The sequence below is a fragment of the Reinekea sp. genome (assembly GCF_982785585.1).
In genome coordinates this window covers 1-41,443 of sequence record NZ_CEYAVF010000028.1, presented here as the reverse complement: position 1 = coordinate 41,443, position 41,443 = coordinate 1, and the positions used below count along the sequence as shown (strand labels likewise).

Here is a 41,443-nt window from a genome sequence, read left to right as displayed (position 1 = left end):
CCGCCCGATCTTGGGGTACTGTGGTTTTTAACTGTGGTTTGTCACTGTGAATTGTCACTGTGAATTGTTACTGCGGTTTGATAGGTTGGTTAGGTTAAGAGTGAGGTTTGAACATGACGGACTACCATAGAGCAGTCGACTTGGCACAACTGTGGCACACCATTCGGGCCGAAGCGACCCGTGACGCGGGCCAATTTCCGCTACTGAGTGATTTTTATCGGCGCAATATTCTCCAGCACGAGAACTTTGGCCAGGCCTTGGCCTATATTTTAGCCGCTAAATTGTCCGATGCTGAGGCGCAAATCGGTCAATGGCACTTGTTAGTACTCGACCTAATGGCAGATCACCCTGATATTGAAATGGCCGCCCTGAAAGACCTGTCCTGTCAGCTGCAAAGCAATGCCTCGGTTAAAGATCACTATACGCCATTGCTGCATTTTGGCGGCTATCAGGCGCTGCAGTCTTACCGCTTGGCTCACGCCTGTTGGCAGCAGGGCGATCGGCCGCTGGCCAGCTATATGCAGGGCCGAGTGGTCACCCTCTACGGCGTCGATATTCATCCGGCGGCGCAGGTCGGCGCGGGTATCTTTATCGACCATGCGGTGGGCATCGTGGTCGGCGAGACGGCGGTGATCGAAGATGATGTCACGATCTTCCAATGCGTCACGCTCGGCGGCACCGGTAAGGGCTCGGGCGACCGTCATCCCAAGGTCCGCCAGGGCGCCTTTATCGGCTCCGGCGCACTCATCCTCGGCAATATTGAAATTGGCGCCGGCGCCAAGGTGGGGGCAGGGGCGATTGTGGTTAAATCGGTCGCAGCGCACCAGACGGTTATTGGCAGCGTGGCTCAGGCCCATTCGAACAAATTAGACACCCAGGGGAACACAGCATGAAAAATCATCTCGGTATTGATCATCCATTAGTGGCCGTGCGCGATATGGATAAGGCCTGCCAGGACTTTGCACGCCTGGGGTTTTTTATCAATCCGCGCCATCACCATCCCTGGGGCACCGATAACCATTTGCTGATGTTCCCGGAGAATTTCATCGAGGTCATCAGTGTGTACGACCCCACCAAGCTGGACCTCACCAACGAGAAGGGTTTCGCGTTTGGGCGTTTTATCAGCAATTCCATGGCCCGCCGGGAAGGTATTTCCCTGGTGGCCTTACACAGTGAAGACGCCCGCGCCGACCATCAGCTGATGGCCGAGCGTGGCGTTGATAACCAGGGCATAGTCGACTTCCGCCGAGTGGCTCATCGGCCCGATGGCAGCGAAGAAGAGGCCGTGGTGTCGCTGGTGATGTTGATTAATGAACAGGTCCCGGCTATTTCCCATTTTTTCTGCCATCAGCATAAGCCCCATCTGGTGTGGGTCAAAGAATGGATGACCCATGCCAATGGCGCCAATGGCATTACCGGCGTGAGCTATATTGCGCCGGCACCTGAAGCCTTGGCCGAGCGCTTTATCGGCATCTATGGCGCGAACGCGGTGACGCTTGAAGAGGGCTATTTAACCGTGCACACCGATCGCGGCATATTCGAGGTCCTTTCCCGAGCGAAGGCGCAAGAGCGTTTTGCCGGCGTTGACCTGGCGGTTACCGATGCCCAGTTGCCCTCGGGGGTCGCGATCCGGGTCAGTACCACCTCGCTCGACCAAGCCAAGGCCGTGCTGGTTAAGAACGGCGTCGCCTTTGTGGCCACCGACGATGGCGGCGTGCGCATTCCCGGTCATTATGCCGGCAATACCATTATTGAAATTTACCCCGAGATCTAAGCCGAGTGTTTGCTCAGTTCGCCGGACTGCAGGACGGCGTGGGCAGCTGCTAGACAGACAATTAGCTAATCGTTTAACCTCATCGATCTGAATAGGGTCGTTCTAGGTGCAGTGGAGCTTGATGAAAGACATCAATGAGAAGCGGGTTAAGTATTTATATGAAGCCGTGCAGCAGGGCACCGTTCGGGCCGCGGCCGATAAACTGAATGTTTCGCCTTCCGCGGTCAGCCGGCAGATTGCCCTGCTGGAAGAAGAACTGGCGACGACGCTGATTGAGCGCCATCGCACGGGTGTTACCGTGACCGAAGCCGGCGCTGTGGTGTTGACCTACTATCGTGAATTGCGCTCCCATCAGGAAGAATGCCTGTCTAAACTCAATAGCCTGCACGGGCTGCAAAGCGGTCACATTAACCTAGCCGTGGGCGAAGGGTTTGTCGGTGATCTGATGTCAGACCCCTTGCCCGAATTTAATCGGAGGTTCCCCAACCTGACGCTGTCGGTGACCACGGGTGGCACTAATAAGGTTATGCGGCTGATTGAAGAGGACCAGGCGCACGTTGGCCTGGTCTTTCATCCGCCCAACCATCCGGGCATTCGCACCCAGGCAAAAAATTGTCAGCCCCTGTGCGTCATCGTCGCACCGGGCCATCCTCTGTTGCTATTGCACCGGCCGGTAACCTTTCAGGAGGCTATTGGCTACCCCTATGCCCTGCAGGACGGGCAGTTTGGTATCCGTCAGTTATTGGCGATTGTCGAATTTAAGGAACGGATCCGTTTGAGCCCGCAGGTCACTACCAACTCCATCGGGGTGTTGACCCACTTTGTCCGCTCTAAGATGGGGGTGACTTTTTTGCCGGCCTTTGTCGTCGCGCGCGAAGTGGCAGACGGTCAGCTCTTTGCTATTGCCATCGAGCATCCGATCCTCGCCTCGGGTGAGGCCCATATGATTACGCGCTTGGGGCGGCAATTACCGGAAGGTCCTTTGATGTTGCTGCAACACCTAAAGACTTGGATGCGGGCGTTTAAATCGGGCGGGGATTGATTCCTCTCTCGATAAGGCGCTCTATTCACAGCTAGCCCAACACCTAAAGCCCAACCGGTGCCGCATGTTCGCCCGGGTTGTGGTGGTGGGCGATATATTGGCCGATCTTGTCATTAATCTGCGTTATTAAATTGTTCATCGCCTCATCCGCCGCCCATGCTATATGGGGGGTGAGGAGCACATTATCGCGGGCCGCCAATTGCCAGATCAGCTGATCCGCCGCCGGCGGTTCGGTTGCGGCCACATCCAGGCCGGCCCCAGCCAGTTGGCCAGTGCTCAGAGCCGCTAATAGATCGGCTTCATTGACCAGGGCGCCTCGACCGGTGTTAATTAAAATGGCCATCGGTTTCATTAGGGCTAGGGTCGTACTATTGATCAGTTCGTGGGTCTGGTCGGTGAGAGGGCAATGCAGCGACACGAAGTCGCCTTGCGCCAGGGCCGCTTCAAAGGCGCAGTAACCCGGCCGGATCGTCTCGGCGTGCGGCCGTTCAGCGAGCACTACCTGCATGCCAAAGGCGCGCGCGCGGTCGGCCACGGCATTACCCAGCGTGCCGGCACCCACTAGGGTTAATACCTTGCCATCCAGGGTTCGCATCGGGGCGACCAGATCACAGAAGAAATCACTGCGAGCCCACTGTTGTTGCTGATTTGCGGCCATATAGGCGGGCAACTTGCGGCTCAGCGCCAACATCAACAGCAGAGCGTGCTCAGCGACCGATGCGGTGCCATAGCCGGTGGCGTTGACCACGCGGACATTGCCCGCCCGGCAGGCGTCCAAGTCAATGTTGTTGGTGCCGGTGGCGGCTACCGCGATGAATTTCAGCTCGGGCAGGGCGGCTAAGATTGCCTGATCGAGGCAAACCTTGTTGGTTACGACTATATCGGCATCGCGACAGCGCTCTAAGACCTGGTCGGCGCGGGTGTTGTGGTACAGCTGCCAATCGCTGACGCCGACCGGTTGCGCCATAGCGATCTCAGGCGGGAAGCTCCCTCTATCCAAAAAAACGGCTTTCATATGTTCGGCAACAATAGGCTAAATGAGGTGCCATTCTTATACAAATTGGCACCGAGCGCACGGTTGTTTATTACAAACCTTACTAATGAAGGAGGGCAAGTGCGGTCTAATCGGGTGTGCGCAGCATAGGCCCTTGCTGCGCAGCTGGGGCCCTATCTTGGGCCGCTTGACAAGTGACACCTGTGGTCATAATGTATATATGTGTCTATTTCAAAGGATTCTTGATATGACCCATATCGATCTATTGACCCCTCAGGTGGCTCACGACGCCAAGGTCCAGGCAGCCTGGAAAGCCCTGCCGGCGTTGGCCGAACGGTTTCACTTTAGCGAGGCGGAGATGCGCGTGCTGATGGGCGATATGCCCCGGGCGACCTATCGAAAGGGTGTTGCACTGCAGTCGACCCGATTAAACCGTGACCAGCTCGACCGGGTGAGTTACTTACTGGGTATCATGAAGGCGCTGAGACTGCTCTATGTCGACTCATTGCAGGCCTATAGCTGGATCGATCGAGCCAACAGCTTGCCGCCCTTCAATGGCATGACCCCGCGTCAATATCTATTGGACGGCAGTTTGCGTCATCTGTCCGACACCCGGAGGATGCTCGATGCCTGGCGCGGTTGAGAACGTGGTGCTCGAGGCACCCCTGTATCGCATGGTGCCGAGCCGATTTCCCCCAGTGAACCTGTTCGAGTGGGCCACCGGACCGGAGTTTGAGGCCTTGGCGGCGCTGGAATCGGACACCAACGATCGGCTCTTGAATGAGGCCGGTGCTTTAGCTCTGGTGCCAATGGGTGAGCGAATATTTGGCCCCGGCTCGACCCCGGTTATGGCGGCCTTCACCCATATAGGCCATGACAATCGCTTCAATGATGCCACTCGGGGCGCCTATTACGCGGCGCTAACAAAAAGCACCGCCATCGCGGAAACCCGCTTCCATCGCCAACGCTTTATGTCCGCGTCTAACGACCCCGCCGGCACGGTGCAAATGCGTTGTTATAGCAATCGCCTGGCGCCAAAAACGGCATTGGAGTCCTTGTTTGCGTCTGACTTCGCCGGCTTCTTCGACACCTCAACCCAGTATGCGGCCAGTCAGGCCTATGCGGCGCAGCGGCGCAACGGCGGTGCGGCGGGTTTCTATTATCCCAGTGTGCGCGATGCTGGGGGGCAGTGTGTGGTCGCGTTTCGACCTAATGCCCTAACTCACACGGTGCAGTGCGGTCATTACGAATACTGTTGGAACGGACATGAAATAGAGCAGGTGTTCGAGCTGGTGAGCCAAAGATTATCTTAGCGTCGCATGCCTGGCGATTGTCGGGTTTGAAGCAGCCACGTTGGCCAGATCTGGGCTTATCTCTGCCGGGTTGCATGGGAGACCCGAAGGCTCCTTGCCGAGGCAAGGAGACCTGCGCTGTGTGGCTATTTTAAGGCGGAATTGATCACTTGCAGGTGTTCAACCAGCTCGATGCCGGCATCGGTCAAATAACCGCCGTCTTCGGCGTCGGTAAAGCCTTTCTCGAAGAGTCGTTTGGCTGCGGCGACGGTATCGAGTGCCGCTTCATGATTGATTTTGATGCCGCTCATTAGGCTGTCGGTGGGGTATTGCAGTAAAAGATTCATTTCTGTATGCATATTAGCCGTTATGGTCATAGAGTTGTCCCTTTGTGTTTTTATGTTGGGCCTATCCGCAGTCTAGGCTGCTTCAGAACGCTCAGCCAGTCAACCTAATATTAATTTATCCTGCATTGCGGGGATCGGATGGGGATAACGGGTTGAGGGATTTAACTTGCTGTTAAGCCAACAGGCCCAGTGCCGTCAGCAGGTGGGGCGGCACTGGGCCGCTGAGCTTGGCCAGGGTTTGCTAGAGCACGTAGGTTTGCATGGCGTGCGCCGGACACAGGCCGGGCAGAGTGCGACCGCGCAAGCGGATATGGCAGGGCCGGTCTTGATCGCTGTCATTCATCACCACCAAGGTGATTTGGCCATCGGGTCGGCTAAAGGCCACCGTCAACAGGCTATCGGTCGCACTGGCTGAGAGGATGCGCACACTGCCATGGGGAATGAACCTCGGCGACAGGTGCTGCAGATAGTAAAACGACGGCTGAATAACAAACTGATCGCCCTCTGGCGTGCTGAGTATCGGCGCAGAGCACAGGTTGCCGACGTGGTTTGGGCCGCCCTGATTATCCAACAGCAGATTCCAGTCCAACCAGCCTCGCGTCCAGTGGCGGAAATCATTGATGATCGACCGACCATAGCGCTCCGCTACGGCCCATTCGCCATGGTGTGGGCCACCTTCCTGGCAGCCTTCGGTGAAAATCAAATGCTTGTCCGGAAAGGCATCGTGCACCGCCTGGACATTGTCAAAACAGTCGTCCATATACCAGTGGAAACCACTGCCCCAAACATATTGCGCGGCAATCGGATCGGATAGGATCACGCTGGCACGCAAATAGAGATTGTCCCGATTGTGATCCCAGCAGACCACGCGGATATCGGCCAGGCCGGCTGCATGAAGTGCCGGGCCGAGATACGCGCCAATAAAATCACGTTCCTGTTCTGGGCTATAGAGGCAGGAATCCCAAGTCTGGGTCGCTTCCGGTTCATTTTGTACCGACAGGCCCCAAATATCGAAGTCGAGCGCCTGCAACGCTTGAATAAACTGCACATAATGGCTGGCCCATTGCGCCTGAAATTCGGGCTTTAACTCACCGCCTAGGTTCATTTGGCCATTGGTTTTCATATAGGCCGGTGGGCTCCAAGGCGACACCATAAGCCGGATCTTCGCCCCAAGCATGGCTTGAGCATCTCGAATCATTGGCAGAATGGCGCGTTCATAGTGTGCAATCGAGAAGGCGCCCTCGGGGGTATCCTGGCAGGCCCAGTTACCCAGAGCGAAATCGCAGCTGTTTAGGTGAATTCGGCAGAAGTTATAGGCGCTGCCCTGGTCTGGATGGAAGTAGGCGGTCATGAATTCGAGCTTGGCCGTTGGCGTCAGCGCCTGATAATTCAGTGCCGCTGCCTCGGTAAAGGCGCCGCCCAGGCCGATGTGTTGTTGATAGTGAACCTCTGGATTGAGGCTGATAGCAGGTGTCGCGAGGCCCTGCGACTGCCAGTCTGGCAACGCGACTTCGGTGAGCCGGGGGTGTCGGCCTAGGCTGGTTTCAAAACAAGGCATCGGGATTTCCTCATGGGTTATTTAATGATTGACGTGAGCATCTTAGCTGGTTATCTTTCTCTGTGAAAGCGCTTACATTAAGCATTTTCATCGACTGCCATTTTTTTTGGGTTGCCATGAAACCGCTTCCATTGCGGTGCTAGGGCAACACTAAATCGAGTCACTCGGTCGTCTTAGCACTTTCTAAGAGACAAAAATAACAACAAAGGGGATCCACATGAAAAAGTTGAGTTCAATCCTGGCCATTTCGGCCTTGGCGGCAGGCGTCGTTGTGCAGGCGAATGCTGCAACTATGCAAAAACAGGGCGGTACCCTCACGGTGCCTATTATCGCGACCACCTTTGTTGACGATTTCAATCCCTACTCCAATGCCCAGATCGATATGGTGCGCGGCACCATGTTTGAGCCATTGTGGGCTTTCAACGTATTGAAAGGTGAAATCAACTGGCGTTTAGCCGAGAGTTTCACCTATGCCGACGATCTGATGTCGCTGCAAATCAATATGAAAAAGGGTCTGACCTGGTCAGATGGTGAAGTTCTCGATGCCAGCGATGTCGTTTATTCGCTCAACTTGGGCAGCGAAGACGCCAAGCTTGATAACACCGGCCAATGGGGCAGCGGCGTGATCAAGTCCGTCGTGGCCACCGACGCCAACACGGTGTTAATCAGCTTTAATCGCAAAGACACCACGGTTGATTGGTACTTGCCGAGTCTGTTCGTTGTACCGCAACACATCTGGCAGTCGGTTGAAGACAAGATCACCTTTAAAAACAGCAAGCCAGTCGGTTCAGGTCCGATCACCGAAGTGACTCAGGTACGCGACAACCAGATCGAAATTTGTCGTAACCCGCATTACTACAAGGCCGATCAGGGCTTACCCTTCCTAGATTGCATCAAGTTCCGCCAGTACTCGGATAACTCCCAGATACAGCCGGCCTTGATTAACGACGAAATCGATTGGGGTTCCAACTTCATCGCCGATATCGAAAAAACCTACGTCGAAAAGAATCCTGAAACACACGGTTTCTGGTATCCAGCAAACGATCTGATCAACGTGTACTTGAATACTCGTGAGCAGCCGTTTAGCGATATCAACTTCCGTAAGGCCTTTTCTATGGCGTTGGATCGTCCAACCATTGTCGATCTGGCCGCCTACGGCTACCCAACTGCCGAGTCGCGCGTTACAGGCATTGGTGAGTTTTTCAAAGCCAGCTTTAACAAGAAGGTCGACAAGAAATTCGACGGCATCGCCTCCTACGATCCAAAGGGTGCGAAGAAGATGTTGAAGAAGGCCGGTTACCAAGATATAGATGGTGATGGCTTCTTAGAGAATCCAGACGGCAGCAAGATCGACTTCGATATTCAAGTCGTAAATGGCTGGACCGATTGGGTACAGACCGTACAGATGATCACCGAATACCTGGCTGAAGTCGGCATCAAGGCCAACACTAAGACAGTCGATTGGTCTATCTATGACCTAGCGTTGAAAGAAGGCACGTACAAAGCATCAATCAACTGGTCAGCTACCGGTGTCGATCCGATTGCCGCATACCGAGAGTACTTCCTGTCATCTCGTATCGGTCAGTCTTGGCACACCAACCACGGTGTTTCGTCACCGGCTATCGATGCGTTGATCACCGAATACGGTCAGATCAGTGATGCCGACCGTCGTGCAGACATCTTGGCGGATCTGATGACCTTCACCGGTGAAAATCTGCCCTTTATCCCGGTCTTCTCCAACCCGACCTGGTACCAGTATAACTCGACCCGCATCGCCGGTTGGGCCAACGCTGATGACCCATATGTTCAGCCCGTATTCTATGATGAATCACGTAAGCTGATCATGTTTGAACGGTTGTATGCTAAGTAAGACGTTTGAACGGTTTTAGGTTAGGTAAGCAAGTAAGTACGTTTGGGCGGGCACACGGGGTGTGCGCGCTTTAACCTGATGGAGCCCGCAATGGGCTCCAGTGACTGTGAGGTTTGATTCATGGGATTCATCTTAAGGCGACTGGCCTTCTATTTGGCCGCCATCTTCGTCGCTATTTCCTTCAATTTTATAATGCCCAGACTGATGCCGGGCAACCCGGTCGATGCACTCTTTGCCAGTGCGATGGGAAAGATGCCACCGGAGACGCTGGCCGCCTACAAGGAGATGCTTGGTTTTGTCGACGGGCCTTTGTGGAAACAATATTTTGTCTATATTAAAAGTGTTTTAACTTGGGATCTCGGTCCTACGATTATGTTATATCCGGTGCAGGTAACAGATGTGCTGGCCGCCAAGGTGCCCTGGACAGTCGGGTTAGCCGGGCTTTCAACGTTGATCGCGGTGTTTATTGGCATCATCATCGGCACCTATGCTTCCTACAATCGAGGCAAGTTTGTCGATTCCTTTATGCCCACTTTTTGGGCCTTTGTCGGCGCCATGCCGCAGGCTGTGACCGCGTTGTTTATCTTTTTTCTCTTTGCTCTCACGCTGCGTTGGTTCCCGCTGTCTTATGGCGCCAATCCGGATTTAGATCCGGCCTTTAGTTGGACCTATATCAGCAGTATTTTGCACCACGGGGTGTTACCGCTGGTGTCGATGGTGCTCGGAGGCATTGGCGCTTGGATCTTCAATATGCGTAACGCCATGATCAACGTGCTTGGGGAAGATTTTATTACCATGGCCAAAGCCAAGGGCCTCAGTTCACGCCGGATCATGACCCACTATGCGGCGCGCAACGCTATTTTGCCGGTGGTTACCGGTATCTCCATGCAAATTGGTTTTGTGATGGCCGGGGCCATCTTTATTGAAACGGTCTTTAACTATCCGGGCCTGGGTCTGTTGATGTTTAAATCCCTTGAGTCGCGCGATTATCCGACCATGCAGGCTTGTCTGTTATTGATCGTGGTGTTTGTACTCATCGCTAATTTCATTGCCGACCTACTGTATCTGTGGCTCGATCCACGCTTACGTAACTAGGAGTCGTCCGTGACTGAATCCGCACACCAACCGCCTGCACCCGCGGCGGTTCAATCGAATAGGTTTGGCCTCGTTATGAAAAAATATTTAACCGCGATTGCCCGTTTTTACCGCGGCAACCCGACCGCCATTATGGGTACCTTTATCGTGGGTAGTCTGATTATTATGAGCCTGGCGGCGCCCTTGATTGCCCAAAACGAGCCCACTAAGAGAGTGGCGCGTGGCCATCAGCCGCCCAGCATGGAACTGCTCTTCGGTTCGACCCGTTCGGGCAAGGATGTCTTCAGCCAGGTCCTGCACGGTGGCCGAATTTCGCTAACAGTAGCCTTCGGCGCGGCGGCCTTGACCACCGTGATCGCGGTGCTCGTTGGCATCAGTGCCGGCTATTTTGGCGGCAAGGTCGATGAAATTTTGATGTCGGTTACCAACATCGTCTTGGTTTTTCCGCAGTTACCGCTGTTAATTATCTTGGCCGCCTTTTTGGGCCAGGTGGGGCCTCTGATTATCGCGGTAATAATTGGTTCGACTTCCTGGGCGTGGGGCGCGCGGATTATCCGCAGTCAAACCATGGCTATCCGCAATAAGGAGTTCATCACCTCAGCCGAGGTTATGGGCGAAAGCAAGGCTCGCATTGTCTTGGTGGAGATTTTACCGAACCTGATCAGTATCGTGGTCGGTGGTTTTGTCGGCACCAGTATCTATGCCCTGATGGCCGAAGCCGGCTTGGAATTCCTCGGCCTAGGCGATCCGACTGTGATTACCTGGGGCACCATGCTCTATTGGGCGCAGTCCAACTCGGCTTTTATCGTCGGTGCTTGGTGGGACATGGTTGTACCCGGTATGGCCATTGCGATTATGGGCGGCGGCTTAGCATTGTTGAATATGTCGATCGATCAAATCTCCAATCCAAAGTTGAAAACCGGCGCCTACATAAAAATTTGGCGCAAGCAGAAGGCGCAAATGATAGCCCGGAGGGCACGATCATGATCAGGACCGACAAACCCCTATTGTCGATTCGCAAGGTCTGCGTCGACTATGTCACCGAGCACGGCAACGCCCGCGCGGTGAACGAGGTGTCGTTCGATATCTATCCGGGCGAAACAGTTGGCCTAGCTGGTGAAAGCGGTTGCGGCAAGAGCACCTTGGCCTTTGCCATTGCCAACTTGCACGAAGCGCCGGCGCTGATATCCGAAGGTGAAATTCTCTTCGAAGGGCGCGATATTCTAAAGATGTCGAGCACCCAATTGCGCGACTTTCGCTGGAATGAAACCAGTATGGTGTTTCAGAGTGCGATGAATTCACTCAATCCGGTGTTGAAAATCAGCGAGCAAATTATCGATGTGATTCTCGCGCACAAAAAGGTCAGCAAAGAAGAGGCCTGGACCCGCGGTGCCGAGCTCTTATCGACGGTCGGTATTCACCCAAGCCGAATGGATTCTTACCCGCACCAGCTCAGCGGGGGTATGCGGCAACGGGTGGTGATCGCTATTGCCTTGGCCCTTCGTCCGAAATTGATTGTCATGGATGAGCCGACCACGGCGCTCGATGTGGTCGTTGAGCGCGACATTATGGATGAGCTGTTTGAACTCAAAGAGAAATTTGGTTTTGCCATTCTCTTTATCAGCCATGATTTAGGTTTGATGGGCGAGATCGCCGATCGGATCGGCATCATGTATGCCGGGAAGCTGGTGGAAATGGCCGATGCCGCGCAAATATTAGAGCAACCCCAACATCCCTACACCCGTGGTCTAGTGGGTTCGTTCCCGACCATTCACGGGCCTAGAGTGCGCCTCGAGGGCATACCCGGCAATCCCCTCAATCTATTGGAAACGCCAGAGGGTTGCTACTTCCAGGCTCGCTGCAGTGATTGCATCGATAAGTGCCTGACGCAACAACCGAAATTGACCCAATCAGCGCAGGCAGGTGAGCGCGATCGCCTCGTTGCCTGCCACGTCGCGACAGATTTGGAGGTGCCCGCATGACCGAGGTGATGATCGACAAGTCCGCCCCTGAGGCCGGACATGTGGAAAAGGCCAGTATCTACGTTGAGGATCTGGTGATCGATTTTCCAACCGACAGTGCGATCTTTAGGCGGCGTTATATGCGTGCCGTCAATCAGGTTAGCTTCGTACTCAAGGCCGGCGAAGCCTTGGCCGTGGTCGGTGAATCCGGTAGTGGCAAGAGCACCTGCGCACGCGCTTTGTGTCGGCTGTATAAGCCGACCAGCGGTAAGATCTGGCTGCAAGATGTCGATGTGAATGAGCAACAACACCAGCTCAGTCAGCGTGATTACGCCAAAGAAGTGCAGATGATTTTTCAAGATCCGTTCGGGTCGTTAAATCCGGTACACACCATCCGTCATCATCTCAGTCGACCGCTCAAAATCCACCATCCGGAGTTGGACGATGAGCAGATTGAGCAACGCACCATCGAAATCATCAGTCGTGTTGGTTTGTCGCCGGCGCAGCAAACCGCCGATAAATACCCGCATGAACTCAGTGGTGGCCAACGCCAGCGAGTTGCCATCGCGCGCGCGCTCGCCGTTGGGGCAAAATTTATTCTCGCCGACGAGCCGATCTCGATGCTCGATGTCTCGATCCGTTTGGGTATTTTGAACCTGATGGAAGATATGAAAAAAGACGGTATTGGCTTCTTATACATTACCCATGATATCGCCACGGCGCGTTATTTTGCCGAGCGTACCGCGGTGATGTATGTCGGTCATATGGTCGAATGGGGCAATAGTGACTCGGTCACCCAAAACCCCCAGCATCCCTATACCAAGTTGCTGATTTCGGCCATTCCGGAGCCGGGCATTCGCAAAGACCGCAAAGAAATGGCGCGTAAAGCCGATATTCCTCTGTGGACGCCGACCAGTGTGGGCTGTCCCTTTGCCGAACGCTGCCTGAGCGCGACTGAGCAATGCAAAACCACCATGCCGGCTGTGACTCAGTTGGCCGAAGATCATTTTGTCCGATGTTTCCTATTCGAATAAGTCCTGTCCCCCGGTACTCAGCATACCGGGGGGACGACTCAAAAGAACAATAAAAACGAGGACAGCATGGTCAAACCGATTCTAACAACTTTCTGCCTCGCTGCAGGGTATTTGCTGGCGCCCTTAGCGGCGAGCGATTCCGTCGACGATCGGCTCAGTGAACGCGGGTGGCACAAGGTTTGGTCGGACGAGTTCGACGCGGCTGAGATCGATTTAAGCCAGTGGAGTTTTGAACAAAACTGCTGGGGCGGTGGCAATGGCGAGAGCCAGTGCTATACCAATAATGCCAAGAACGCTTATGTAGAGGAGGGCATCCTCAAGCTGGTGGCCAGGCGCGAAACCGTCAGCGGTGCTGCGCAAAACGAAGACTCAGCAGACTATGATCCGGCTCTGACGGTGACCAAAGGTTACAGCTCGGCGCGGCTGCGCACGCTCAATAAGGGTGACTGGACCTACGGCCGCTTCGAAATTCGCGCCAAACTGCCGTCCGGGCAGGGCACCTGGCCGGCGATCTGGATGTTACCGACCGATTACGTCTATGGCGGTTGGGCCGCATCGGGTGAAATCGACATAGTCGAAGCGGTTAATCTCGGCACTCGCTCGGATGCCGCCGATGCCGAAGACGGCGAGCGCGAAACGCGAGTGCACGGCAGCCTGCATTACGGGCAGGCTTGGCCCAACAATGTGCATTCCGGGAGCAGCTATCGTCTGCCCAATGGCGCCAGCCCGGCGGAGGCTTTTCACCGCTATGCTATGGAATGGCAGGCGGGTGAAATCCGCTGGTACGTAGACGACGTTCATTACGCAACGGCGCGCTCGGCCGGATGGTATAGCCAATACCAAGATCAACACGCAGAGTGGGTCAACGGTCCGGGCACAGCGCCCTTCGATCAAGCCTTTCATCTGATTTTGAATTTGGCGGTAGGCGGTGCCTGGGCTGGAGCAGTCAATCAGACTGGCATCGATGCGGCGGCATTTCCGCAAACCTTGGCGGTCGATTACGTGCGCGTCTATCAATGCCGTGAGGACAAGATTAACGGTCGCGGCTGTGGCGCTAGCGATAGCCGCGCCGAAGTGGTGCTCGGCCACACAGCCCCTGCTTTGAGGTCTATTGAAACCCGCTAGGTTGATAGCCAAACGAACCGAATGAAAGCTTAGCCAACAGATGCCGTCCCGAGGGCGAGTCCGTTGGCTCAATTGAATATTGTTGATAGGAAAGCAGATGTCTACACGCCCAGAAAAGTATGCTCATGCCAATGCCCATGCGGTCGTAACCGAGGGTCAGTTCTGCGACTACCGCAATGAGCGTTATTATCGCATTGATGCCTATGACCGGATGGCGACCTTTTTTATGTCGATCGTCAGCGCCGACGATCATTGGCTATTCTTGGCCAGCAATGGCGGCCTCAGCGCGGGCCGCCAGAATGCTGAAAAGGCACTCTTCCCCTATTACAGTGAAGATAAGATTATCGACATGGCCCACTGCACCGGGTCGCTGAGTTTGATTCGCGAACAGGACCGCCTCTGGCAGCCCTTCAATAGCCTCGATCTTGCGCCGGCCCAGGGCCAACGGACCCTCTATAAGGGCGTGCGCGGTGACCGAATTATCTTTAGCGAACGACTCGATGAGCTGACTTTCGAGTACGGCCTGTCCTTCAGCGAGGCCTTTGGCCTGGTTAAAACCAGTCGGCTGACCAACCATTCAACACGCCCTCGAACGCTCGAGCTGTTAGACGGCTTACAGAATATATTGCCGGCGAATATCGAATCGGCCACCCAGAACAGTCAAAGCGTGTTGCTCGATGCCTACAAGTCGGTTGACCTGATCGACGATCGGCTGGCCCTGTTTTACCTAAGTTCCCGCCTGACCGATGTGGCCGAGCCATCGGAAAGTTTGCTCGCCAATGCGCTCTGGTCTTGCGTCAGCCAGGGCGCCTGGTCGTTTCGGGTGTCGCTCGACGGTCAGGCCCCGCGGCGCTTTGCTCAGGGTCAATCATTGAACTTTCCAGAGCGTGCCCGGGGTAGCCGGGGGAGCTATTTCGTCACCAGTACGGTCACCCTGGCGCCAGGTGAAACGATCGAGTGGCTGACGCTGGCAGAGGTCAGTCTCGATAACAACGCCCTGCTGGAGCTGCGCCATCGTCTGGCCGATGGGCAGATCGCCCACCAGGTGCTGGCCGATATCGACCTGGGGGCTGCTAAGCTGACGGCCCATTTGGCGAAGGCGGATGGCAGCCAGGTCAGTGGGCAGGAGGCCACGGCTGTGCACCATTGGGCCAACAGCCTGTTTAACATTATGCGCGGCGGTTTTTTTGAGGACGGTTATCGGCTCGCCCGAGGCGATTTGCACAAATTTGTACGCACGCGCAATCGCACTCTAGGTGATTTGGCCTTTTGGCAGACCCTGCCGGAGCAGCTCTTGGTGACCGAGCTGGACGCCTATCTGCCCAGCGCTGGCGCAGAAGATTTGGCGCGTTTGGTGCACGAATATTTACCGATCAGTTTTAGCCGGCGACACGGCGATCCGAGTCGGCCTTGGAATCAATTTTCGATCAATCTCAAAGACGATCAGGGACTCGCCATTAAAGACTTTCAAGGCAACTGGCGGGATATTTTCCAAAACTGGGAACCTCTGGCCCTGAGCTATCCGGAATTTCTGCCCGCGATGATCAGTAACTTTCTCAACGCCACCACCGCGGACGGTTACAACCCCTATCGAGTAACCCGTGCCGGGATCGAGTGGGAGACGCCCGAGCTCGATAATCCCTGGTCCAACATTGGCTATTGGAGCGATCATCAGATCATCTATTTGTCCAAGCTGTTGGAGCTGCAATATAAGATCAAGCCGGCACTGTTGCAGGATTGGTTTGAACGCAAACAGTTCAGTTATGCCAATGTGCCCTATCGGATCAAAGGCTTTGCCGAGCTGCGCGTCGATCCTTATAACAGTATTGAATTCGATGCCGAGCTGGACGCGCGCATCATGGCTCTGCACGACACCCTCGGCGCCGATGCTAAGCTGGTGTGGGTTGGCGACTCAGTAGCAGGAGGGGCGCAAGGGCCGGGGCAGGTCGGTGCGGCCCGTGTGCTGCACGTTAACCTGATGGAAAAGCTGCTGACTCTGTGGCTGGCCAAGCTGAGTAACTTTGTGCCCGGTGGTGGCATTTGGATGAACACCCAGCGCCCGGAATGGAACGATGCCAACAACGCCTTGGTGGGCTGGGGTCTGTCCGTTGTCACTCTGGCCTATCTGCATCGCCACCTAAGCGCGATGCAAGAGCAATTAGCGGGGCTGAGTGGCGAATTGTCGGTGTCTGTGGAGGTGGTCGCGTGGTTTGACCGGGTCAATGCGCTATTTCAGACGCGCTTTGCGCCTGCGGACCCCGAGCAACGTTTGGCCGCACTCGAGGCCCTGGCGCGCAGTGGCGATCAATACCGATCGGCGCTCTATCAGTCTGGCCTGAGTGGTCGGTTCGAGACGCTCAGCTATGCAACGATACAAGACTTTCTGACCCGGGTATTGGCGGCGCTGCACGATACCCTGCAGTACAATCAGCGCGCGGATCGCCTGTACCACGGCTACAATCTTCTCAATTTGACCGGGCAGGGGGCAACGATCGATCATTTGCCGATGATGTTGGAAGGCCAGGTCGCCATCCTGGCCTCGGGTCTGCTCGGTTCGGCACAGAGCCTTGAATTGCTGCACGCGCTGCGTCACAGTGACCTCTTTCGAGCCGACCAGCACACTTATCTACTCTATCCGAACAAGCAACTGCCGGCCTTTATGGCCAAAAACCATATTGCCGCCGAGCTGTTTGCGCAGACCCCCGATGCGGCCGCGCTGTTAAAGCGGGGGGAGGTGTTCAAACAAGACCGAGATGGCGGGCTGCATTTTCGTGCCGAGTTGCGCAATGGCGTCGACTTAGCGCAGCGCTTAACGCACTTGGGCCTGGCCGACGCAGAACAGAGGGGAATCTTGGCATTGTACGAGGCGACCTTTGCCCATCGCGCCTTTACCGGTCGTTCAGGCTCGTTTTTTGGTTATGAGGGGCTCGGCAGCACCTATTGGCATATGGTCTCTAAGCTGCTCCTAGCGGCGCAAGAAAGCTGGTTGCAGGCTAAGCGTCAGGGCGCTACTCCAGAGCAGATTCAGCAATTGGCCGAGGCCTACTACGATATCCGCTTGGGCATTGGCTTTAACAAGACTCCTGCGCACTATGGTGCCGTACCGACCGATCCCTACAGCCATAGCCCAGAAAACGGTGTTGCGCGGCAACCCGGTATGACCGGGCAGGTCAAGGAGGAACTGTTGACCCGCTTGGGTGAGTTCGGGCTGTTCTGGGCCGATCAAGCGATCGATATACTGCCTGGGCTACTCAAGGCCAATGAGTTTATTGAGTCTCCGACCGCCTTTGCCTATATGGATCCAACTGGGCAGTGGCACTCGTTGAATTTGCCGGCTGGCAGTCTGGCCTTCACCTTGGCGCAAATCCCCTTCGTGTATTTTCGTCGGGATCGCGCAGAGCTGGCCATCAGGGTCTATATGAGCGAGGGTGAGGTACGGCATGTAGCTGAAGGGCGACTGCCCCCGGAACTGTTTGCGGACCTATGTCAGCGCAATAATCGTATTCTACGGATCGAAGTAGACTTTCCAATTGACAGCTTACTGGCGACCGAGTAAAACCTCTGCATCTAAAGAGACCTCAACAAATAAGAAGAATATGACAACGATAAAGGAAGTGTCCGCGCTGGCAGGGGTATCCCAGGCCACCGTGTCGCGGGTGATGAATAGCAGCGAACGGGTCGCCGACGCGACGCGACGCAAGGTCAAGGCGGCTATGCTCGAATTGGGTTACCAACCCAATTCCGCGGCCCAATCCCTGGCCTCGAATCGCTCCAATACCATCGGTATGGTGGTTGCGTCACTCGACGGCCCATTCTATGGGCCGGTAATGTCGGGAGTCGAAGAAGAGCTGCGCGGTCGCAACAAGCACCTGATCATTGCCAGCGGCCACGGCCAGGCGCAGCAGGAGCAGGAGGCCATCAGTTTCCTGTCCAGCCGCCAAGTCGATGGTCTTATCTTGTTGACTGAATCGGTCGATGCGGACTACCTCAAAGGTCTTAATGCGCGTATCCCGATCTATCTGATCAATCAGCATATCGACGGCCTGGAAAGCCGCAATATGTGGTTGGATAATGAAGGCGGCTGCTATGCCGCGACCCAATATCTGATTTCGATGGGCCATTCCCAGATCGTCTGTGCCGGCGGTCAGAGCTATAAGCAGGATGCCAACGAGCGGGTTAGCGGCTTCATCAAGGCGATGACCGAGGCCGGTCTGGCGGTCAGTGAGGGCAGTATCGTGCGTACCGTGTTTGAGTTTTCCGGTGGCCTGGACGCGATGCAACAGTTTACCGCCTCAGGATTGCCCTTTACGGCAGTGGTGGCCGGTAACGATGAGATGGCGATCGGTATTTATGAGTGGGCCGCGCAGCACAAGATCCGCATTCCGGAAGACTTGTCGGTGATAGGTTTTGATGATGTATTGATGGCGAACTATGTCAAACCACGCTTGACCACAATGAATTTCCCAGCCTATGAAATGGCTCGGACCAGCGCGCGTATGGCGCTGGATGAAGTCTATGCTAAACGCTCACCGCAAGGCATGGAGTTTAAGCCCAACCTGGTGATTCGGGACAGTGTTCGGGATCTCAACGCCTGAGGCCAAGCCCCAGGCGCAGTAAACAGCTTAGACGTTAAACCGGAAGTGCATCACGTCGCCGTCCTTAACGATATATTCCTTACCTTCCAGACGCCACTTGCCCGCTTCTTTGGCACCGGCCTCGCCCTTGCAATCGATAAAATCTTGATAGGCAATGGTCTCAGATCGAATAAAGCCTTTCTCAAAGTCGGTGTGGATCACGCCGGCGGCGTTGGGCGCAGTGGCACCTACCTTAACGGTCCAAGCGCGCACTTCCTTGACCCCAGCGGTAAAGAAGGTCTGCAGCCCGAGTAGGTTGTAGGCGGCTCGGATGACCCGGTTCAAACCCGGTTCTGCCATACCCAGATCGGCCAGGAATTCCAGCTTCTCCTCTGTTTCCAACTCGGCAATTTCGCTTTCCAGTTTGTTGCAGATGACCACAACTTCGGCATTCTCTTTGGCCGCAATGGCGCGCACCAGGTCGAGGTAAGGGTTGTTTTCGAAGCCGTCTTCATTGACGTTGGCAATATAGAGCGTCGGCTTGATGGTGAGCAAGTTAAAGGGCGCTAAATCACGTTGCTCTTCGTCGGTCAGTTCAATCGAACGCACCGGGATCGCGAGATCGAGGGTCGGTTTGATCTTCTCCAACAGCTCAACCTGGCGCATGGCTTCCTTGTCTTGGCCTTTAGCCTTCTTCTGCAGACGCAACAATTGCTTGTCGACGCTTTCCAGATCCGACAGTGCCAGCTCGGTATTGATTACTTCAATATCGGAGACCGGATCAACCTTGTTGGCCACGTGGATAACATTGTCGTTATCAAAACAACGCACGACGTGGGCAATGGCATCGGTTTCACGAATATTGGCGAGAAATTTATTGCCCAAGCCTTCACCCTTGGACGCGCCGGCAACCAGGCCGGCAATGTCAACAAATTCCATGGTGGTTGGAATAATGCGTTGCGGCACGATGAGCTCGGCAATCTTGTCTTGGCGCGGATCGGGAACGGGCACGACTCCGGTATTGGGTTCGATGGTACAGAACGGAAAGTTTTCAGCATCGATGCCGGCCTGTGTTAACGCATTGAACAGTGTAGATTTACCGACATTGGGTAAACCGACAATTCCACATTTAATACCCATCTTGTGATCTCCAGAAATTATTCGGCTTTAAAGCTGTGTAGCTGATTCATCGCCTTGGCCCAGTCGCCGGAAAGGGCTAAGGGCAGTTGTTCGAGCGCGCAATCGATGGCCCGCTCTAGACTGATTCGTTCTTCCACTCGGGCCAGCTGCAACACGTAGTTGGCGACATCGCGCGCCGCCCCCGGATGGCCGATACCCAAACGTAAGCGGTAAAATTCTCTATTGTTACCCAGGCAGGCGATAATGTCGCGTAGCCCATTGTGGCCGCCATGGCCGCCACCTTTCTTAAAACGTGCGTTGCCCGGTGCTATATCGAGTTCATCGTGGGCAATCAAAATTTGTTCGACCGGTATCTTAAAGAACTGTGCGTAGGCGCCGACCGACTGACCACTGCGATTCATAAAGGTCATCGGTTTCATCAACGCAATCTTTTCACCGTCTATCGTGAGTTGGCAGGTTTCTGCCTGATACTTGCTGTCATTTTTCCAGGTGCCCGCGTGCTGACGCACCAACTGATTGACGAATTCAAAACCGGCATTGTGGCGAGTTTGATCGTATTGCGGTCCTGGGTTACCCAGGCCAACGATAAAACGAATGACATCTTTCATGATAGGGTCTGCATGGTCCGAAATGTAAAAAAGGGCCGTGAAGGCCCTCTTAATTAGCGATCTAACACAGCATTACTCTGCTGCTTCTTCTACATCGCCGCCCGTTGCTTTAACAATAGAGACAACCGGTGCATCGTGGTCAGCACCCTTTTGCAATTCAATCAGCGTGACACCCTTAGGCAATTTCAATTCAGCCAAGTGAATGACGGTACCAACAGTCAAGCCAGCAACATCGACCGCGATAAACTCCGGCAAATCGCCAACCTTACAGGTAACTTCAACTTCTGATGCTGCGTGCAGCACCTTGCCACCGGCTTTAATAACGCCTTCTTCGTTCAGGAAGTGCAATGGAACGCGCTTATGAACGATGGTGCTCTTGGTAACGCGCTCAAAGTCAGCGTGCGTTGGGAAGCCGGTAGCGGGATGACGTTGAAGATCCATCAAGATGGCTTGCTCAGTCTTGTCACCGATTATCACGCTCAAAACATGAGAATAAAATGCTTCGTTCTCAAGGGCTTTGATCATTTCACGAACTTCGATGGTCAGGCTCTGTGGCTTGCGATTTTTAGCGCCGCCGTAAATAACTGCAGGTATTTTACCTTCGTGGCGCAGGCGGCGGCTCGCACCTTTCCCTGTCTCTCCACGAACTACTGCATTGATCTCAAAAATTCCAGACATTTTCTAATGCTCCAAAAATTAACCAAGCAGCATTTGCGACCAATGCTGCCCGTATTTATAAAGTGAGTTCCTAAGAAGTTGAGCCGAAAAAGACTCTAACTGTTGCGAATGTCGTCGAATTAACGAAACATTGCGCTGATGGACTCTTCGTTACTGACGCGTCGAATGGCCTCTGCGAGGACCCCTGACATCGAAAGCTGGCGGATCTTAGCACAGTTTTGGGCCGCGGACGAGAGCGGAATGGTGTCGGTCACCACCAGCTCCAATTGGGAGTTGGTGATCCGTTCGACCGCCGGGCCACTCAACACCGGATGGGTCGCGTAGGCGACAACCTTGCGGGCGCCAAACTTGATCAGGGCCTCTGCCGCCGAGCACAATGTGCCCGCAGTATCGACCATATCGTCGACCAAAACGCAGGTGCGATCGCTGACATCGCCGATGATGTTCATGATCTCAGCCTGATTGGCGCGCGGACGGCGCTTATCGATGATCGCCAGATCGGCGCCCAGCTGCTTAGCGATGGCGCGCGCGCGGACCACACCGCCGACATCGGGCGAGACGATGACCATATTTTCATAGCCTTGCTTCTGGATGTCGTCGAGCAGAATTGGCGAGCCATAGATGTTATCGACTGGGATGCTGAAAAACCCCTGAATCTGTTCGGCGTGCAAGTCGACCGTTAGGATCCGGTCTATGCCGACCACGGTAAGCATATCGGCCACGGCCTTGGCTGAAATCGGCGTGCGCGATGAGCGCGGTCGGCGATCTTGACGGGCATAGCCAAAGTAGGGAATTACTGCGGTGATGCGCCCGGCGGAAGCCCGGCGCAAGGCGTCGGCCATAAAGATGATTTCCATCAGATTGTCATTGGTCGGCTGGCAGGTTGGCTGAATGATGAAGACATCTGCCCCGCGTACGTTTTCAATGAGATCGATGGCCACTTCGCCATCGCTGAACTTACTGATTGAGGCTTCCCCGAGTGGAATAGCCAAGCGCTCGACAACCTTCTTCGCCAGTATGGGGTTGGCATTTCCCGTAAAGACCATCATTTTTGACACTGCTATCACCCTTGTTTGGCTGGTTTGGATAAAACATAACCGGGTGTCAATGCCACCCAGTCTGGAAACTGGGTCAGGCTGCTGGCGACCGAAGTTGGCGCAGCGCCGTTGATTGGTTGATGCCCTGGGCGAGGAATACACTCAGCTCGGGGTGGTCCAAGGTTAATCGTTGCAAAACATCACTCGCGCGGCTCTTATCGGTAAGGCTTAAAAATAGGCAGGCCCCGGTGCCGGTCAGCTTGGCATGGCCATAGGGCTGACAAGCCTGGAAGGCCTTGTCTATAGAGGGATAGAGCATGCGCACCAAGGGCTCAAAATCATTATGGCCAGACTCGGCAAGCGCGGCGTCGATTGTGCTGGTTGGGGTATCACGTGTCAATTCCGGGTGTGCAAAGAGTTGGGGCGTGGCCACATGTTCGTGGGCAAAGACCACCAGATACCAGCGCTCGGGCATCGGCATCGGCGTTAAGCGTTCACCAATGCCCTCGGCCCAAGCCGTTTGCCCGGCAACAAAGACCGGCACATCCGCGCCCAGGCGGATGGCGAGCATCAGCAGGTCCGCTTCGGACACCTGTAAATTGTAGAGCTGATTCAACGCCAGCAGCGTACTGGCGGCATCGGAACTGCCGCCGCCTATGCCGCCGCCGAGCGGCAGACGCTTGTCGAGATGGATGTCAACATTAAAGGTATGGCCACTAAAAGCCGCCAGTGCGGCAGCCGCACGGATCACCAGATTGTCGTTGTTGGCCAGCTCTGGTTGATTGCAGGTGAGGACGACGCCGCCCTGTTGCCGGACGGTAAAAGTCAATTCATCGCCAAAATCCAGCAATTGAAAGAGCGTCTGCAATTGATGATAGCCGTCGGGACGACGTCCGGTAATGTGTAGGAATAAATTCAGTTTGGCTGGCGCGGATAGAGTAAGGCTATGAACAGACAATTGAGACCCTTAGGGCTATGTAACTGTTAGGGCATTTTAACTGCTAGGGCAGTGCAGCTAGGACAAGGGTGAGGTGGGTAACCAAGCTTTGATGATCAGTTTACCGCGATCCTCGCCGTTGATGAAGACTAATTTTCGCGGCAGGTTGATCGGTGCGGCAAAATAATCGTTGATATCGACCGTCCACCCGGCCTGAACGATCTGGTTGATCTGGCCCTGGTCATTGCGGCGTATCGAAAAGGGGCCCCCGGGACGGGTTTCGCCCCGTACCCAGAATTGCAGATAATCTAACGGCAGGTCCATCGAGGTGGCGCTATATAACAGGCCATTGAGGCTTTGTGCGCTCTGCCGCTGGCCGTCCTTAGTGAGGCTCACTCGGCCAGGCTCGCCCTTGATGCTGATCTTACCCTGGCCGAAGGGTCCGCTGAGGACAATTTGAAACAGTTCGTTTTGTTGCACCCAATCCAAATTAAAGCTGGTGGCTTGAGTTGGGTTTTGAATCGCCATTTTGCCATTGAACGCCCAATCACCCTGAACCGTCTGAGTTTTCGGGCTGATTAGGCTGCAACCGGATAAGAGTATCAGCGCGACCAGGAGCAGAGCACTTGGGGCGGTATTTGATCTATTCACTAAACAGCTCGGTTAAGATATCAATTTGGGTGCTGTCAGGATAGTTACGGATGACCTCAGCGAGCAGATCGCGCGCCTCGCTCGGACGCTTGAGGTCCCACAAAACCTGAGCGAGATGGGCAGCAACCTCATCATTTTTCATTCGACTGTAGGCCTTCTGTAGCCACAACAGGGCCTGATCGAGATCGCCAATACGATACAGATGCCAGCCCTTTGAATCCTGATAAGCAGGATTGTCCGGTTCCGTGGCCAAGGCCTGATCAATATAGCGACCGGCGGTGTCCAGATTTTTGTTCATGTCGGCCCAAGAGTAGCCCAGCGCATTAAGCGCATTGGCGTTATTCGGCTCCTGTTGCAGCACCGCGACAAGATTGCTTTCCATAAGCCCCATTCGGCCGAGTCGCGCAGCCAAGAGTGCCTTGTCGTAGAGCAGGTCAGCGTTGTCCGGATATTGCTGCAGTGCGTCTTCAAGACTGGACCAGGCCTGATCGCTTCGGTCAATTAATTGATAGTAGTTGGCTTGCAAACGCCACAGGACCGGCGCCATGTCAGGCATGGACAGCTTGCCTGCCGCGATCGCCGCCTGAATGCGTTGCTCGTCTTGCGGTCGAGCCAGGGCAATCCATTCAGCCAAGGCAGAGCTCAGATAGGGCGTCTCAACAACCCTTTCAAAGTGGTCCGCGGCCAGATCGGGTAGTTCGTTCAACAGCTCTATTCGGCCCAAAAAATAATGCGCCTCATTGCTATAGGCGGTGGTCAATAGGTGAGTGTAGACCGCGGTAGACGAGTCATAATCCTGGTATTCAAAGGCCGCCCGCGCATAGGTCCGGCTAATAGTCGGTTCGGTCGCGAAGCGGCTGTGTAATGCTTTTAAGGCGTCCAAATTGCCGGGCTCGTAACTGAACAGGTAGCGACTGTACTGCAGGGCAACCTGTCGATTGGTCGGTTCTTGCTTGGTCAGCGCGACAATGGTTTTTTTGGCTTCCTCGTCACGCTCCAGGTTGAGCAAAAGTTGAAAGCGAAAAAGCTGGACCTGCAGGTTTTCTTCCACAGCCAGGGCCTGATTGACTAATTGCAATGCGGCCTCAGGTTGGTCCTCGATTATCTTAAAACGTGCCAGGGTATAAGGCAGGCTGCCAGAGTCAGGGTGTTTTATCAGCAAGTCGGTTAGGCCCCTATCCAAAATTGCGCGTTGCGCACTTTTCAGAACGTCATAGGAGGTTAATATAAGGCTAACATCGGCTGTTGGGTCGACCACCAACCATCGATCCAGGCTGACCAAACCTTCGTCTATCCGTCCGATGGCGATGGCGGAGACGCTATGGGCCATTAGGGCCGTGGGGTCCTCGGGTCGCAAAAGTAACCATTTTTCCGCCATCGGCAGCATGGCACTGTAGTTGCCAATGCTCTGATTAAGCGCCACAGCCCGATTGATGGCCGCTACGTCATTGAAGGATGCACCCACTTCGCTATAGAGAGCGGCTGCGGCCGCGTATTCATGGCGATTGGTCGCAATCTCGGCGAGCAGCAATTGAAAAAGACTCTGTCCGGACAGCTCCTGATAGGGAATAGCCGGCGCTGCATTGAGCGCTTGGGCGCTCGAGGGGTTAGTTGGACCGGCTAAATTGGCGCAAGCGGACAGCAAAAGGCCTGCGGAAAGCGTAAATAAAGTGTTCAGTCTGATAGCGAATTGCATAATATTCCCGATAAAACATGGTCTGTGGCGCGACAGTGGCAATTTGTATTCAATACTTACGCGGATATTAGCATAGCTTATATCGCCTATTTTCGGTAAAACGACTAGAATACCGCCTTTTTACACAAATAAGGTTTCACCCAAGCGATGTCGTTATTGGCCATCGGTATAAATCATAATACCGCTTCCGTAGCAGTTCGGGAAAAAATAAGCTTTATGCCAGAAACGATGTCCGCATCGCTTAAGGCTGTGTTAGGCCTGTCCGGCGTACAAGAATCGGTGATCTTATCTACCTGTAATCGCAGTGAGATCTACTGTTACAGCGACGATGCCGACCGCTCAACGGAAGCGGTGATCGTCTGGCTGGCCGCTCAACATAAGATCCAGGAGGATGAACTCCGTGCCTGTCTCTATGTCCACAGTGAAGAGCAAGCCGTTAGCCATATCAGCGAAGTGGCCTCGGGTTTGGACAGTATGGTGCTGGGTGAACCACAGATTTTAGGACAACTGAAGTCGGCCTATGCCGTGGCGCAGGAACATCACAGCGTGGGCGCCCACCTCAACTATATGTTTCAGCACAGCTTTAAGGTTGCCAAGCAGGTCCGAACCGAAACCGCTATCGGCGAAAATGCAGTTAGTATCGCTTTCGCCGCGGTGAGCCTGTCGGCACGGATCTTTTCTGATTTTGCCAGTTGCCGTGCTCTATTAGTTGGCGCCGGTGAAACCATTGATCTGGTCGCTCGGCATCTGCGCGAAAAGGGGGTTACTCAAATCACGGTCGCCAACCGTACCCTAGCCCGGGCCGAGGTCTTGGCCAAGGAGTTCAATGCGCGTGCCTGTTTGCTGTCCGATATTCCCGATGAATTGCCGCATGCCGATATTGTTATTTCCTCAACAGCCAGTCAACTGCCGCTGATCGGCAAGGGCATGGTGGAGCGGGCACTTAAACAGCGCAAACACAAACCGATCTTTATGGTCGATATCGCCGTGCCACGCGATATTGAAAGTGAAGTCGCGGACCTTTCAGATGTCTTTCTCTACACCGTCGATGACCTGCGCTCGGTAATAGAAGACAGCAAACGACAGCGCGCCAAGGCCGCGGTAGAAGCCCGGCTGATTATTGATCAACAGACGGCGAGCTTCATCACCAATCTGAATGCCCGCTCTGCTTCGGATGCCATTAAGCTAATCCGCAGTAACGCCGATAGCATTCGTCAACGCGAATTGGATAAGGCCATACGCGCCTTAGCCGCGGGCGGAGATCCGAGTGTGGTAAGCAAGCAACTGGCGCACAATATTACCAACAAATTAATGCATGCCCCGACGGTGGCGCTGCGCTCTGCACATGAGCAGGGTGATTCAGCAGCCAGTGATTGGGCCTTGCGATTATTCGACATAGACGGCTAAGGACAACATGAAAGAATCGATCCGTTACAAGTTAACCGAATTGTCAGAGCGGTATGAAGAACTGGGCGTCCTGCTGTCGCAAGCCGCGGTGATTGCCAAGCAAGACGATTTTAGGCGCTATTCGCAAGAATACTCAGACCTTGAAGACGTGGTGCGCACCTTTGCCGCCTATCAAGCGGGCGAAGGCGATGTCGCTGAAGCGCTGGCACTGACCGACGATGCCGATCCAGAGATGCGTGAAATGGGTAAGGAAGAGTTGAAATTAGCGCAAGCCCAAGTTCTGCTCTTGGACAACGAGCTGCAGGTTCTATTGCTGCCCAAGGATCCCAACGATGGCAAGAACGTGTTTCTTGAAATTCGGGCCGGCACCGGTGGCGATGAAGCCGCGATCTTTTCCGGTGACCTGTTTCGCATGTATTCGCGTCACGCGGAGAAAATGGGCTGGCAGGTGGAAATATTATCCACCAGCGATGGCGAACACGGTGGTTATAAAGAAATCATTTCGCGCGTCAGCGGTGCCAATGTCTATTCACAGTTGAAGTTCGAATCCGGTGCGCATCGGGTCCAGCGGGTCCCGGAGACGGAAAGCCAGGGTCGGATCCATACCTCGGCCTGCACCGTGGCGGTGTTGCCGGAGGCCGACGAATTGGAAAAAGTCGAAATTGACCGCAACGATCTGCGTATCGACACTTTTCGGGCCTCCGGCGCCGGCGGTCAGCATGTTAACAAGACCGATTCGGCGATTCGACTAACGCACCTACCGACTGGCATGGTGGTGGAGTGTCAGGATGAGCGCTCGCAACATAAGAACAAGGCCCGAGCCATGTCATTGCTCGCGTCCAAGTTGAAAAATATGCAAGAAAGTGCCGCGGCCAAAGAGCAGGCCGATCAGCGCAAATCTCTGGTCGGCAGTGGCGATCGCTCGGAACGGATCCGCACCTATAACTTCCCACAAGGCCGGGTTAGCGACCATCGTATCAACCTAACCCTTTATAAACTTGATGAAGTTATGAGTGGGCAGTTGGAACATATCATTCAACCGCTGCGCATCGAACATCAGGCTCAGCTGTTTGCCGAAATGGGTCAGCAGTGACCCTAAGCGTTGCCGATGCCCTGATCCAGGGCCAAAGCCTGGGTCTGGACAGCGTCGATGTGCAGGTGTTGCTCGCTACCGCGCTGCAAAAGCCGCGCACATTCCTCTTGGCTTTTCCGGAGCGCCTACTCACCGAGCATCAAGCGATTCGCTACCAAGGTTGGTTGGCACGCCGAGTGACTGGCGAACCCGTTGCCTATTTAGTGGGCGAACGTGAATTTTGGTCACTTGCCTTAAAAACCAACGCCAGTACCCTAATTCCCAGACCCGACACCGAAATATTGGTGGAGACGGTCCTCGCCCATTTTGGGCCGGCACCGCGAGTGTGTCTCGATCTGGGCACGGGGACTGGCGCTATCGCCTTAGCCTTGAAGTCGGAACGTGCCGCCTGGCATGTTGCCGGTCTCGATCGACAAGCGGCTGCGGTCCAGCTGGCGCAAGAAAATGCTCTGGCCTTGGCTTTGGCGGTGGAGTTCCGTGTGGGCGATTGGTGCGCCGACGTGGCGCCTGGATCGGTGGATTTATTGGTCAGTAATCCACCCTATATTGACGCTAACGATCCCCATTTGCAGCTTGGCGATGTGCGCTTTGAGCCAAGCAGTGCGCTGATCGCAGATCGCGGTGGTCTGGCGGCGTTTGACAAGATCATAGCGCAGGCGCGTATCTGTTTGAGTGCCGGGGGTGGGCTGTTTTTTGAACACGGCTGGCAACAGGCATCGGCCGTCAGAGCCCTATTAAGCGACGCGGGCTTTAGCCGAATCGAGACGGTCACCGACTACGGCGGCAATGCCCGGGTCACCCTCGGCTATCTCCAGCCCTAGGCCCTAGAATACCAGTAGCATCAGGGTTTGCGCCACGCAGGCAGGCCGGCGGCAACCTTCTATTTCAACGGTTATTTCTTCAGTGACCTCCAGGCCGCGCCGCACCAAGGCGACATGGATGACCTTTTTCGACGCCCGCAGTCGAGAACCGGTTTTTACCGGATAGGGGTAGCGCACCTGATTCAGGCCCATATTCACGACCATCTTAGCGCCCGGATAGGTCGGTGCCTCGGGATTCACGGCACCGATCAGTTTGGGTATCAGGGCCAAGGTCAGAAAGCCATGGGCAATGGTGCCGCCGAACGGCGAATGTTCTTTCGCTCGAACCACATCGGTATGGATCCATTGGTGATCATCGGTGACATCGGCGAAGCGGTCAATCCGCTCTTGATCGACCGTGAGCCATTCACCGACCAGCGTGACCTGATTCATTTGCGCCGACAGTTGTTGGAGCATTTTTTGCGCATCGGAGCCCATCTTTTCCGGCCAGGCCTGATCGCTATTTTGGGCCTCGGTACCGACGCCGAACTTGGTCTGATCCAATACCCAACTGAGCCATTGGTTGTTGCGGGCATTGTTCATCGCGCCGATAAAATAGCCGCGCACCTGGGGATTGACCAAGTCCATGATCTCGGTCCGGTTCTTCGCCAGACGATCGCTCTTTTCCTTTAATAGATCTATCACATTCATGCAAAACCCTTAGTGCCATCAGTTTTAATAAAAAACGGCGGACTTTTCATTCCTTCCTTTGCCGGGAGCTAGTATATGGACTTAAAAAACGAGTTGATAGGCAGTAAAAATTAATATACGGCTGTCCATCTTTTATTGGTTGATCTAACCGGCCCGCCAGGCAGGCGGCTGTTATGCGCAAAACATCGTTCCCCGCCAGCATCGGTTAAGGGCGCCGTTGATGTGGTTGGCCGGCAGAGTGAGGGAAGGAATGCGTCCCGTGGCGGTTGCGCGCCTTTGTAATTTTAATGAGGGATTAAACTTACCCTAGGGTTTAGTTTAATCCCTTTTCGAACGGGGAAAGGGTCGAAAAGCCTGGGGGGTGGGGTTAGCCTGAGCCGCGTTCATTGGTCACTCATCTGGTCCGCCTGAATAGCCGTCAGCGCGATGGTGTAGACAATGTCCTCAACCAACGCCCCGCGTGATAAATCATTCACCGGCTTTCGCAAACCCTGCAACATGGGGCCAATGCTGATCACGTTGGCGCTGCGCTGCACCGCCTTATAGGTGGTATTGCCCGTATTGAGATCGGGAAAAACAAACACCGTAGCCCGACCCGCGACCAAACTGTCCGGTGCCTTACTGGCCGCGACCGACGGTGTGCTGGCGGCGTCATATTGCATGGGGCCGTCAATTAGCAGGTCGGGGCGCAGTTTTTGCGCAATACGCGTGGCTTCACGGACCTTTTCAACATCGCTGCCGGTGCCCGATATGCCGGTCGAATAGCTGATCATCGCAATGCGCGGTTCAATACCAAAGGCCCGCGCCGAATCGCCCGATTGAATGGCAATATCGGCTAGCTCTTCGGCATTAGGGTCCGGGTTGATCGCGCAATCGCCATAGACCACAGCCTGATCGGGCAACAGCATAAAGAACACCGACGATACCAACTTGGTATTGGGTCGGGTTTTGATCAGTTGCAGGGCGGGGCGAACGGTATTGGCCGTGGTGTGGATGGCCCCGGCGACCAAGCCGTCGACATCATTCAGCGCCAACATCATGGTACCCAAAACGATCGGGTCTTCCAGTTGGGCTTCGGCCATTGGCGCGCTCAGGCCCTTGTGTTTGCGCAGCTCAACCATGGCGTCAATATACTTGGGTACGGCGATGGCCGGATCGATGATCTCGATGGAGTCGGGCAAGATGATATCGAGGGTTTGCGCGATACGGCGGATCTCATCCGGATTGCCCAACAGGACGCAATGGGCAATGCCCTTTTCGTGGCAAATGGCCGCGGCTCGAATCGTGCGCGGTTCACTGCCTTCCGGTAAAATAATGCGTTTGGCCGCTTTGCGGGCGCGTTTGACCAGCAGGTGACGGAAGGCCGGCGGCGATAAACGCCGCTCTTCAATAACCTGGGCCCGTTCGGCCAACCATTTGGCATTGATCGAACCGGCCACCGCGTTCATCACGCTTTCCATGCGCTGGATGTCATTGGCCGGGACTTCGGTATTCATGGAATTCAACAGCTGGGCCGAGCGGAAGGTATTGTGTTCCGAGGTCAACACCGGCAAACCGGTTAAGAAAGCCGAATGGCACAGATCCATCACCTGGGGAATGGGTTGTAGACCGCCGGTTAGGATGACGCCTGCCAGCGGCACGCCATTGAGCGCCGCCATGCAGGCCGCGAGTAAAATGTCGTCCCGATCACCGGGCGTCACCACTAGGGTGCCGGCCTTGAGCGTATGCAGCATATTGGGCATGGTGCGCGCACAGACGGTTATGGATTGCACCCGCCGTTCGCTCATCTGGCCCTCATTGATAATGCGCGCGCCCAAGTGCTCAGCAACATCTGCGGTGCGTGGGGCAACCAGTAAAGGGTTCCATTGCACCGCGCCAATGCATTTAAAATCATCTTTCTGGAATATCGGCAAGATGGCGGCAAATTCCTCGGCACTGTGGTGTTTGGCCGTGCCCAGCTCCTCTGGGTCTTCTTCGGCGATCACCTGCTGACTGGCCGGCGCTGGCGCACCAACCTTGTTGAGGATGCAACCGACCACTTTCCTATGATGGATGCCACCGAATAGACTGGCCGTCATCTTAATGCGTTCATTCAGTTGAGCCGTGCTGTCGCTGTTCTTGGCCGAGACCAGAATAACATCGGCGTCCAACGCCTTGGCCATATTGCGATTCAGCTCGGCGATGTAATTTTCATCGGCAACCGGCACCAGGCCTTCGACGATTAGAATGTCAGCATCTTCGCCCGACGCCTGGGAGAGCTGGATGACTTCTTCCATCAGGCGGTCGGCCTGGCCCAGGGCCAGTTGCTGCTGAGCATGGGCCAGCTTGATTGGCTTTTCTGGGTGTAAGCCGAGCGTTACATTGACTAGGTGGGTTGAACGTTCAGGGCCTTGCTCCTTGTCAAATTGCTGGGCGATCGGCTTGCAAAAAGCGACTCGAACGCCCAATTGCTCCAAGGCTCGGACCAGGCCGAGACAGACCGATGTGAGGCCAGTGCCGGCGCCGGTGGCGGTGACAAAATATGTATATTTCACGTTGCGTTACCTTTTAAGCTATCGCATTAAATTAGAGCTAGAGCGGCTCGGGCAATCATTAATTCTTCTTTGGTCTCAATGACCACGACCTTTGGGCCTGGCCCGGTCGAGATGACGCCGAGCATATCGCCATTGCGGGCATTGAGCTCGTTGTCCAATCGGAAGCCAAAGATCGCCAGATTTTCAATCACCGTAGCGCGAATAAATCGAGAGTTTTCGCCGATACCGCCGGTAAATACCAGGGCATCCAGGCGGGTCAGCGCGGTTGCCAAACCGCCGATATGGCGCGCCAGGCGAAAGCAGAAAACCGCCAGCGCCAATTGTGCCCGTTCGACCCCCTCATTAGCCGCGGCCTCCAAGGTGCGCATATCATTGGACAGGCCCGAGAGGCCGAGCATACCGCTTTCCTTGTTGAGCATGTTGGTAACCGTTTCGACATCCCAACCCTTCTGTTGGTACAAAAACTGGTGCAAACCCGGGTCGACATCGCCACTGCGCGTGCCCATGACCAGGCCTTCCAGTGGCGTCATACCCATCGTGGTGTCCATTGATTGGCCGTTGGCCACGGCACAGGCGCTGCAGCCATTGCCCAGATGGGCGCTGATGATGCCGTGCTGCGCGCTAATACCCAATCGTGTGGCGGCTTCGGCGGCGACGTACTGATGGCTCACGCCATGGAAACCATAGCGGCGCACACCCTGTTGCTCATAGAGCTTATAAGGCACCGCATACAAGAAGGCCTTGGGCGCTAGGCTTTGGTGAAAGGCGGTGTCGAACACCGCGACCTGAGGAATGTCTGGATAGAGCGTCGCCAGTGCCTCTATGCCAGCCAGATTGGCCGGATTGTGTAACGGTGCCAGCGCAATACACTGACGAATGCTAGCCAGGACCTCATCCGTTACGATAACCGGATCACTAAAAACCTCGCCGCCGTGCACCACACGGTGACCGATCACCTTGGGCAAGTGATGCAACAGCTGCTGCTCGGTCAATACCGCAATGATCTGGGTCAGGACCGTTGCATAGTCGCTGTCGTGTAGGGCTTGGCGATATTCGCCATCGGCCCAGCGCAGCGTCAGCGCGGCAGCGTCTGAGCCGAGCCGTTCTGCCAGTCCACTGGCGGTTTCGGTCTGATGAGTCATATCAAAGAGTGAGAATTTTACCGAAGAGCTACCTGAGTTTATGACGAGAATATTTTGTGACATTGTCCAGCCTGATAGTGTTGGCGTTGAATTCATGCGAAGAGGCATATTGCAGGGATTATACCCAGCAACACCTAAAAAAACCCAGAAAGGTAGCAAATACGGCTACACTGGCTGCTCACAGCCATCCAATTGAAGGTTTGCCGATCATGATGTCGATCCAATTGAAGCGAATTGTGCGGATTTCTCCCTTACTTTTCATCTGTTTAATGAACCAATCGGCTGCTAAGTTGATGGTGGTCATCGAACAGGCCGCCGTGAGCGGTGGTTATCTTATCGTGCAGACCGATCCAGGCAACTCGGTTCAGTTTCAAGATCGTCTGTACCAGACCGATAGTGACGGTTATCTAGCCATTGGCATTGGCCGAGAGCTTGCCGGCCAGCATGAACTGGCGGTCACCGATGACATCGGTCAGACCGAAAGCCTCGACCTGTGGATTGACAGTCGGAGTTTTAATATTCAACGGGTGAGTGGGTTGCCGAAGGAGTTGGTCACGCCACCCAAATCGTTCACTGATCGAATCGTGCGCGAAGCACAGGCGGTCAAGCGTGCACGAGCCGCAGGCAATGAGCTTCTATTTTGGCGCGAAGAACAATTTATTTGGCCGGCTCAGGGTCGCATTTCGGGCGTCTATGGCAGTCAACGCTACTATAACGACATTCCCGGCTCGCCCCATTGGGGCGTTGATATTGCCAGCCCGACCGGCTCCCCTGTGATAGCGCCGGCTGGGGGTATCGTGGTCCTGGCCGAAGCGGATCTCTATTTTAGCGGCGGTACGCTGGTCTTGGATCACGGGGGCGGCCTGAGTAGCAGCTTCCTACATCTATCTAAACTGTTGGTTGAGGTCGGCCAGGTGGTTGCCCAAGGTCAATTGTTGGCTGAAATCGGCGCATCCGGTCGTGCCACCGGGCCACATCTGGATTGGCGTATGAACCTGCACGGCGAACGGATCGATGCCGTGCTCTGGGTTGATACGCCGGTGCCCTGAGGGCCAATTGCCCAGATAGGACCCCGACCGCTAAATAATCATTCCGCTAGGCAAATGAGGCAGTTAATTCCCTTGTGTTTTTTTTCAAGGTTCCGCACCATGTCTAGGTCAAACACGTATAAAAAAAATAGAGAGATCCTAAATGATAAACAAAACATTATTAGCTGTTGCAATTGCGGGTGTATCGTTACTGAATGTAGCCCAAGCTGACGTCAAAATTGGTTTTCTGGGTGGTTTTACTGGTCCAATCGAAAGTCTGACCCCACCGATCTTTGAAGGCGCCAAGGTAGCCATTGCCCACGTCAACACCCAGGGTGGCCTGCTGCAGGGTGAAATGATTGAAATGCCCAGTGCCGATACAACCTGTGTTGACGCCTCAGCCGCCTCTAATGGCGCAGACCGCCTGATCAACAGCGAAGGCGCTATTGCCCTAGTTGGTGGCCTGTGCTCTGGCGCGACGATTGCCGCTGCGAACAATATCGCCATACCGGCCGGCGTGCCGATGATTTCTCCGGCATCCACCTCACCGGCCTTGACCGACCTGGATGACAACGATTTAGTCTTCCGCACCGCGCCGTCAGACGCTTATCAGGGTGCCATGTTGGCTAACTTGCTAACCGCGAAAGGCATTACTGAAATTGCCATTACCTATGTCAACAACGACTACGGCAAAGGTTTTGCCGATGCATTGGAAGCGTCTTTCACCGGTACCGTAACCGCGAACGAAGCCCATGAAGACAGCAAGGCCGACTATCGTGCCGAGCTGGGATCTTTGGCTTCTACTGGAACCGAAACCCTTGTCGTGTTGGCGTATGCCGACGGATCGGGCCAGACTATCTTGCGTCAGGCCTATGAAAGCGGTGACTTCACCCGTTATATCGGCGGTGATGGCATGGTCGGTCAGTCGCTGATCGACGCGGTCGGTGCTGATGTACTCGATGGCATGATTGCCACCAAGCCGGGCACACCCGATGTTCCTGGTAAAGACGTTTTCGCCAAAGAAATGAAGGCATTGCTGTTGGATCCGAATGCAGTGTTCTCGGCCCAAGCCTACGACGCCGCCTTCCTATTGGCGCTGGCAATTGAAGAAAATGGCACCACCGACAAGGCTGGCCTAAGCGCTGCGCTGCGTAAAGTGTCTTCCGCACCGGGTGAGATCGTTTTGCCAGGTGAGTGGGCCAAGGCGAAGAAACTGATTGCCGCCGGTAAAGACATCAACTTTGAAGGCGCTTCGGGTAACCATGAGTTCGACGCCAATGGCGACGTACCGGGCCTGATCGTTGAAATGGTTGTGGAAAACGGCCAGTTTGTCCAGAAAGGCTTCTTAAAATAAGCATCTGTTAAGCGAACGAAACGAAACGCGGCCTAGCCGCGTTTTTTTATGGCCGGCCTTCAGGCGTTTTACCTTGATCCTTCGGCCATCGGAGTTCAAGCCATTGGTGAACCAACCATGGGTCGCCATATTGTTAGGCTAATAGTACTTTTAAAGGAAAACCCTATGTCAGTCACACTTGCTTTTGATGTTTACGGAACTTTGATTGATACCCAGGGCATAGTGTCGTCCCTAGAGAAAATGATCGGCACACAGGCGTCTGAGTTTTCGCGCTCCTGGCGAGAGAAGCAGCTGGAGTATTCATTCCGCAGAGGCTTAATGCAGAACTACGCACCATTTTCTGTCTGCACCAGCAATGCGCTAGATTTTACCTGTAGCTACCTCAAAGTGTCGCTCACCCAAGCACAGAAAACCGAGCTGCTAAAAAACTATCGCACCCTGCCAGCCTTTGCGGATGTTATCGAGTCCCTCAGTCAATTGAAGGCTGCGGGTTACCGCTTGTTCGCCTTTTCCAACGGGAGTACCGACGCGGTTGAAGAGCTGCTGGTGAACGCGGGCATTAGGACTTACTTTGATGGCGTCGTCAGTGTAGAGGACATTAGGTCCTTTAAACCCAACCCAGGGGTCTACAGTTATTTTTTACGCCAATCCGGTGCCCTAGGCAGCGCGGCGTGGTTAATATCAAGCAATCCATTCGATGTTATTGGCGCGATCTCAGCCGGGTTACAATCGGCTTGGGTGCAACGCTCGCAGGATGCGATATTTGACCCTTGGGGCATTGAGCCAACGGCGACTGTCGCAAGTCTCAATGAGCTTAAAGACGTTTTAGCCTAGCGCGTATTCGCTTACCGTGGTCATAAGGTGACCACTACAGCGACGGGCTTTGCTGTGCAGTACCGTTCGATGTGATGTCTAATCTCAATCGGTTGGCGCACATATTGGCATGTTAATATGAGGTTTTTTCTATGAAGTTAACCAAACACTTTTCTGGCCTGTTGTTCGTCGTACTTGCCACTAGCCCAGCCTGGGCCGATACCCCGCTAGAGCGCCACAAAGTAGTCGACGGGGTCTATGCCATAGTCGGTGAGCTCGGTAACCGCACGCTGGCCAATAGGGGCAACAATGCAACCTTTGGGCTCGTTGTGACGTCTGAGGGGGTTGTTCTGATTGACTCAGGCGGGACCTACCAGGGTGCTCAAGAGATCGATCTGCTGATCAAAGACATTACCGACCAAGCCGTTGTTGCGGTTATTAATACCGGTGGGCAAGACCATCGCTGGTTGGGTAATGACTACTTTAAGCAGCAGGGCGCGCAAATTATCGCCAGTGAACAAGCCGTACTGGACCAAAATAAACGCGTACAGGATCAGCTTATCTCGCTCGGCAACCTGTTTGACGCAGAGTTCATGGCCCAGACTGTGCCGCTAACGGCCGATACGACCTTTAAAGACTACTTCGAGTTAGAGCTCGGTGGCGTGGTCATGCAAATACATCATGCCGGCCCGGCCCATACCCCTGGGGACAGCTTTGTTTGGCTGCCGCAGAAAGGCGTTATGTTCAGCGGCGACATCGTTTATGTTGAACGCATGCTGGGGGTTGGCACCCAGTCCAACAGCAAAAGCTGGATCAACGTCTTTCAAACCATGGCAGCCTATAAGCCGGCCTACCTGGTGCCTGGGCACGGCAAGCCGACCACCTTGGCCGAAGCGACCATAGACACCTATGATTACTTGGTCTTTTTACGTGCAGCGATCGGGGACTTTATTGACCAAGGTCGTGAAATTACCGAGATCGGCAGTCTGGATCAGTCCGAGTTTGTCTATTTGGAAAACTTCGATGCGATTGCTGGGCGCAACGCCCAGCAGGTGTTTATCGAGATGGAGTGGGAGTAACGTTCAGCCCAGTAGCAGGCAACCCCAGTCCTGTGGGCTGAGGTTGCTTTGGCCGGGGTGCTTGCAATGCAGACTCCGCGGTCTGTTATAATTTTGCGGCAATCATCACTTCGAGCTTGCCTTGGTCAAGCGCAAAGTTGCGAATGCCTTCGGCGAGTTTTTCCGTCGCCATGGCATCGCCATTATGCTGCCAGAGGAATTCGGCGTGGGTCATGGCCGCAGGCGCTGCTTGCACATCGGCAGTCGGCACCAGCTTGCGTTCCACTACGCCATCGGTCTCTTTCAGGACCTGGAGCAATTGCGGGCTAATGGTGAGGCGGTCGCACCCAGCCAGTTCCAAAATTTCGCCGGTATTGCGGAAGCTGGCACCCATCACGACTGTTTTATAGCCGTGCGACTTGTAGTAGTCGTAGATCGCACTGACAGACACCACACCCGGGTCTTCTGACGGGCCGAAGTCACGTCCTTCTTTAGCCTTGTACCAATCCATAATGCGGCCGACAAAGGGCGATATCAGATAGACGCCGGCTTCAGCGCAAGCGCGCGCCTGTGCAAAGGAGAACAACAGCGTCAGATTGCAGTTGATGCCCTCTTTTTCCAACACTTCGGCGGCACGGATACCTTCCCACGTGGCGGCGAGCTTAATCAGAATGCGCTCGTTGGTGATACCGGCATCATGGTACATGCCGATCAGTTGACGCGCCTTGGCGATGCTGGCCTCGGTGTCATAAGAGAGGCGGGCATCGACTTCGGTTGAAATACGGCCGGGCACGATATTCAGAATTTCCTTACCGATATTCACCGCTAACATATCGCAGGTATCTTTGACCTGCTGCTCTGGGCTATCGCTTTGGCCTTTTGCCCAAGCGATGGCGGCGTCAATTAGGGGTGCATAGGCCGGAATCTGGGCGGCTTTTAAGATCAACGAAGGGTTGGTCGTAGCATCTTGGGGTTGGTACTGCTTAATGGCATCGATTTCACCGGTGTCAGCGACAACTGTAGTGAATTCACGTAATTGGGCGAGTTGATTCATACTTTGCATTCCTTGGCCGGTAAGGCGGTGAGTGTCTGTGCTAAAATTTCGATGCCAACGGGGTTGGCCTTATGCTGTAATCGGGTTGTAGCGGCAATCCTATGATCAAACCACTGATCGTTGAGGCGTACATTTTTATCACCAATGGTGCTGCACAATCAATGTCTTTTAGAGTTTTATCGATGCTACAGTGCGTGTCCAGGCCCTTTCCTATGTCCAGAGTGCGGAGATGAGCCTTGGTGCTGCCAAAGGCGAAAAGGATTCCCATAGAGGGTTCCGTATTGCAATGCGGGCAGATGATAATTTGCCCGGTATACCACCAGGACAGAATTACCTAGGCCGACTATTCGCCTGGAAAAAGCTTTACGAGTAAAGCTGCGAGCCCGTTTGCATCATCGTTGCTGGCTTGAGTGGTCAATTGTGCGGCCTGCTTGACATCAGCGTTCGCATTCAGCATTGCAACCCCTAGGCCGGCATACCTTAGCATAGAGATATCGTTGTCGTTATCGCCAATAGCGACCACTTGATCGGCCTGAAAGCCCCGTTGTTGAACGTACTCGGCCAGAGCCTTGCCTTTATTATTGCCGTGCTTGGCATAATCGATGCGGTCGAGCCATGAGCGCTCACCGGAAAAGTTGCTCCGGATATAATCGAGTTGGTCAAAATCACCGACGTCGTCGCCTTCGATAACAAATTTCCAAACATGCTCCGTATTATCGAGTTCATCGGTAAAGCTCTCTATCTGACGAATATCGGGGCGTAACTCGACCTGAATAGTGTCTGCCCAACGCGAAAGTGTTTCCATATAGGTAATAGGTTGACTGCGCGAGTAGAGCATTGCGTCGTGAGCATACATGACGAGCTTCAGATTTTTGGCCTCTGCGTTGCGAACAAATTCCCGCGCCTGGTCTTTACCGATGCTGTTGTGCTGCACAACAGCCTGCTGGGCGTAATCAAACAGGTAGGTGCCATTGCAGCAGATAATGGGTGACGTCAGCCCCAGCTCTGCATGGTAGGGCCTGGCGGCGGTATGATGTCGCCCGGTTACCAGTACTATGTGCACATATGGCTGCAGGGCCCGAAGCGCGGTGCGCAACGGGGCGCTGATGCGGTTATCAGAGTTGAGCACTGTGCCATCTAAGTCCAATGCTAGGAGCTTGTACATACCTTACCTCTATTCCAGTTTTGACCGTCGTCGGCATCTTGGCGGTGATGGTGGCTCGAGCGTTTACCGAGCTACTCCTGCTGAGCGCGAATGGTGGCATAAAGCCTAAGGCTGAGGGCCCGTTAATGTAGGCTATATTAGCATATCAACCGGCAGTAGGTTGATCGGCGATAATCTCAGCGCTCGATTAATATCAGAGCCAATTGCCAGGGCGACAGTCACCCGCTAGTAGTCGGATAGCCCCCGCTAGTGCGCGTCCGGATCAAAATACCTGATAATATGGCAATGCCGGCAAGGGTCTTACTTGTGAGGATCAAGAGCCGCGTAAATAATTTCTATTACCGGCTGCGGCTGAAGTCATGCTAGTCTGAGCTGAGCAGCCAAGAATGAAAGATTTTCTTTTATTGAGGCTAATTTTAATGCTAAAAAAAAGCAGGGGGTCATGGTTTTGAACGTAACGATTTTTGGCGAGTTGGTTTTTTATTCGATGTTTATAGTCGGAGCGCTAAGCTATTACTTAGGTAGGCGTAAAACTAGCAAGCCCAAATTAGCGGCCCTAGTTGGCGTACTGTTATGCATTACACCACCATTGAACCTCGCGTATCTGGTAGTGCTCAGCATAAAAAATGATATTGTTCTCGATTCCGAAACGGATAACGCTTCTTAAGTGGACCCTTGGGTACCAGTCGAGAGGATTTGGTCGCTGCACGAAAGGTTTGCTTTGGCAGCGTGCTAGCACTCGATTTCATGCTGGGTGATAGTTATTGCGCGAATTGAATCAGAAACCTGTACAAATTGCTCTATACACCTACCGCATGGAGTGCGACCTATAATTCAAATAGATCCTAAGGCCACAATCCTAATTGCGAGCCAAGCGCCTGGAAGAAAAGTGCATGAAACAGATATGCCCTTTGATGATGCAAGTGGAGCTCGTCTGCGAGCATGGAGGGGTAAACTATTAGACCAATTGCCTCAAGTGTAACTCATGCTTGTGATCGGGCAATATACCCAGTCTTATCATCTACCAGAAAATAAACTGTCACTGACAGAGACGGTTAAATCATGGCAAGATTACTGGCCAAATATTTTACCTTTACCATATCCAAGTCCAAGACATAATTTAGAGTTAAAACGAAACCCGCGGTTCAAATCCGAAATCATTCCTATCCTTCGAAAACGAATCAATGAATTATTGTAAAAAAACCAAACAAAATGATGCACTGGATAGGCCTGTCAGCGCAGCGTTATAGTTAAGAGTTAACAATGAAGTCAGTCTTTATAATAGTGATTTTTATGATTGCAAGTTCGTTGTTTGGGCTTGAATTGAGTAACAACAAGTTAGGGCCATTAATTCTTGGTCCGGAACTTTTGATCTCTAAAGAGAAGTTGGCTTTACATTTTCCTGAATACGATGTGGTTCATGATATTCGATCTGGCGATTCTCCAGATTTTCACTTTCTGGGAGTCTACAAATTAGACGAGCTTATTTTTTACATCGTTTCCTATATTGATACAGAAGAAGCAGTGGCTGAATACCCTATGCATCTATTGGTCGTTGTGTCACCTACGATAACTGATAAGTATGGCTTGAGAGTTGGTGACAGTTATCGCGATGTAGTTTTAAAGCGTTCTGATGAACTTATATTTGGCGCAGGACATCACACCAACAACTTAGGGGCCAATAGCATCTATTATGAATTTAGTCTTGAACCCAGTGGTTTTGATCAAGCAATCGAAATGCCTGATATGTCCCCAGAAAACGCGACAATTGGTGATCTGGTTGAACAAAACCCGAAGATAGAATCTATCTCATGGCCTTATCCATCATGGGATTAGCAATAACAAACAGCAGTATCGACCGTAAAACCCTA

37 protein-coding genes are annotated in these 41,443 nt (G+C 54.1%); 22 read left to right on the top strand and 15 right to left on the bottom strand.

Features of this window, described 5'->3' with window-relative positions; translation table 11 throughout:
- Positions 1–113: 113 nt before the first annotated feature.
- The 3 genes from epsC to AC4FIC_RS11550 all read left to right on the top strand — a co-directional run bounded on the left by epsC (position 114) and on the right by AC4FIC_RS11550 (position 2,816).
- The gene (gene epsC, locus AC4FIC_RS11560) at positions 114–893 is read left to right on the top strand and encodes a serine O-acetyltransferase EpsC (RefSeq protein WP_476195000.1); all 780 of its coding nucleotides are present in this window, start codon (positions 114–116) and stop codon (positions 891–893) included.
- Positions 890–1,774: a VOC family protein gene (locus tag AC4FIC_RS11555; protein ID WP_100256838.1), complete on the top strand. Its 885-nt coding sequence runs from the start codon at positions 890–892 to the stop codon at positions 1,772–1,774. Before epsC ends, AC4FIC_RS11555 begins: the two co-directional genes overlap by 4 nt.
- Positions 1,775–1,895: 121 nt before the next feature.
- Positions 1,896–2,816 carry a LysR family transcriptional regulator gene (locus AC4FIC_RS11550; protein WP_476195001.1) on the top strand — a complete coding sequence of 307 codons (921 nt, stop codon included), beginning with the start codon at positions 1,896–1,898 and terminating at the stop codon, positions 2,814–2,816.
- A gap of 43 nt (positions 2,817–2,859) precedes the next feature.
- Here AC4FIC_RS11550 and AC4FIC_RS11545 read toward each other — a convergent pair whose 3' ends face one another.
- On the bottom strand, positions 2,860–3,783 hold the full coding sequence (locus AC4FIC_RS11545) for a D-2-hydroxyacid dehydrogenase (protein WP_158524312.1): 924 nt from the start codon (positions 3,781–3,783) through the stop codon (positions 2,860–2,862).
- A 274-nt stretch (positions 3,784–4,057) separates the two neighbouring features.
- On the opposite strand from AC4FIC_RS11545, the gene AC4FIC_RS11540 reads away from it, so the two are divergent.
- Both AC4FIC_RS11540 and AC4FIC_RS11535 read left to right on the top strand, forming a co-directional pair.
- Positions 4,058–4,453, top strand: coding sequence for an antitoxin Xre-like helix-turn-helix domain-containing protein (locus tag AC4FIC_RS11540; protein ID WP_100256841.1), 396 nt, complete (start codon positions 4,058–4,060; stop codon positions 4,451–4,453).
- Entirely contained in the window at positions 4,437–5,123 is a 687-nt protein-coding gene (locus tag AC4FIC_RS11535) for an RES family NAD+ phosphorylase (RefSeq protein ID WP_100256842.1), read from the top strand. The genes AC4FIC_RS11540 and AC4FIC_RS11535 overlap by 17 nt, the downstream gene beginning before the upstream one ends.
- A gap of 125 nt (positions 5,124–5,248) precedes the next feature.
- Here the strand turns inward: AC4FIC_RS11535 and AC4FIC_RS11530 are convergent, their stop codons facing one another.
- Both AC4FIC_RS11530 and AC4FIC_RS11525 read right to left on the bottom strand, forming a co-directional pair.
- Positions 5,249–5,479 carry a TIGR02647 family protein gene (locus AC4FIC_RS11530; RefSeq protein WP_100256843.1) on the bottom strand — a complete coding sequence of 77 codons (231 nt, stop codon included), beginning with the start codon at positions 5,477–5,479 and terminating at the stop codon, positions 5,249–5,251.
- A 211-nt stretch (positions 5,480–5,690) separates the two neighbouring features.
- Positions 5,691–7,007, bottom strand: coding sequence for a glycoside hydrolase family 30 protein (locus AC4FIC_RS11525; RefSeq protein WP_476195002.1), 1,317 nt, complete (start codon positions 7,005–7,007; stop codon positions 5,691–5,693).
- 217 nt (positions 7,008–7,224) lie between these two features.
- Between AC4FIC_RS11525 and AC4FIC_RS11520 the strand changes: the two genes are divergently transcribed.
- The 8 genes from AC4FIC_RS11520 (at position 7,225) to AC4FIC_RS11485 (ending at position 18,687) form a co-directional block, all read left to right on the top strand.
- Positions 7,225–8,877 carry an ABC transporter substrate-binding protein gene (locus tag AC4FIC_RS11520; RefSeq protein ID WP_100256845.1) on the top strand — a complete coding sequence of 551 codons (1,653 nt, stop codon included), beginning with the start codon at positions 7,225–7,227 and terminating at the stop codon, positions 8,875–8,877.
- A gap of 120 nt (positions 8,878–8,997) precedes the next feature.
- Positions 8,998–9,972 carry an ABC transporter permease gene (locus tag AC4FIC_RS11515; protein WP_100256846.1) on the top strand — a complete coding sequence of 325 codons (975 nt, stop codon included), beginning with the start codon at positions 8,998–9,000 and terminating at the stop codon, positions 9,970–9,972.
- A gap of 75 nt (positions 9,973–10,047) precedes the next feature.
- Entirely contained in the window at positions 10,048–10,959 is a 912-nt protein-coding gene (locus AC4FIC_RS11510) for an ABC transporter permease (RefSeq protein WP_100256847.1), read from the top strand.
- Positions 10,956–11,954, top strand: coding sequence for an ABC transporter ATP-binding protein (locus AC4FIC_RS11505; RefSeq protein WP_100256848.1), 999 nt, complete (start codon positions 10,956–10,958; stop codon positions 11,952–11,954). The genes AC4FIC_RS11510 and AC4FIC_RS11505 overlap by 4 nt, the downstream gene beginning before the upstream one ends.
- Entirely contained in the window at positions 11,951–12,967 is a 1,017-nt protein-coding gene (locus AC4FIC_RS11500; RefSeq protein WP_476195004.1) for an ABC transporter ATP-binding protein, read from the top strand. The genes AC4FIC_RS11505 and AC4FIC_RS11500 overlap by 4 nt, the downstream gene beginning before the upstream one ends.
- A gap of 66 nt (positions 12,968–13,033) precedes the next feature.
- Positions 13,034–14,092: a glycoside hydrolase family 16 protein gene (locus tag AC4FIC_RS11495; RefSeq protein WP_100256849.1), complete on the top strand. Its 1,059-nt coding sequence runs from the start codon at positions 13,034–13,036 to the stop codon at positions 14,090–14,092.
- Positions 14,093–14,189: 97 nt separating this feature from the next.
- Positions 14,190–17,648 (top strand): 1,3-beta-D-glucan phosphorylase, GH149 family, encoded by a 3,459-nt coding sequence (locus AC4FIC_RS11490; RefSeq protein WP_476194437.1) that lies wholly within the window; start codon positions 14,190–14,192, stop codon positions 17,646–17,648.
- A 40-nt stretch (positions 17,649–17,688) separates the two neighbouring features.
- Positions 17,689–18,687: a LacI family DNA-binding transcriptional regulator gene (locus tag AC4FIC_RS11485; protein ID WP_100256851.1), complete on the top strand. Its 999-nt coding sequence runs from the start codon at positions 17,689–17,691 to the stop codon at positions 18,685–18,687.
- 27 nt (positions 18,688–18,714) lie between these two features.
- On the opposite strand, the gene ychF is transcribed toward AC4FIC_RS11485, so the two are convergent.
- The 7 genes from ychF to AC4FIC_RS11450 form a co-directional block, all read right to left on the bottom strand.
- The gene (gene ychF / locus AC4FIC_RS11480) at positions 18,715–19,806 is read right to left on the bottom strand and encodes a redox-regulated ATPase YchF (protein WP_100256852.1); all 1,092 of its coding nucleotides are present in this window, start codon (positions 19,804–19,806) and stop codon (positions 18,715–18,717) included.
- A gap of 17 nt (positions 19,807–19,823) precedes the next feature.
- Positions 19,824–20,414 carry an aminoacyl-tRNA hydrolase gene (gene pth / locus AC4FIC_RS11475; protein WP_476195006.1) on the bottom strand — a complete coding sequence of 197 codons (591 nt, stop codon included), beginning with the start codon at positions 20,412–20,414 and terminating at the stop codon, positions 19,824–19,826.
- 72 nt (positions 20,415–20,486) lie between these two features.
- Entirely contained in the window at positions 20,487–21,092 is a 606-nt protein-coding gene (locus tag AC4FIC_RS11470) for a 50S ribosomal protein L25/general stress protein Ctc (protein ID WP_100256854.1), read from the bottom strand.
- Positions 21,093–21,211: 119 nt separating this feature from the next.
- Positions 21,212–22,150, bottom strand: a complete 939-nt coding sequence (locus AC4FIC_RS11465) for a ribose-phosphate pyrophosphokinase (RefSeq protein WP_193437326.1) — start codon at positions 22,148–22,150, stop codon at positions 21,212–21,214.
- 73 nt (positions 22,151–22,223) lie between these two features.
- Positions 22,224–23,087 carry a 4-(cytidine 5'-diphospho)-2-C-methyl-D-erythritol kinase gene (gene ispE / locus AC4FIC_RS11460; protein ID WP_100256856.1) on the bottom strand — a complete coding sequence of 288 codons (864 nt, stop codon included), beginning with the start codon at positions 23,085–23,087 and terminating at the stop codon, positions 22,224–22,226.
- 57 nt (positions 23,088–23,144) lie between these two features.
- Positions 23,145–23,717 carry a lipoprotein insertase outer membrane protein LolB gene (gene lolB / locus AC4FIC_RS11455; protein WP_100256857.1) on the bottom strand — a complete coding sequence of 191 codons (573 nt, stop codon included), beginning with the start codon at positions 23,715–23,717 and terminating at the stop codon, positions 23,145–23,147.
- Positions 23,710–25,362, bottom strand: coding sequence for a tetratricopeptide repeat protein (locus AC4FIC_RS11450; protein WP_273285446.1), 1,653 nt, complete (start codon positions 25,360–25,362; stop codon positions 23,710–23,712). Before AC4FIC_RS11450 ends, lolB begins: the two co-directional genes overlap by 8 nt.
- Before the next feature lie 198 nt (positions 25,363–25,560).
- Between AC4FIC_RS11450 and hemA the strand changes: the two genes are divergently transcribed.
- Genes hemA through prmC form a run of 3 tightly spaced genes read left to right on the top strand, consistent with a single transcriptional unit; the run spans position 25,561 to position 28,734 of the window.
- Positions 25,561–26,820, top strand: coding sequence for a glutamyl-tRNA reductase (gene hemA, locus AC4FIC_RS11445; protein WP_100256859.1), 1,260 nt, complete (start codon positions 25,561–25,563; stop codon positions 26,818–26,820).
- A gap of 7 nt (positions 26,821–26,827) precedes the next feature.
- Complete coding sequence (gene prfA, locus AC4FIC_RS11440; protein ID WP_100256860.1) at positions 26,828–27,913, top strand: peptide chain release factor 1; 1,086 nt, start codon at positions 26,828–26,830, stop codon at positions 27,911–27,913.
- Positions 27,910–28,734: a peptide chain release factor N(5)-glutamine methyltransferase gene (prmC, locus tag AC4FIC_RS11435; protein ID WP_273285449.1), complete on the top strand. Its 825-nt coding sequence runs from the start codon at positions 27,910–27,912 to the stop codon at positions 28,732–28,734. The genes prfA and prmC overlap by 4 nt, the downstream gene beginning before the upstream one ends.
- Before the next feature lie 3 nt (positions 28,735–28,737).
- Here the strand turns inward: prmC and AC4FIC_RS11430 are convergent, their stop codons facing one another.
- From AC4FIC_RS11430 to AC4FIC_RS11420, 3 genes are all read right to left on the bottom strand, one after another.
- Positions 28,738–29,424, bottom strand: coding sequence for a MaoC family dehydratase (locus AC4FIC_RS11430; protein WP_100256862.1), 687 nt, complete (start codon positions 29,422–29,424; stop codon positions 28,738–28,740).
- 383 nt (positions 29,425–29,807) lie between these two features.
- Positions 29,808–31,958 (bottom strand): phosphate acetyltransferase, encoded by a 2,151-nt coding sequence (gene pta, locus AC4FIC_RS11425; RefSeq protein WP_100256863.1) that lies wholly within the window; start codon positions 31,956–31,958, stop codon positions 29,808–29,810.
- Positions 31,959–31,984: 26 nt separating this feature from the next.
- The gene (locus AC4FIC_RS11420) at positions 31,985–33,163 is read right to left on the bottom strand and encodes an acetate/propionate family kinase (RefSeq protein ID WP_100256864.1); all 1,179 of its coding nucleotides are present in this window, start codon (positions 33,161–33,163) and stop codon (positions 31,985–31,987) included.
- Between the two features lie 146 nt (positions 33,164–33,309).
- On the opposite strand from AC4FIC_RS11420, the gene AC4FIC_RS11415 reads away from it, so the two are divergent.
- From AC4FIC_RS11415 to AC4FIC_RS11400, 4 genes are all read left to right on the top strand, one after another.
- A complete protein-coding gene (locus tag AC4FIC_RS11415) occupies positions 33,310–34,149 on the top strand; it encodes a M23 family metallopeptidase (RefSeq protein WP_100256865.1) in 840 nt (279 codons plus the stop codon).
- 142 nt (positions 34,150–34,291) lie between these two features.
- A complete protein-coding gene (locus tag AC4FIC_RS11410; protein ID WP_100256866.1) occupies positions 34,292–35,482 on the top strand; it encodes an ABC transporter substrate-binding protein in 1,191 nt (396 codons plus the stop codon).
- 165 nt (positions 35,483–35,647) lie between these two features.
- Complete coding sequence (locus AC4FIC_RS11405) at positions 35,648–36,316, top strand: haloacid dehalogenase type II (RefSeq protein WP_476194537.1); 669 nt, start codon at positions 35,648–35,650, stop codon at positions 36,314–36,316.
- A 131-nt stretch (positions 36,317–36,447) separates the two neighbouring features.
- Positions 36,448–37,374, top strand: coding sequence for an MBL fold metallo-hydrolase (locus tag AC4FIC_RS11400; RefSeq protein ID WP_490359414.1), 927 nt, complete (start codon positions 36,448–36,450; stop codon positions 37,372–37,374).
- An 85-nt stretch (positions 37,375–37,459) separates the two neighbouring features.
- Here the strand turns inward: AC4FIC_RS11400 and tal are convergent, their stop codons facing one another.
- Together tal and AC4FIC_RS11390 are read right to left on the bottom strand one after the other, a co-directional pair.
- The gene (gene tal / locus AC4FIC_RS11395) at positions 37,460–38,407 is read right to left on the bottom strand and encodes a transaldolase (RefSeq protein WP_273284170.1); all 948 of its coding nucleotides are present in this window, start codon (positions 38,405–38,407) and stop codon (positions 37,460–37,462) included.
- 343 nt (positions 38,408–38,750) lie between these two features.
- Positions 38,751–39,572 carry a Cof-type HAD-IIB family hydrolase gene (locus AC4FIC_RS11390; RefSeq protein WP_100256872.1) on the bottom strand — a complete coding sequence of 274 codons (822 nt, stop codon included), beginning with the start codon at positions 39,570–39,572 and terminating at the stop codon, positions 38,751–38,753.
- A 754-nt stretch (positions 39,573–40,326) separates the two neighbouring features.
- Here AC4FIC_RS11390 and AC4FIC_RS11385 point away from each other — a divergent pair.
- Both AC4FIC_RS11385 and AC4FIC_RS11380 read left to right on the top strand, forming a co-directional pair.
- Positions 40,327–40,554 carry a uracil-DNA glycosylase family protein gene (locus AC4FIC_RS11385; protein ID WP_337957384.1) on the top strand — a complete coding sequence of 76 codons (228 nt, stop codon included), beginning with the start codon at positions 40,327–40,329 and terminating at the stop codon, positions 40,552–40,554.
- A gap of 281 nt (positions 40,555–40,835) precedes the next feature.
- Positions 40,836–41,408: a hypothetical protein gene (locus AC4FIC_RS11380; protein ID WP_100256874.1), complete on the top strand. Its 573-nt coding sequence runs from the start codon at positions 40,836–40,838 to the stop codon at positions 41,406–41,408.
- Positions 41,409–41,443: the final 35 nt, after the last annotated feature.

Coding starts and splice junctions, on each gene's coding strand:
- epsC (WP_476195000.1), top strand. CDS start 114: ATGACGGACTACCATAGAGCAGTCGACTTGGCACAACTGTGGCACACC.
- AC4FIC_RS11555 (WP_100256838.1), top strand. CDS start 890: ATGAAAAATCATCTCGGTATTGATCATCCATTAGTGGCCGTGCGCGAT.
- AC4FIC_RS11550 (WP_476195001.1), top strand. CDS start 1,896: ATGAAAGACATCAATGAGAAGCGGGTTAAGTATTTATATGAAGCCGTG.
- AC4FIC_RS11545 (WP_158524312.1), bottom strand. CDS start 3,783: ATGGCGCAACCGGTCGGCGTCAGCGATTGGCAGCTGTACCACAACACC.
- AC4FIC_RS11540 (WP_100256841.1), top strand. CDS start 4,058: ATGACCCATATCGATCTATTGACCCCTCAGGTGGCTCACGACGCCAAG.
- AC4FIC_RS11535 (WP_100256842.1), top strand. CDS start 4,437: ATGCCTGGCGCGGTTGAGAACGTGGTGCTCGAGGCACCCCTGTATCGC.
- AC4FIC_RS11530 (WP_100256843.1), bottom strand. CDS start 5,479: ATGACCATAACGGCTAATATGCATACAGAAATGAATCTTTTACTGCAA.
- AC4FIC_RS11525 (WP_476195002.1), bottom strand. CDS start 7,007: ATGCCTTGTTTTGAAACCAGCCTAGGCCGACACCCCCGGCTCACCGAA.
- AC4FIC_RS11520 (WP_100256845.1), top strand. CDS start 7,225: ATGAAAAAGTTGAGTTCAATCCTGGCCATTTCGGCCTTGGCGGCAGGC.
- AC4FIC_RS11515 (WP_100256846.1), top strand. CDS start 8,998: ATGGGATTCATCTTAAGGCGACTGGCCTTCTATTTGGCCGCCATCTTC.
- AC4FIC_RS11510 (WP_100256847.1), top strand. CDS start 10,048: ATGAAAAAATATTTAACCGCGATTGCCCGTTTTTACCGCGGCAACCCG.
- AC4FIC_RS11505 (WP_100256848.1), top strand. CDS start 10,956: ATGATCAGGACCGACAAACCCCTATTGTCGATTCGCAAGGTCTGCGTC.
- AC4FIC_RS11500 (WP_476195004.1), top strand. CDS start 11,951: ATGACCGAGGTGATGATCGACAAGTCCGCCCCTGAGGCCGGACATGTG.
- AC4FIC_RS11495 (WP_100256849.1), top strand. CDS start 13,034: ATGGTCAAACCGATTCTAACAACTTTCTGCCTCGCTGCAGGGTATTTG.
- AC4FIC_RS11490 (WP_476194437.1), top strand. CDS start 14,190: ATGTCTACACGCCCAGAAAAGTATGCTCATGCCAATGCCCATGCGGTC.
- AC4FIC_RS11485 (WP_100256851.1), top strand. CDS start 17,689: ATGACAACGATAAAGGAAGTGTCCGCGCTGGCAGGGGTATCCCAGGCC.
- ychF (WP_100256852.1), bottom strand. CDS start 19,806: ATGGGTATTAAATGTGGAATTGTCGGTTTACCCAATGTCGGTAAATCT.
- pth (WP_476195006.1), bottom strand. CDS start 20,414: ATGAAAGATGTCATTCGTTTTATCGTTGGCCTGGGTAACCCAGGACCG.
- AC4FIC_RS11470 (WP_100256854.1), bottom strand. CDS start 21,092: ATGTCTGGAATTTTTGAGATCAATGCAGTAGTTCGTGGAGAGACAGGG.
- hemA (WP_100256859.1), top strand. CDS start 25,561: ATGTCGTTATTGGCCATCGGTATAAATCATAATACCGCTTCCGTAGCA.
- prfA (WP_100256860.1), top strand. CDS start 26,828: ATGAAAGAATCGATCCGTTACAAGTTAACCGAATTGTCAGAGCGGTAT.
- AC4FIC_RS11430 (WP_100256862.1), bottom strand. CDS start 29,424: ATGAATGTGATAGATCTATTAAAGGAAAAGAGCGATCGTCTGGCGAAG.
- AC4FIC_RS11420 (WP_100256864.1), bottom strand. CDS start 33,163: ATGTCACAAAATATTCTCGTCATAAACTCAGGTAGCTCTTCGGTAAAA.
- AC4FIC_RS11415 (WP_100256865.1), top strand. CDS start 33,310: ATGATGTCGATCCAATTGAAGCGAATTGTGCGGATTTCTCCCTTACTT.
- AC4FIC_RS11410 (WP_100256866.1), top strand. CDS start 34,292: ATGATAAACAAAACATTATTAGCTGTTGCAATTGCGGGTGTATCGTTA.
- AC4FIC_RS11405 (WP_476194537.1), top strand. CDS start 35,648: ATGTCAGTCACACTTGCTTTTGATGTTTACGGAACTTTGATTGATACC.
- AC4FIC_RS11400 (WP_490359414.1), top strand. CDS start 36,448: ATGAAGTTAACCAAACACTTTTCTGGCCTGTTGTTCGTCGTACTTGCC.
- tal (WP_273284170.1), bottom strand. CDS start 38,407: ATGAATCAACTCGCCCAATTACGTGAATTCACTACAGTTGTCGCTGAC.
- AC4FIC_RS11390 (WP_100256872.1), bottom strand. CDS start 39,572: ATGTACAAGCTCCTAGCATTGGACTTAGATGGCACAGTGCTCAACTCT.
- AC4FIC_RS11380 (WP_100256874.1), top strand. CDS start 40,836: ATGAAGTCAGTCTTTATAATAGTGATTTTTATGATTGCAAGTTCGTTG.